The following is a 57,671-nucleotide window of genomic DNA, read 5'->3' on the forward strand; positions in this document are numbered from 1 at the left end:
AGGTTACAGAGGAGAAGTCATAGAACAGGTAAAAAATAAGTTTGGTTATCTAATAAATGTGGTGATGAGAAACGATGGAAAGAAAAAAGATTTTAAGCCTATTTCCAAAAGATGGATTATTGAGAGAACTTTCGCTTGGTTTGATAATGATAGAAGATTGTGTCGGAATTATGAACTCCTGATGGAAAATTCAGAAAACATGGTCAAATTATCCGCTTTAAAAAATTTATTGAATAAAATTTAAACAGGCTCTTAACAAAACATTACATAATTTTGAATTGTGAAAAAGTGGGTTTCTATATTGTTGCTTTCTTTGTATTTGCTTTCAACGACTGAACTCAATCAGCTGTTGAAACTGCCTGTTCTCATCGAGCATTACGTAGAACATAAAAATCTGAACCCAGAGATGACATTAGTGTCATTCTTCAAAATGCATTATGATCATCCGGTAAAAGATGCAGATTACAAAACAGACAGGAAACTTCCGTTTATAATACACTCCACTCTTTCTTTGGTTTTTACCCTCAATACAAATTTTAGTTTTGAGATTTCTGGTAGTGATCATAAATACTACGGCATTCAGAATATCCCTTCTTTAGATGAAAATTTATACATCAAAGGATACTTGCATTCTATTTGGCAGCCGCCAAGAGCATAATTATTTTTCCATTTAAAAAATAGCTGATCTGAATATTATTGAGTATTCAGACTTAATTGATTCTGTAATTTAAATTCAAAAAATGAAAACAATATTCACAGCCATCTTTTTGGCTCTATTCTGCGTGTTAGCAAATGCGCAGACACGTCTTGAAAATGCTAAAAAAACCGCAACAGAAAATAAAGAACTTATTTTACTTAATTTTTCCGGCTCAGACTGGTGCATTCCCTGCATTAAGCTTCATAAAAACATTATAGAAGCAGAAGATTTTAAAAAACTGGAAAAAGAAAATGTGATTATCTACATCAACGCAGATTTTCCGAGAAACAAAAAAAACCAACCTTCTGCAGCTATTAAAAAAGAAAATGAGTTTTTAGCAGATTACTATAACCCAAAAGGTATTTTTCCTTATACAATTCTATTAAATCCTGAAGGCAAAGTTGTGAAAACTTGGGAGGGTTTGCCATCTGAAGATGCGGTGGCGTTCAGTAACGAGATCAGAAATTTTCATCAAAAAAAGTAAAAAGATGATGAAAGAATTTCGAAAATCCCAAAAGTTAATGGGAAATATGTTTGAAATTACAGTTGTGGATGACCGTGATTCTGTGGCCTTTGAACATATCGAAACTGCAGTTTTGGAAATTCAGAGAATTGAAAATCTGTTAACGACTTATAAAGATAACAGCCAAACCCATATTATCAACCAAAATGCAGGAATAAGACCTATAAAAGTGGATTCGGAAGTTTTTGAACTCATTGAAAGAAGCCTGAGAATAAGTCATATTACCGATGGTTATTTCGATATTTCTTATGGCGGAATTGATAAAAGTTTCTGGAATTTTAATCGCGATATGAAGCAACTTCCCGATCCTGAATTGGTAAAAAAACATTTGAAATTAGTCAATTATAAAAATATTATTCTTGATCAAGAGAATCACACTGTTTTTTTAAAAGAAAAAGGAATGCGAATCGGCTTTGGCGGAATTGGTAAAGGCTACGCTGCCGAAATGGCAAAAAGAGTTTTGCAGGAAAGAGGCGTAGTTTCGGGAGTAGTAAATGCATCCGGCGACTTAACAACCTGGGGAACGCAAGCAGACGGAAAACCCTGGACGATTGGGATTGCAGATCCCGATAACGCGGCACTTCCTTTTTCTTATATGAATATTACCAATACTTCTGTGGCAACTTCGGGTAATTACGAAAAGTTTGTAATGATCGACGGTAAAAAATATTCTCACACCATCAATCCCAAAACAGGGATGCCAGTTTCGGGTATCAAAAGCGTTACCATCATTTGTCCGAACGCCGAGATTGCTGATGCAATGGCAACTCCTGTAGGTATTATGGGCATTGATGCTGCACTCAATATGGTGAATCAGATCAATCATCTGGAATGTATCATCATTGATGATTTTAACAAAATTTATTCATCTCAAAACATCAATTTAAAATGAATCCTAGATTGCATTTTACGTTTTAAAAACAATTCAACTCAAATGAAAAAATTCATAAAAACAACAACAATAATTTCCTTTTTAATAACAATAGCTTCAGTACAATCTTGTACAACCGTAAAAGAATACGAAAAAAGCAAACTCAATGATGCAGAAATGGTTCTTGGTAACCGAACGATTGAAAAAACCGAACTCAGCTTCCAGTCATACCGCGAAGGTTCTTCCGGAGCGAATGCAGGTAAAGTTGGTGGTGGATGCGGATGCAATTAATTATTATCAAAATTTAAAATGAATTAAAATGAAAAAAGTAATCATAAGCATCATCGCTCTTTTTGGATTCTTCAATGCTCAGGCACAGGAAAATACCAGTTCCGAACCTTCCAAAAAATTAAGTCTGGATGAGATCAATCTCGTATCCAGCTACTACAAACAAGACGGAAACAATGCTGCAGTAACTGGCGGTGTTGGGACTGAGAAATTAACAGATATTTCGAACACCATTGATGTTACAATGGTAAAGTATGACAAAAAATTAAGAAAAAATAAATTTGATTTCAGTGTAGGGATAGATCATTATACATCGGCTTCTTCTGATATGATTGACCTCAAGGCCAATTCTTCTGCCTCTAGCGCAGATACAAGATTCTACCCTTCATTGGGCTGGAGTCGTGAAAATGAGACAAAAGGAAGCACCTTAATGGCAGGTGTTTCTTATTCGGGAGAATATGATTATCAGTCGATTGGTGCCAATATGGCATTTGCACAGAAAACGCCCAACAAAATGGGAGAATTCACTGCCAAATTCCAGACGTATATGGATCAGGTGAAAATGATTGCTCCAATTGAACTGAGAGGTGCAGGAGGAGAAAACGGTGGAACTAGTGGACGAAATACCTTTGCGCTATCATTATCCTATTCTCAGATCATCAATAAAAACTTTCAGCTGGAGTTTTTAGCAGACGGAATACAGCAGACAGGTTATTTGAGTTTACCTTTTCACAGGGTTTATTTTACGGATGGCTCTGTGCATCAGGAGGCTTTGCCGGATAAGAGATTCAAACTTCCTTTGGGACTTAGGGCCAATTATTTTTTCGGGGATAAATTAATTGTGAGAGCCTATTATCGTTATTATACCGATGATTGGGGACTAAAATCAAATACTATTAATATAGAAACACCTGTGAAGATTTCACCCTTTGTATCGGTAAGTCCTTTCTACAGATACTACTCTCAAACGGGCGCTAAATATTTTTCACCTTATCAGCAGCACACCGCCTTTGACGATTTTTACACCAGCAACTATGACCTCTCAAAATTCAGCAGCAACTTTTATGGCGCAGGCATCCGCATCAACCCTAAAAATGGACTGTTCGGAATAGAAAGACTCAATATGCTGGAGATAAGGTACGGACATTATACCAAATCAATTGGGATGAAATCGGATATTATTTCATTAAATTTAAGGTTTAAATAACCAAGAATGAAAATAGTAACAATCATTTTTGCAACCTGTTCAAATATTTTTTTTGGACAGGTTAAATCTGATTCACTCGATATGAGGAAACGAGATGTGGAGAATTACGCTCATACCGTGTATCAACCCAGCTACAAAAAACTCATTATCCCGACTGCATTGATAGGTTTTGGTGTCATCAGCTTAAATTCTGATGCGCTCAAAAATCTGAATCGTTCTACTCAATATGAAATCGGTGAACATCAGCCAAAACATATCAAACTAGATAATTACACCCAATATTTACCAGCAGCTTTGGTATACGGATATCATATTGTGGGACTGAAAGGAAAACACAATTTAAAGGAACGAACCATTATCTATGGTACTTCACAACTTATTTCTGCTGCTATTGTTTTGCCTTTAAAGCATCTGGTAAAAGAAGAACGCCCAGATGGTAGCAATCATCTTTCTTTTCCCTCAGGCCATACCACAACTGCTTTTTCTTCGGCCCATTTTCTTTTCAGGGAATATCAGGATGAAAACATCTGGCTGGCTATTTCAGGCTATCCTATCGCCATTTTTACGGGAGTCTACAGAACGCTGAATGACAAACATTGGGTAGGAGATGTGGTTGCGGGAGCCGGATTTGGTATTTTAAGTACAGAAATGGCCTATTGGCTCTTTCCCTCAGTAAACAAGCTGTTTAACAAAAAAGAATCTAAAACCACAACAATGATCTATCCCTTACTAGAACCAAAAAGTATCGGAGCAGGATTTGTTTTAAACTTTTGATATGCATTTAATAGAAAAACATTACGTCAACAGAGTTGGCTGGCTTCGCGCCTCAGTTTTAGGGGCTAATGATGGCTTGTTGTCAACCACCAGTATTGTTATTGGAGTGGCGGCGGCGCAACCGGATAGGAATACAATTGTACTTGCAGCCTTAGCAGGAATGATTGCCGGGGCAATGTCTATGGCTGCCGGAGAATATGTATCTGTTAGTTCTCAAGCGGATACAGAGAAAGCAGATCTTTTGCGTGAAAAACGAGAGCTGGAAGAAATACCAGAAATAGAACTTAAGGAATTGGCAAAAATATATGAAAAAAGAGGTGTAAGTAAAGAAACTGCCTTGCAGGTAGCAACAGAACTTTCTGAGCACGATGCATTGGCAGCTCACGCGCACGATGAATTAGGAATTAATGAGATTACCCAGGCACAACCTTTTCAGGCTGCGATAGCTTCATTTGGCTCATTTGCATTGGGCGCTTTATTGCCTTTTGCTATTGCAATGCTAGCACCTATCAAACAGATGGTTTATTTCCAATATGGATTTTCTATCGTTTTTCTAATGGTATTAGGAGCAATTTCAGCAAAAACAGGCGGCTCTAAAATAGCAGTAGCCGTGTTAAGAATCTGTTTCTGGGGAACAGTGGCAATGGGAATTACAGCAATGGTAGGACATTTTTTCGGAGTCAATGTCAGTTAGATGGCGCACATAAGCTCTCTGATAATTCTTATTAAAAAATAATTTGCATCTCTTGTACTGTATTGATATGTCATTGTTGCTTATTGGGCACGTCTGATTACTTTTACCAATTCAAACCAAACTACGGAAACAAAACCTATTAAAACGGCAATGAATAATTGTGAAAGGTTCAAGGTCTGAAAGCTGAAAAAGTTGGTTATTGGTTTTACATAGAGCATTAATGCTACAAGGGAAACTGTGATAGAGATAATGAGCGCAACCAGATTATTCTTGTATTTGAGTGTTGTGAAAATGGAATAATAAAACGACCGGTTGATCAACGTAAGAAAGATATTAGAAGTAATTAAAACTGTAAATACCATTGTTCTGGTTAATGCTTCATCATAGCCTTTTTGTACGCTATATTGATAGACTAATAATGTTCCCGCAGTAATTACCAATCCTTGTATAATACTGGTAGATAACTCCTTCCAGTTGAAGAAAGTAGTAGTTAAGGCTTTGGGCTTCTGTTGCATTGCATTTTTTTCTATAGGTTCGTTTTCATAGATAATAGAGCAAGTAGGCCCCATAATAATCTCCAGAAAAATAATATGAACAGGAGAAAATATATTGGGATATACCCAGCCTAGCGCCAATGGTATGAAAACAGTTAAGATGATAGGAATATGAATGGAAATAATATACTGAATGGCCTTTTTGAGGTTGGTATAAATTTTTCTGCCCATTGCAACAGCATCTACCATTTCAGACAAATCATCTTCCAGCAAAATCAGCGATGCGGCCTGTTTGGCGATTTCTGTTCCTTTTTTGCCCATTGCGATCCCAATATGTGCGGCTTTGAGAGCGGGACCGTCATTCACGCCATCGCCTGTCATTGCAACGATTTGATTATTCGATTTTAAAGCATTGATTATTTTCAGTTTGGCTTCGGGGAACATTCTAGTAAAGATGGTGTTTTCCGTTACACTAATTTTCAAGTCTTTATCATTTAACTTCATTAATTCTTCGCCTGTAATACAGTTTTCGTAACCCTTGAAACCAATTTGTTTTGCAATAGCTTCCGTAGTTTCAGCATTATCTCCGGTAATAATCTTCACGGCAATGCCTGCATTATAAAAATCTTCCAATACTTTTTGGATATTCTTTTTTGGAGGGTCATAAAATGCCACAATTCCTTTAAACTGAAACGAGAAATCCTGTTGCTTTTCCGGATATTGAGTTTCTTTAAAATCTGAAATACCCACACCTAAAAGACGAAATCCATCTTTTCCTAAAATGTGGATGGCTTCATTAATCTGTTTTTTTTCAGTTTCTGTGAGATTAGAAACAGCCATCAAGGCTTCTGGCGCACCTTTGGCAGCAATCACTCTTTGCCCCGTTTGATTTTCAAAAATATGGGTCATCATCGGCGGTTTCCCACCTAAAGGATATTCGTGAACAAGCTTGTAACTGGTTCTTTCATCCTGGTTCGCAGCATCTTTATAGACTTTATGCAAAGCTATTTCCATCGGGTCAAAAGGAATGGGTTCGCTTGCCCACATTGCTGCGGTAATGAGTTCTGTTTTATCATCAGAATCCCCTTCGTGAACGTTAAATATTGTGTTGGAGGACAGCAAAAACATTTTTGCTACCGTCATTTTGTTTTCTGTTAAAGTTCCGGTTTTGTCTGTACAAATTACAGTAGCACTTCCCAGTGTTTCTACGGTTTTCATTTGCTTTACCACGATCCCAAGTTTCATAAGCCGCCACGCTCCTAAAGCCATAAATGTGGTAAATGCAACAGGAATTTCTTCGGGTAAAATACTCATTGCCAATGTGAGTGACTGTAATAGACTTTGTAATATTTCTTTCGTATTCCAATAATTAATGCCCCAAACAATGACAAAAACCACAGCACCGGTTATTGCCATTTTCTTTACAAAATTGGCAATCTGTTTTTCTAAGGGTGTTTTTTCTTCCTGTATATTTTCTAGGCTGCTTCCAATTTTTCCTAATTTGGTGCCGTTGCCAATTGCAGTAATGGTAGCCACTGCTAAGCCACTGGCAACCGTTGTACCGCTGTAAATAAAATGATCCTCTTTGGATTTATCTTTAAATAAAGAAAGCGATTCGCCTGTTAAAATAGATTCATTGACTGAAAAATCATTAGAATGAATGATGCTTCCATCTGCGGTAATCAAAGTACCTTCTTCCACCATTAAACAATCTCCAACTACTAATTCTTCACTTTTAATTTCTGTGGTTTTACCATTTCGGATCACTTTGCAGTTGGGTTGGGAAAGGTCTTTCAGTTTTTCCAAAGCATTTTTGCTTCTAGAATATTGATACAGGGAAATAGAGGTTTGGAAAACAATGGCAAAAGATAAAAAAATACCATCTCCTGTACTACCGCTGACGAAATAAATAGAAGCGGCGACCAGAAGTAATATAAGCATAGGATCTTTCAAAATACGAATGAGGGTATCTATGATCGTATTTTCTTTTTTGTAATTTAATTGATTTTTTCCATACTTTTCCCGGGCCTTGGTAACTTCATTATCTGATAAACCCTGTATGTTGAAATTTTGAATAGACATTGTAAAGATGATATGATGTTGAAAATAAATGAAATTGCTCTATAATTTATTGAAAATCAATAAAGGAACCTGGGTTTGAAATGCGTACTCTACAGAATTGCCGGAATAGAATGTTCTCTCAAACCAATTTTTTGTTTTCCCTGTAAACATTACCAATAAAGAAGGAGAAAAAGGCATTTTTTTCAGTTGCAACTCTATGGCTTCCACCAGATTGTAGTTTTTCTGTTTTTCAACAATATAGATATTTACAGGATAATCTGTAATTTTCTTTATCTGAGTTTCTAGTGTGCTCCAATGTTCTGCTGCAACCGGATTTGATATAAAATGCAGCAGTTCTAAATCAGCATTCAATGGTTTTGCAAACGATACTACTTTACCGAGTTCATTTTTGTAATCATCCAGATCAGATGCATACAAGATACTTTTAATTTCAAATATCTGACAATCATAAGGTACCACAAGTACTGGTACTTTAGAATGGTTGATAACGTTTGCAGTGATGGTTCCTAGAATTCTTTTCATTATCCCTGCACCTCTTGTACTTATGCAGATGTAATCGTAATGATGCTTTTCGGCATATTCTATAATGCAGGCATTTGGTAAAATAGAAATTTCCACAACACATTCTATATCAACAGGCTGAATATTAAGATCTTCATATATTTTTTCTACAAACGGAACCAATTGTGCCATTATCTGTTTTTTCTGCTCTTGCTGATATTGATCCATCCTTACAGAATCCCAAGCGGAAGGTGTTTGCAAGTGGTGAACATTGATAAAAGTAAGCGCATATTTGTTTTGAGATGCTAATTGCGCAGCAAACTGCAATCCTGCTTTTGAATGATCAGAAAAATCTGTGGTAACAAGAATTTTTTTCATTGGTTTTATTAGAATTTGTATTGGTTTTTGGTGATTTTATAGGAGCTAAACTTGGTTGGTTGGCTTTTTTTTCAGGACATTCATTAGATCTTCCAGATAATCGGTTTGTATTTCTTGTATTTCCAGTAGTTTTTTATTTTGGTTTACCAGCAGATGGTCTATTTTCTCGCTCAGTAGTTTGATTTCTAGTTCGGCTTTCAAATTAATTTTGTAGTCGTGTTCTCCTCTTATTCTATCTTTTTGCTCTTGCCGGTTTTGGCTCATCATAATAATTGGAGCCTGAATGGCAGCAAGGCAAGAGAGAAGTAAATTTAATAATATAAATGGATAAGGATCAAACGGTTTTGTCGATATAAACAATATATTGATGAAGATCCAGAACATTATAAAAGAAAAAAACACGATGATAAATAACCAGCTTCCTCCAAAAGAAGCCACCTTGTCCGCCAGCTTTTCTCCCGTGGTAAGATCTGCCTCAATTTCGTCTTGGATATTTTCAGAAAGGATAGAATTATTTTTGATGGCATCCATCACATCGAGGTCTATGATCTCCAGCTCTCCCTTTTCTTCCACAATCAATGAGGTTAGGTATAATCTACGGTATTGATTGAGCTCGGTGATTGAGATAAAATCATCTTTACCAAACTCAGGGAATTGTTTTGTGATGAGAAGAAAGATTCCTGCCCGAAGATCTTCACCTTTCACCTCTTCACCTTCATTTATTTTCTGATGGTTGATGTAGCTCGTTTTCATTATGATAGATTTAATTATAAATTTAAAGTTTTTGCAATGGATTATTAATTCCGGACCATCACAATAATTTTCAACCAAACTCTCACTTAATCAAATAAAAAATGAAATGCCGAAATGCAACGAATTTTTGTCTGTCAATCTTAGTTTCCATTCCTGAAAATTATGTAATTGTCTGGCAATTGAGTTGTTTTGGTATTCCACATTATTGATCAATAAGACGTCTTTGATTTTGGTTGTTTCATTTAAAGGAAAATGCAATTCCTTACACTGGGTTTTCTTTTCAGAAGCACTATCAACGATCTCTACCGTCAACGGCTGTGTTTTGTTTTGATCATTCATAACCGTTTTTTATGATTGTTAATATCATTTTAAACCTTTCATTGGCTTTTACAACATTGGGTTTATGTGCAGGAATGATAATAGACTGCCCCGTTTCTAAAAAAAAAGATTGGCCGTCTATAACGATTTCTGCTTTACCTTCTATAATCTGGGCAAAGGTGTCAAACGGTGAGATTTTTTCTGTAAGGCCTTCTCCGCTGTCAAAAGACATTACGCTAATATTGCCTGTAGATTTTTTCAAAATCGTTTTGATGACGACAGAATTGGGAATATATTCTATGATTTCTACAGTGATGTAGGCAATTGATTTTTCGAGTTCGTTATTATCCATAATATTGATAGTGTGATGAATATTAAAAGGAAGTATTTTACTTCTTATTTTCAAATGATATTGTGAAGAATAATAGATTGCTAAATATCTTCAAGATTTTGCTTTCTTTTTTGCCCGAGTTGTTTATAGAATGATGGACTAAGCCCTGTTACTTTTTTGAACTGATTGGAAAGGTGGGCAACACTGCTGTAATTAAGTTTGTAGGCAATCTCGGTAAGATTCAGCTCATCATAAAGAAGCAACTCTTTGGCTTTTTCTATTTTATGATTGATGATGTAATGCTGAATGGTAATGCCCTTCACTTCGGAAAATGTATTGGCAAGATAAGTGTAGTCATAACCCAGTTTTTCACTGATATAATCTGAGAAATTTTGTTTCGGAAGTTCGTCTGCGTAATGCACCATTTCTATGATGACATTTTTTATTTTTTCTATCAGAATACTTTTTTTGTCATCCAAAAGTTTCAATCCAGATTTTGCTAAAATCTCCGAAAGCTGCTGCCTTTGCTCTTCGCTGGTTTTTTCTGGAGTTTCAACTAATCCCAATTCTATACTCAGATATTTTATATTTAAACTATCCAACGCATCCTGGACCACCATTTTGCAGCGTAGGCTTACCATATATTTGATGTATAATTTCATAACCTCTAATTAGTATTTGCATCGTATGATGATGATTTATGATATTAAACGGAAGGTAAGAAAGGCTTTTTGCCTGAATGAAAATTCTGGGAATTGAAATGATTACCTCATCATTATTACCAAAGGTAAGCTATTATTACTAAGATATACCGAAATTCTTTGGTCTTTGTTCAGAACCTGTCATATCTCTTATTTTCAAATCAATAGGCCAACAGATGTCCGCGAAAATTAAACAAAAAAAAGTGGGATATATATAAAATTAAGTAAAGAAAATACAACGGTTGTATCATAAAAATCACAAGCTTTGTATGGTAAAACATTATCACTTTTACTCACTTCCAAATTTTGGGGAAGGATGAAAAAATGCGTTTACAATAAGTACAAATGATGAGAAAGAACGATGTGTTTACATCACTTCCAATCTAGGATGAATAGAAAAAAGAAAGCTTATTTTCTAAGGTTAAAAAAAAGAATAGATTACAATGTAGCCTATTCTTTTTTTATATTCTAGCCTTCTAGTATTTTTTTCTTATCCTCATACTCCTGCGTTTTAATCTCTCCTGAGGCAAAGCGTTTCTTCAAAAGATCAAGCGGTTTATCTTTCTTCATTCTCTGCCCTGGGATGTTGTATGGGGTTGCAAAGATCCAGATGAAGAAGAAAATCCAAAGAATCCACCAAATGAAGTGCATTCCAAAATATTCATAATTCTCAAAGTAGTTCATTTTATTAATTTTTTAGGTGTGAGCGTAGAAACCAAGCCATTTTTTCGTGTGTTTCCATAACAGCTGTAATAAAATCAGCGGTTCCCAGATCGTGAAACCGATTTCCAAAACTATGGATATGCTCACGGAGAATAATGATGAGGCTGTCGTGATCTGCAAGCAATTCTGTGATAAAGCCTTTACTGTTATTCTTCTCTCTCGTTTGCTCTGTAAGGTGTGTTAGGCTGAGGTAAGATTTTAAGCTGGCAGGAGCATAATGCCCAATCGAACGAATTCTTTCAGCCACACGGTCTATAACTTCGTCTAATAGCCCCACTTGGCTCTCAAAAAATTTATGTTTTTCATAAAAATCAGGCCCTTCAACATTCCAATGGGCATTTTTGGTTTTTATGTATAACACATTTTCGTCTGCCAATATTTTTACCAATTCATCTGCCACCAGCTGCCGATGCTCATCTGTTATTCCTATTTGTACTTTCATAATATGTTTATTTAATGTATTTTTTATTTACTTTTTCGCGTTGTTTCTTCGCTTTTCTGGAAATAGGTTTCAGTGATTTTTTTACAATTTTTTCCATTTTATTGGTAAGCTCAGACCTGTTATTGGTAAGCACCCTGTTCACTGCTGCCAAAAGCTTGTCTTTCAGTGGTTTTATCACTTTCTCCTGTTTTAGGATTTTCTTTTCCATAATTTTTTGATTTAAAATTTAATTGAAACTTTTTGTAATGAATACAATGACGGGAATGCCAATTACTGTTATTACTGATAAAAAACTAAAAAGTACTTTTTGCTTCGTACTTTTTAGTCTTAATCTTATTTAAGTTCTGTTAAAAAGCATACTCGTAATCCACCGTCAGTTCATTTTTCACTTCCCAGATGCCGCGCGTTTTCCAGGCGATACGGGCAGCTTCTTCTTTGGCGTACCAAGAATGAACTGTTCCTTTTAAAGTCACTGCAGTTCCAGAAACTGAAACTTCAATACCATCATCATTGATGGCACTGCTTCTCAATGCATTTTCTATATCTTGCTGCTCAACTTTATCGTGAAATAAGGATTTAACTTTTATATTATTGGTGATTGCTTTCACACCGGGAAGAAGCTTTACCGCATTTCTTGCAGCTTCTCTTTCATAATTCCAGTGCAGTTCACCATCCAATGTTACTCTTCCTTTCTCTACTTTTACGTGTACCTTCTCATTCGGTACAATGTAGTCTGATTGTAATGCTGCAATCACCTCGTTGGCAATTTCCAAATCACTTTTCATAAAAGAATTAGGGTAATTAACTTCTATATTTTCAACAATGGCTTTTACTCCCAAGATCTTTTTTGCAGCTTCCTCGGCTTCGGATTTTTTGGCATAACTGTCAACAATACCAGTTAAAGAAACCACGCCATCCTTTGCTGTGACTCCTATTTCTGCTGAATTTAATGAGGGTTCCCATTTAATAGCATCCTGAACATCTTTTTGTAATTCTGCGTTTGTTTTCATTTGTAATGACTTTAATCGAAACTTCGTTGTTTCAATATTGTAAAGCTACATTTGATTAAAAATCAAAACATTACAAACCAATTAAAAAGGCTTACACCTATCACACATTGAAAACAATGGCAAATCTATTCGCAGAATAATGGATGTGTGATGTATATAAATTTTATGTATTAATGCACAACATCAATGATCTAATAAAATCCACCTTTGTATAGTAATAATGATATTACGTTAAACATTCTGCTGATGGAAACACATCTTACAAGGAAAATGAAATCTCCGAAGTAAAGAGATTGAAAACTAAATCCTAAAAACCATTGTAAAAAAATTATTCACTATAAAAAGATTTTTGCCCTCAGATTAAAAGCCTAAGCGAAACAGATGAGAACAAATTACTGATATGGCAAAAAAATAACGATAGCATAATTCATTTTCAAATTAAAGCCAATAGAAAATAGTCTATATGTTTTCTAAAGGTTTTAAGAAATGGATAGATGCTATAAGCGCTATCCTTTTTCTTTATAAAGAATGGAATTCAAAAAAAAAAACTTTAACCAAAAAAATAAGATGAAAAATTTATTAAATACCAATAGAATTCGATTGAGAGATTCTAAAAAAAACAAAATATTGCAGGATATTCAGTTTACTGCGTTGTTTTATATCCGCAGTACCAATGCCCATCTAGATAAAGACCTTAGCGAAGTATTGAACTCACTAAAGGAATTGGAAAACCTCAACAACAGATCGGGCCTGATCTTTAAAATCAATCTATTACCAAACACAAAAAACCAATGGATGACGATTCTTACAGAAATCAACAGCAGCTCTGCATTACTTAAAGAACAATTTATATATCTGAAGAAAAATATTGCCGAAAAAAATCCCCTGAACTCTTCTGTATTCTGGTTCCAAAATCAATCCTATGTAGACAGCATAACAGAAAACTATAAAAGCTTAGAAAAAATAGGTCTACAGATTCTTCCGGAAGAAGAAAAACTATATTGGCGTACTTGCATTTGCAATGCACAAGACGAAATTTTCTCACTAATCGCGTCTCTCACCAATATTTGCAAAGTTGAACTCGATTTTATTGAGAAATATATTCCAGATACAGTTGATATAACTTCACAACAGATCATCAATCGCATTCCAGCAGATTGTACTCTGGAAGAGGCTACAAAGTATCAACAAAATTATCATACTGTTTTAGACTATTACAATAATCATTATGAGAGGAAAAAAAATATTTGGAATAAATTATTTCATTTCTTGGGTAGAGATACTCATCATTTTCCTTCTGGCGACGGAATGCACTAATGATCATATGAAGATGGTTTGTTTTACAGGTTTCAATCACAATCAATTAAAAACAAAAAAGATGTGATAGATGTAAATATTAAACGGAACACTACAAACAATGCGATTATATAATCCCCATCTTTATATGCACTACTAAATCCATTATTATGTCTAAAGAAAAAGATACCAAAAAGAAATCAGACAAAACGCCAGCCACCAAATCTACCAAAGAAAAAAGGGTCGATAAATTGGCGAAAAGAAAAGACAAAGAAAACAATAGCAGACTTACAGATCTCTAAATGAAATCAGTTAAAATAAAAAAAGAAGGGATTCTCTTAGGAAAAACAGAATTGGCTTTTGAAGCAGATGGCGTACTAAATCCTGCAGTCATCAAAGAAAACGGAATCATACATTTATTTTACAGAGCCGTTGCCAAAGGCAATTTTTCTACGATTGGCTACTGCCGGCTTTCCGATCCTTTAAAGATTGAAGAACGTTTAGGATTTCCTATTCTTGCTCCGGAATATGATTATGAAAGGCACGGAATGGAGGATCCCCGGATTGTGAAAATTGAAGAGCTGTTCTATCTTACCTACACTGCTTATGACGGCATTAATGCTTTAGGTGCATTGGCAACTTCCAGCGATCTGAAGACCTGGGAGAAGCAAGGAATTATTGTTCCGCAGATCACCTATGAAGAATTTAAAGATCTGTCCAAGGATAACGGATCTATTCCTGAAAAATATGTTCGTTTTAATGAATTTCAGATCAGCCATAACAAGGATGACAAAAACGTTTTTATATGGAGCAAAAATCTCATTTTCTTTCCAAGAAAGATCAAAGGCAAATTCTATTTTTTTCACAGGATAAGACCTGACATTCAGATTGTTCTAGGGGTTGACAATTTAAAAGAACTGACGCCAGAATTTTGGACCAACTATTTTCTGCATTTTAAAGAAGATATTGTTTTGGCACCAAAATACAATCACGAATTAAGCTACATCGGGGGTGGCTGTCCGCCAATCGAAACAGAAAAAGGCTGGCTCATCATCTATCACGGTGTTCACGATTCTTTGAAAGGCTATGTTTATAGTGCTTGTGCTGCGTTGCTGAACTTGGAAAACCCGAAAAAAGAAATTGCGAGACTTCCCTATGCGCTTTTCAGCCCAGAAGAAAAATGGGAACTGAAGGGCGAGGTCAACAATGTGTGCTTCCCTACCGGAACTATTGTGGAAAATGATACACTTTATATTTATTACGGCGCTGCTGATGAACGGATAGCAGTGGTTTCATTAAGTATTTCTGAATTGCTGGATGAACTTATAAAATATAAGGTAAGTCTATAAAAATGAAGCATAATCACTAAAAAATGAAAAAAATGAAAATGGATAACAAAACAGATGTGGAAGAACAAATTGAAAGACCATCAAGGTTCATTAAAGAAAATATCCAGAGTGCGAAAGCTTTGCCGGAGATCCTTTTTATTACTTCTTTTCCACCAAAAGTATGCGGCATTGCTACTTATTCTGAAGATTTGATACAAAGCCTAAAAACCAAATTCGTAAAATCTTTCAAAGCCATTATCTGCCCGATAGAAACTGAAGATGAGCACTACGACTATGCTCAGAATACAGCCTATCATCTTAACACCTCAGACTACGATTCTTACATCCGACTGGCCAAGAAAATCAATAAAAGTGATGCTATTGAACTGGTGATGCTTCAGCACGAGTTCGGGTTCTTCGGTGCTGTACAAAATGGATTATCAAAATTCTTAGAATTGTTAGAAAAAGACATTATTGTCACTTTTCATACCGTGCTTCCAAAACCCGATCCCGGACTTAAAAAACAAGTGCAGGAAATCGCCCATTATGCAAAATCAATCATTGTAATGACTGATATTTCTGCTACAATATTAGCAAAAGAATATAAAATATCACCCGAAAAAATTAACCTCATCCCTCACGGAACACACCTGTTGCCATTAACAGAAAAAAGTTCACTGAAAGATAAATACCTGCTAAAAGGTAAAAAAGTTCTCTCTACTTTCGGATTATTAGGTTCGGGAAAAAACATCGAAACTACTTTGAATGCTTTACCAAAGATCATTGCTGAACATCCTGACGTTCTCTTTCTGATTATAGGAAAAACACATCCTGCCATTATTAAAAATGACGGAGAGGAATACCGCTTATCTCTAGAAAAAACAGTACAGGAACTACATTTGGAGAACAATGTACGGTTTGTCAATGCATACCTTCCCTTAGCAGAATTGCTAGAGTATCTTCAGTTGACAGACATCTATCTTTTTACCTCCAAAGATAGAAATCAGGCAGTAAGTGGGACGTTTTCCTACGCCATCAGTTGCGGTTGCCCAATCATTTCCACACCTATTCCACACGCATTGGAAGTCCTTAAAGAAGATACAGGAATTATTATAGATTTTGAATCGCCGGAACAACTTGCTTCCGCCGTAAACAAGGTCTTGAAAAATGAACAAATGCAGGAACAATTAAGTTCTAATGCATTGGAAAGAATGGCACCTACAGCTTGGGAAAATTCTTCCCTACTGCACGCTTTGCTTTTTCAAAAATTTGGAAACCACAAAATCCAGCTAAAATACAGTTTGCCTAAAATCAATTTGACACACATTCAAAATATGACCACAGATTTTGGAATGATCCAGTTTTCAAAGATCAACAGACCAGATATAGATTCAGGTTATACCTTGGATGACAATGCCCGTGCGATGATCGCCATTTGCCAACATTTCGGGCAAACCAATGACGATGAAGATCTGAAGCTGATCACTATTTATCTTGATTTTATAGAATTTTGTCAACAGCCAGACGGTAGTTTTCTTAATTACGTAGATGAGTATAAGAAATTTACCCCACAGAACTATGAAACCAATCTGGAGGATTCCAACGGAAGAGCAATCTGGGCTTTGGGCTATTTGATATCCAAAAAAACTGTTTTACCGGAAAATTTGTCTTTAAAAGCAGAAAAAATCATCAAAAAAAACCTTCCATTTGCCGAAAAAATGCATTCTACCAGAGCAATGGCATTTATCATTAAAGGCTTGCATTATCAAAATTCAACACAGAATATACCAGTCTTAATTACATTGGCCAACCGATTAGAGAAAATGTACGAACACGAGGCACAGAATAACTGGCACTGGTTTGAAAGTTACCTCACCTATGGCAACAGCGTACTTCCAGAAGCTATGCTTTGCGCCTGGATCTCTACAGGAAACAAAATGTACAAAAAAGTTGCACTAGAATCTTTTCAGTTTTTGTTATCAAAAATATTCGTAAAGGATGCTATCAAAGTAATCTCCAACAAAGGATGGCTTCAAAAAAACGAAATCAAAGCAGAAGCAAATGGAGGCGAACAACCCATTGATGTGGCGTACACTATCTTAACATTATTCAAGTTTACAAAATATTTTAATGATGAACATTATCCAAAAATGATGAAAAATGCCTTCAATTGGTTTCTGGGAAAAAATCATCTGAATCAGATCATTTACAATCCCGCCACAGGAGGTTGTTATGATGGTTTAGAAGAGAAAAATGTGAACCTGAACCAAGGTGCAGAATCTACCGTAAGCTATCTGATGGCAAGGCTTTGTTTTGAAGATTAAGGTTTTGTTTCCTTTTTCTTGAGGTCTTTTTCCTGCTTGTGTTCTGCTTTTCTGAAATAACCACGGAATAGAAAATTGTGCTTCAAGGCTTCCATATTTTCATTCAATTTTTCCGCAGCGCCTTTTACACTGATGATCGTAGAATCGATATTTTTCACCAATGTTTCATCTTTTGTTATATAATTTAAAGAACCTTTTCCAGACTTGATCTCAAAGACATAATCGTCCAAACTTTGAGAGATCTTGTTGATGTCTTTACTGGATTTTTCCAAATTAGAAAAAACATTTTGAATTTTTGCGCGGGATTTCGGATCACTTAGAAGAACTGCTGCTGCACTTTCGTCGTAGTTTATTTTAGAAATGATGGCATTGACTTTAGCCACAGCATCAGAAGCACCTTCTGCTGTTCTCTTCATTCCGGATACGGCGTAACGCAAGTCATTTTCAAGCAACGTATCGCTTAATATGGCACCCAAAGAACCTTTTCCTTCAACAATCTTATGGGTGATTTTAGCAAGGTCAGCAGTGATCAAAACAGCACTTTCGTTGGTTTTGCTAAAGGTCGCCATGATTTCATCAATAGTGACTTTTGTCCTCACCTGGATGTAGTCTCCTGAAACGACCATTTTACTAATTTTTTTTTCTCCGGGTACAAGGTTGACAACCATACTCCCAACCAAACCGTCCGAGGCAATGCTTGCCACTGCATTTTTTTTGATGAATTTGGCAGCCTTTTCATCCACGGACATTTCTACCGTTATTTTACCTTCCGCTGTCATCTGTATTTTGCCAACAGTTCCCACATCCACACCAGAATAGCGGACGTTGTTGCCAACTTGCAAACCGCTTACATCTGTAAAGATAGCCTTCAACTGAATATTACTGCTGAATAGATGCTGTCTTTTCCCAACTGAATAAAGTGCTGTGATCAGAAGTATGGTGCCAACGATAATAAAAATACCGACACTTATTTTTTTTGAGGTAGCGTTTTCCATCATATTAATTTTTAAAGAATGCCTTTACCTGAGGATCGTCAGAATTTGATAGTTCCTGAAAAGTTCCTTCGGCATAATTGGTGCCGTCTACCAAAAGGATCATGCGGCTCGAGATCACTCGGGCGCAATCCACATCATGGGTAATAATGATAGACGATGTTTTGTATTTTAGTTGAATACTTCGCAGTAATTCTATAATTTCTTTTGAAGTGATCGGATCCAAACCGGTGGTTGGTTCATCATAGATCATGATTTTAGGCTTCAGGATGAGAGCCCTTGCCAATGCAACCCTTCTTTGCATTCCGCCTGAAAGTTCAGAAGGCATCAAGTCGATGGTTTGTGAAAGACCGACATCTTTTAAAGCTTCTTTGACTAAAACTTCAGTCCCTGTGAAATTCTTAATTTTATTGATATTACGTCTCAGTGGAAACTCTAAATTTTCCCGAACAGTCATTGAATCATACAATGCACTTCCCTGAAAAAGAAAGCCAATTTCCGTTCTTAATATATCCAGTTCCCTTTGCCCCATTTTTGTAATATCCTCCCCTTTGATCGTAATGGTTCCCCCATCCGGCTTCATTAAACCCACAAGACATTTGACCATGACTGATTTTCCGGAGCCGGATTTTCCCATGATCACCAAACTTTCCCCCTCCAATAGTTTTAGATTAAACCCCTTCAAAACATGGTTCTCACCAAAATCTTTAGTGATATTTTTAAGTTCTAAAACCGCCTGTATGTTATGATCTGTTTCCATTATACATTAAAAATAATATCGGTTATAAACACGGCTATGAAATCTATGATAAAGATCAACATCGAGGTGTAGACGACCGCAGCATTGGATGCATCGCCTACGCCTACCGTTCCTTTCTCACAATTATAACCCTTATAACAGCCTATTAAACCGATGGCAAAACCAAAAAAGATTGATTTGATGGTCGCAGGAATAATATCGCCAAATTTTATAGAAGTAAAAACCTTATTAAAATAAAGCGTGAATGAAACATCGGACTTTAAATTTTCAACAAGCGCCGAGCCTACAAGCGAAATGCTGTCACCTACGATAATTAAGAGTGGAAGCATCAATGTACTGGCAACGATGCGCGTGACAACCAAATATTTGAATGGATTGGTACCGGAAACTTCCATCGCATCTATCTGCTCTGTTACTCGCATGGAACCTAACTCTGCTCCAATCCCCGAACCTACTCTGCCGGCACAGATCAGCGCGATGATCACAGGTCCAATTTCACGAATGATCGATATACTGATCATCGATGGAATCCAGGATTCAGCACCAAATTGCTCCAGTGTCGGGCGGGATTGCAACGTAAAGACCAAACCTAATATAAATCCTGTCACCATGACCAAAAGCAATGAACGGTTGCCAATACTGTAACATTGGCGAATTAGTTCTTCAAACTCAAAGGGCGGTACGAAAACTTCCCGAAAAAAACGTCCGGCAAATAGACCTATATCTCCTACTTCAGAGATGGAAGATCTTATAGAGGACGATGAAAGAAAAGTTTTAAACATCAAGTTTAGTTCTTCCTCAAATGTACTCTTAATAAAATGGCTTATGTTACATAAAAAAATGATTTAGTTTAATAAAAATGTGATTGTCCTCAATGGGTAATCCGTTGCCGTAACTATATACCTCTTGCTTAAGTTGCCGCCTTTGTCTATCAAAAACGTTTCATTAGCGTCATGCCAAGTTTGACCTTAGGTTGCATTAAATAAGATGAATAACAGCGGATTTACATCAATAAAAAGAGCTAGAATCAAAAATTAAAAATAGGCGTTGGTCAATCACGAATGACTATCCCCAATCAATTTTATAACAGCCATCACGTGGTTTTCCTTTTAGTATTCATAAATTTGTATCAAACAGAAAGAACTATGGTCAAAGATTATCAGAAAAAACCGATTGACAAGATCGTTTATCCCGTTCAAAGATTTATCCAGCAGGAAAAATCAGGTGGTTTGTTATTGGGCATCAGTGTCATTATTGCTTTGATACTGGCCAACTCACCTCTGTCTGCCGGTTACCATCATTTTTTGGAGCAGACTTTTGGTTTTGGGTGGAATGGGCGCAGTTATTTTAATTTCAGTATGCACCATTGGATCAATGATGGATTGATGTCTGTTTTCTTCTTTGTTGTAGGATTGGAGCTGAAACGTGAGATTATAGGAGGTGAACTCTCCAACCCGCGGAAAGCGATGTTGCCTATCGTGGCAGCCATTGGAGGAATGGTGATGCCGGCATTGATTTTCTTACTATTTAATCCCTCCGGAGAGATGCACAAAGGCTGGGGAATCCCAATGGCGACGGATATTGCTTTTGCATTGGGCGTTCTCTTTTTGCTGGGGAACAAGATACCGCTTTCTCTCAAAGTTTTTTTGACCGCTTTGGCCATTGTTGATGATCTGGGAGCGGTTTTGGTTATTGCATTTTTCTACACGGCTGATATACAGACGACTTATCTGCTGATAGGACTTTTCATCTTGGCTGTGATGTATTTGGGAAACAAATTGGGCATCAGGTCTGTGTTTTTCTTTGCTTTTCTTGGCATTTGCGGTGTTTGGACCTGTTTTGTGATATCTGGTGTCCACGCTACTATTGCAGCGGTTTTGGCTGCTTTTACCATCCCTGCAGATGTAAAAATTAAGGAAACGATTTTTATTGGCAAGATCAGTAATTATCTGGACACTTTTAAAAATATAGATCCTACGGAGGATAATCCCACGCTTACCAATGACCAGTTGCATGTTTTAGAAAAAATAAATGAGGCAACCATCGCTGCAACGCCGCCACTCCAAAGGCTGGAACACGCGATGCATCCTATTGTAACCTTTGTCATCATTCCTATTTTCGCAATCGCCAATGCGGGCGTTTCTCTGAATATTGAATTTGACAGTTTATTTGATACCAATATTGCAATAGGTGTTGCATTGGGATTGCTAGTCGGTAAGGTTTTGGGCGTTGTCGGGTTTACTGCTGTTTTTATCAAACTCAAAATTGCCAACGTACCGGAAGGGATGACGATTTGGAATCTTTTAGGACTTGGTTTTCTAGCCTCGATTGGATTTACAATGTCATTATTTGTGACTTCTCTGGCTTTTACCCACGAGGAATATCAGACGCAGGCGAAGATCGGGATTTTTGCAGCTTCCATTATTGGAGGAATTACAGGCTATATCATTCTTAATAAAAACGCTAAACCAACAGCTGCTGATGAGTAAAATTTTTAATTTCATTAACCTCCATAACGGAGAGCAAAAAAAGGACAAAGTACTGGAGAATGTGACTTCCAATATCTCATTCCGTGGCTCCAACCTCTGGATTTTGGCTTGTGCAATTATCATTGCGTCCGTTGGTCTTAATGTCAACTCTACGGCGGTTATTATTGGAGCGATGCTTATATCGCCGTTGATGGGTCCTATTGTTGGGGCTGGATTTGCATTAGGAACCTATAATTTTCCATTACTGAAAAAGTCTGTTAAGAATCTGCTGATTGCCACCGTTGTCAGTCTTTTTGTATCTGCACTGTATTTTTACATTAGTCCTTTTAAGGATGTACAGTCTGAGCTTTTAGCGAGGACAGCACCTAATATTTACGATGTATTGATTGCCTTCTTTGGAGGATTGGTAGGAGTCATAGCGATTACGAGAGTGGAAAAAGGAAATCCAATTCCCGGTGTTGCCATTGCCACAGCTCTTATGCCACCATTATGCACCGCAGGATTTGGATTGGCTACTTTCAATTTCTCATTTTTTTTAGGTGCTTTTTACCTTTACACGATCAATTGCTTTTTCATCTGTATAGCTACATTTCTGGTGGTAAAATACTTACATTATCCTTCCTCTATCGTTGACAGCAAATATGAAAAAAGAATCAGGTATAGCATCTCATTCCTCATCCTTGTGATGATCGTTCCCAGCTCTTATCTGGCCTATAATCTTTTTAATGAAAAGAAATTTACCAAAACGGCTGAGCTTTTTATTCAAAATCAATTTGATAATAATGGTTATACGATCATTTATAAAAAAATCAATTACAATTCTAATCCCAAGATCATAGATATAGCTTTTCTAAATAAAAAATTCACACCGGAAGAGATTGCTTCATACAACCAAATGTTGGATGACCATGGTCTGCCAAATACCAAATTCAATATACGGCAGAACGATTCAGATCTCAAATCGGAAATATTGAGCGAAATAAACAAGAACAATACTAATTTATCTGAAAAAGATATAGCCATTTCCAAACTGAGACAGGAACTAGACACTTATAAAATGTCAGATTCCACATTGGTCAAAGAAATTCGGATACTGTACCCAACTATCTCTGAAGTATCTTACGGAAAGGTAGAAAAATATCCCTTGACGGACAGCGCGAAAATTGAGTTCGTACTCATCTATTCCGGCACAGATATCAACCAAAAACAGCTTAAAAACTGGTTAGCAGCGCGATTAAATGAAAAAAATATAGAGATTTTACAAAATCCCGAAAAATAGTCTGTAATTATGGTGCTGCTGAACCGATCATTTATTTTCTAATCATTCCAGGATTAGAGCAAGGCTTTCCCACATCGTTTTGATATATTTGCATATCAAGTCTAACATATACAGTGGCAATCAGCCATTGCTTTCAATTTTTCCAACATACAACTGTGAATATTCATAACAAAAAAAAATTTTTCAGCTTTCTCAAATTCAAAAGAGATTTTCAGCAATATGGGCTGGAGAAAGCGCGCAGTTATGAGTTGATTCTTCATTGGCTGAATAACAGACTGAGCAGAAGCCAGTTTCTATTGCTTTCCGGTATTTTGGTAGGTTGTACAGCAGGATTAGCAGGTGTCTTGCTGAAAACAATTGTTCATAATATTCATTACTTTATTACAAACAAAGTTCATTTTGAATATCAGATTTTGTTTTACGTTATCTTTCCATTTTTAGGAATTGTATTGACGACCAGCATCGTTCTTACCATTTTCAAAGGACAGGACAGAAAGGGAATTGGCGCTATTCTGTATGAAATTGCTCAAAACTCAAGCATCGTTTCTTCCGTTAAAACATATTCCCAGATTGTTCAAAGCGCTATCACCGTTGGACTTGGAGGTTCTGCAGGTCTGGAAAGTCCGATTGCCGTTACAGGTGCGGCCATAGGTTCCAACTTTGCGCAGACCTACAGGCTGAATTATAAAGAACGCACCTTGCTGCTGGCCGCTGGCGCCACAGCCGGCGTTGCCTCTGCTTTTAATGCTCCCATTGCGGGTATTATGTTTGCTTTTGAAATCCTACTGACAGGTGTTGTATTTACAGATTTTATCCCTTTGGTTGTTGCGGCGGTCTGCGGAAGTCTATTGTCCAGGATTCTTCTTCAGGAGGATATTCTTTTCAGGTTCTATACGCGGGAAGCATTCAATTATAAAAACCTGCCCTACTATTTTATTTTAGGCATTGTAACAGGATTGTACGCCAGGTATTTCTTGATAATTTCTCATAAAGTGGAACATTTTCTCAAGGAACTTAACATATCAAGAATCCGAAAAGCGATGCTGGGAAGCGCTGTTTTATCATTGCTTTGTGTTCTTTTTCCACCGCTATTTGGGGAAGGTTACGACACTGTAAAAGCGTTTACCAACGGCCATGCGAACGTTATTATTGAAAATAGTTTTTTCCGCTATTTTGAAATTAAAGAATGGACGATCATCATATTTTTGATTCTGGTTTGCTTACTCAAGGCTTTTGCTACGTCTTTCACTATTTTCGGTGGTGGTAATGGCGGTAATTTTGCACCATCACTTTTTGCAGGTGGTACCGTGGGGTTTTTATTTGCATTGGTATGCCAGCACATCGGTTTTCGAGATGTTCCTGTTTCCAATTTGGTTCTTGTTGGGATGGCAGGCGCAATGAGCGGTGTTCTGTATGCGCCCTTAACGGCTATATTTCTGATCGCAGAATCCAGTTCGGGATATGATCTGTTCATCCCTCTGATGATCGTTTCTGTCATATCATATCTCATTGCCAAATGGTTTTCCAATATCTCTCCTGAACTGAAATCTTTGGCAGAACAAGGAAAGATATTCACCAATCAGCACGATAAAAATCTTTTATTTTCGCTGCATACAGAAGATTTTATTGATAAATATTCTCAGACGATCAATGAAAATGCTTCTATTGAAGATCTTTTTGAACTGGTGAAAAACGGGAAGAAAAACTTTTTCGCCGTTGTAGATGATCACAATAAACTGCAGGGCATTCTCACTTTGGATGATATCCGTCCTTATCTTTTTAATCAGGACGATAATGCATCCTTTCCTGTGACCAAAATAATGAAAGCGCCGCCGGCTCTGATAAAACCTGAAGACAAACCTTTGGAAATCCTGCAGATTTTTGATGATACTGGATTTTGGAATCTGCCTGTGGTCAACCACCACAATGAGTTTGTTGGATTTATTTCAAAATCTTCAATTCTGATGAGCTACAGACAGATCTTGAAAGGTTATTCTGAATAATTAATCAAAGAAGCTTCTACTCAGACGACAATGCTGATTATTCTGCTTTTATTACTTTTGCAAAAATTTTACTAATGGAGGGGAAACAATTATTCGATTATGAAACTGCTGAAAACAAAGAGAAAGATCAGGAAAAGTCCAATGCCGGCACTTTTTTAAAGGTGATCCAGATCTTATTAAGTATTATAATGGGAGCTATGCATGTTTAGAAAAATTAAAATTTCGTACTGGTTCTTCGTGGGTTTGATGATTTGGGCAGCTGTCGCTTATTTACGAAAACTGGGCATTGTGCTTCCTTTTATCAATGACCACCTTACGGATCTCTACAGTGTCCCGATGTATAGCTACACGATCAGGAAAATCATGAATTATACGTACAGCCCAAACTGGCGCCCAGATCTTAAGTTTTTGGCAGGCGCCGCTCTCAATCTGGCCGTGGTCTTTGAAGTGGTCTTTCCACTGTTGTCCGCCCGTTATACGGCAGATATGATAGATGTCGTCTGTTATTTTGCTGGTGCAATGATCTATTATGTGATTTTACGAGAAAAAGAGCGTAAAACAAAACTCGTGACGATCGACAAATAAAATAAGATGAAGAATAGCGGATTGCCGTCAAAGGTATTTGCTAAAGCCGATATGATGCACCGAAAAAATAATGTTTTGCTGCCGTGTGCTGTATCCCAAAATTCAATCCGGCATCTAGTTTAAAATCTTTGGATACTTCTATTTGCAGGGCAGCGTTGATGTAATTTGAAAACTGGTGCGTTTTGAAATCATAGGTGTAGTAGGTCTCTGCCATGCCATCGAGACCTTCCACAATCGAATGGCTGATGGTAAGCGTCTGAACAAATTCTGTATGCATCGATGGTTGATCCTGATCTTTTAAGCGGTCTACCTCTACCTGAAATCCCAGATTGAATTCGCCCGGAAGCTTGTACTGCATAGGAACCAGCAGTCCACCTTCCAGACGACTATCCTCATACTTGGAAGTCGGGAACTTCACATAAGGCAGCAATGCCAATGCAAAATGACCACCGTTGTTACCGATCAGATTTTGCTTGATCCTCAGTGTCAAATCCCCGTGGCCTTGCGTCATGGTTTTGGAACCCGTCTCTAGTTCTTTCTCATTTTGTCTGCCGTAGGTCTGAAATCCAATTTGTAAAGCTGTACTTCCGCTAATTCCAATCTTAAGATTCATCTGGTTGATGAGCGAGGTATGCGTTTCCTGAGATTCGCTTGTTTCACGCACAGTTCTTACCAGATCTGTTTCAAATTGGAAATGTCCCGCATCCACCGTATAAGGCGATTCTGTGAGATCAGGACGATCGGTTTCCATTTCTCTCATCTGTGTACGGGGCACCGGCTCAAATAAAGAATATTTCTTCTTAGCCACTTGCTGACCCAATCCTTTGAAAGGTAGTATCAGTGCAAAAATAAAGAGCATAAAAAAACTTTGATTTTTATTCATAATTATAATTTTGATCGAAAGATTGGAATTTAAATTACTTTCGAATACAAATCTGTGCCGTAATCGACTTATGCGGTAGAAATAGGACGATGATGTCCTAAAACTGTCGTAAAATATTGCTCAGAAAGCATTGTATTGACTTCATATATTTGTTTTCTGGATGATTAGTGCAACGTTTCCACCGCAATCGAATGTCGTATAATGAGTGCCGAGGTGTGAAGATTTAAACAAAGGATTGATAAAACCGTTATCACATCTGCTCTTGTAACTTCCTCACCAATGAATTGGTAAAATGTCCTTTTTGTCCAAATTGAGACGTATATCATATTATCATCATTGGTTTTATCCACAGACCTTTGTAAGCTCAAAGGGATGAAGATAGAACTCTATAAATATGACAGACAATAATAAAACATCTGAAGCTAAGACTTACCGGGATTCTGTAGCCACTGTTGCAGAAGATGGCAAAAGAATTTGGGTATTCCCGAGAAAGCCCAAAGGCAAATTTACCAATTACAGAAATTATACTGCTTATCTTTTGCTTACCCTATTTTTTATCATTCCTTTTTTGAAATGGGATGGCAATCCATTGTTTCTTTTTAATGTCATTGACAGAGAATTTTTCTTATTCGGACAAGCCTTTTATGTACAGGATTTCTTCATTCTAGGGATAGGCGCCGTCACATCTGTCATCTTCGTTATGGTCTTTACCATTGTGTACGGCAGGCTATTTTGTGGCTGGCTTTGTCCGCAGACTTTGTTTATGGAAATGGTCTTCCGTAAGATCGAATATTGGATAGAAGGCGACCGCAACAAACAGATCAAACTGGACAAACAGGAATGGAACAGCGAAAAGATCATCAAAAGAGTTTTCAAATGGACTGTTTTTTTAGTCATGTCCAATCTGATCTCCACTTTTATGTTCATTTACATCGCAGGTTATGCAAAGGTCTGGGACATGATGACCGCCGGTCCGTCCGAATATCCGACTAACTTTCTGGTCATGATTTTATTCACGGGCATCTTTTATTTTGTCTTTGCGTGGCTTCGAGAGCAGGTCTGTACGCTCATTTGTCCTTACGGAAGATTACAAGGCGTGTTGATAGATAAGCAAACCATCAATGTACTTTATGATTTTAAACGTGGCGAGAACCGGTCAAAATGGCGGAATGGTGAAGACCGGGATGCATCTGGAAAAGGAGACTGTATCGATTGCAAGCAGTGTGTTGTCGTTTGCCCTACAGGCATCGATATCAGAGATGGTCAGCAGTTAGAATGCATCAACTGTACAGCTTGTATAGACGCATGTGACGATGTCATGGAAAAAGTAGGTCTTCCAAAAGGTTTGATCCGTTATGCATCTGAACAAGAGATTGAAACACAAACCAAATTCAAATTTACGGCAAGGATGAAAGCCACCGCCGCAGCTTTGGCACTACTGGTTGGCTTACTGTCTTTCTCCCTGAATGACAGAGGAATGATGGAAGCGAAATTTTTAAAATATCCAGGATCCACCTTTCTGATCAGAGATGAGATGATCAGCAACGCTTATACCTTTACGATGATCAACAAATCCAATCAGGATCTCTATGTCCATTTCAAAGTCCTCAATTCCAAATCCGCAAAAATAGAGATGTATGAAAAGCAACCGCTTCATCTGAAACGTAACAAGATCAAAAAGGGAGATCTTAAAGTTAATTTTCCGGAAAACGAAATCCAGCTGAGCAAGCAGAATATTGAAATTGGTGTGTTCGACACTTCTGGGAAAATGATCACATCGTACAAGACTATTTTTGAAGGGCCTTTTAAGTTTGAATTTTAACTTTTATTAAAATTAATCTGATGCCGTTTTAAAAACTCCGAAGGCGATTGTCCCACGTGTTTTTTGAAAAAACGGGTAAAATAAGGATATTCCTCAAAACCTAACTTGAAGGCAATATCACCCAAACTATCATCCAGATATACCAGCATTCTTTGTGCTTCCAAGACTGTTCTTTTTGCAATGACCTCGGATGCTTTCAGCCCGACTACAGATTGGCAGATCCGGTTGAGGTGCTTGCCCGATATGGTCAGAAGTGCGGCATAGAAACTCACAGATCTTTGCGACAGAAACTGTTCCTCCATCAATTTCTCAAAGGCCTGAAAGGTATGAAGATAGGATGATGACACCGCAAATCCCAGTTCTTTTTCATTTTCTAAAAACAGCCTGGAAGAAAGAATTAATATATTAGAAACAGCATTCCGGAGCATATGATCCTTCAACAGATAGTGATGCACCGTTTCATTTCTGATGGTCTCAAAATAGGTCCTCATTTCCGAAAAATAGCCAGCATCCAGTTGAAGTAAGCGTGGAAAATTAACGGAAGCAAAGAAAGGAAATGCTTTTAATTTTAAATCTGCATAATGAAAATCAAAAAACGATTGTGAAAAGAAAATGATAAAGCCTTCCACATCATCAGAAAGTTGCCAACTGTGAACCTGTCCCGGTGACATGAAATAAACGCTGCCGTCCTTCAAAGGATAGGTGTTAAAATCAATATCGTGGAAACCTGTACCTTTTGTCACAAACATCATCAGAAAAAAATTGTGACGGTGAGGGCGTTCGATATGTTTATGGCTTTCTTTCAAATGATCCTGCAGGGTGTTACAGTAGAATTCTCCAGACTGATCTGCTTTTTGAAACAAATGAATATCAAGGACTTTGATAGGGTTCAACTGAGTTTTTTTTTGGGGTATTGAACAAAAGTAAGATAAAATTGCCAAATGCAGATGTGCGGAAGGTTCAGTTATCCTAAAGACCGGTTCTCGCGAAACCTATCCGAGTGGATAAGGAATACATGTTTCCTTAAAATACTTCATAAGCATCTGAACGAATACCGATGATTAAAAAATCAGCAGATCTGGAAATATCATCAGCTGGTTGCAGTCTGCAAATGAGAAGCTTTACTATTCTATCACCACAGTTTGCACCCGTACTGTGTGCGCGGAAAAATAACCCAACGCACCATTGCTGATATTGCTTGGCGGATTGGTTGGCGTTATGCCACCGCCAGGTCCACCGCCACCAGAAAGTTGTAATAAAGCAGCATAAAATAAATAAACTTTATCATCTATGCATTGCATTACTACATAAACGGTATCTCCCACCACCACTTTTATATTATCTGGCTCATCGCCATCGTCATTTGGTAATATTAAAGGTCTTTGGTTGGGCAATCCGTTGTTAACATTATCAGAAAATTCAGAGAAATATTTTTTGGGATTGTTATTAATTGTGTAAGTGAAAAGATAACGATTTCCTAATGTCTGTGGATCTGTAAAAACAGGTAAAAGTGTATAACTGGTTTCGCCACCTACTACAAATGAGTCTTGCTCCAAATTATCAAAAGAAACCGCTTCAGGCATTTTACTTGTTGAAGTATATTGTTTCCCTTCTGCTTGAATTTTTAGAGTATAGGTTCTCCCAGATTGGCCAATAAAAGTTGAAGTTTTATATCTTCCGTTTCCTACGTATTGTAATGTTTCGGTTTGTCCGGTATTATCGCTCAAAACTACTTGTGCATTCTCAATGGATGGATATTGATTGGCTTGGGTAAAAGCGACCGTTTTTGTTATTTTAACGTAATAAGGACCAGCTTGATCTGTAATGTTGGCTTCTATCACTATGTTTCCACTTTGATCTTCCAAATCAAGGTTGATTTCTTTTTCGCAAGAAATCACTAAAAACAGGGATAATATAATTGAAAATATATTTTTCATAGTTAGCTATATTAAAATTTGAAGTTATAAGTAATATTCGGAACCCAACGGAAGAGTGAAGTTTGCATCGCTCTGGTTGTTCCTGGATTATTTGGGTTATCTTCAAATGTAATTGTGTATGCATTTTGCCTTCCGTAAACATTGTAAACTCCAAAAGACCAAGAACCTTTAAAACGCTTACTAGACGTTGGTTCATACGTTGCACTCACATCCATTCTGTGGTACGCTGGCATTCTATCAGCATTTCTGTTGCTGTATTGAAAAACAGTTTCTCCGTTCAATTCATATTTTCCTGTTGGGAAAGTGACCGCATTCCCAGTACTATAAAGGAATAATCCTGAAAAAGACCACTGAGGATTCAGCTGATAAGTAGCTACTACAGATAGGTCGTGTGTTTTATCTTGTCTTGCGTCATACCATTCATTATCGTTGATTCCGTTGATTTTTCTTTCGGTTTTTGATAAGGTGTAAGAAATCCAACCGGTTAGTTTTCCGCTTTTCTTTTTAGCAATTAATTCTAAACCGTAAGCTCTTCCTTTTCCGAATAATAATTCGCTTTCAACATCTGCAGCAGTATCGAATGAAATTTGCGCTCCGTTTTTATAATCAATTTGATTCTGCATTGATTTGTAGTATATCTCAGCATTCACTTCATAATTATTATTGTTGAAATTTCGGCTGTATCCGGCACTTATTTGGTCTGCAATTTCAGGTTTCACAGTGTAGCTGCTTCCAATCCATTGGTCGGTTGGGTTTCCGCTTCCGCTATTGCTTAATAAATGTAAGTTTTGTGTGTTTCTAGAATAGCCACCTTTCACGCTGCTGACTTCATTGATTCTGTAATTTGCAGTGATTCGCGGTTCAAGATTAACGTAGGTTTTCCCGAATTTCCCTTTTTCCAAAAATTCAGAACCGATGATAGTTCCGTTTTCATAAGTGTTAAAAGTGTCGCCACCCAAAACACTGAACATTGCTAATCTCGCTCCATAATTAATCGTTAGTTTTTCTGTCGCTTTGAAATCGTCATTAATGTACAAAGCATTCTCCCAAGAATATCTAGGATTTCTCGGGAAACTGCTTACGCTGGTTCCGGATGCACTACTAGGTGTAATAGTGTGGTATATAGACTGTAAACCAAATTTCACAGAATGCTTATTTCCTGCAAACCAAGAGAAATCTTGTTTCAAATTCCAGTCTTCAATTGTAGAATCTAATCCGAAAGTATTATTGTTACTGCTTAAACTTACATTGTAATTGTAATTGCTGTAAATGAATGAGGTGTTGGAGAATAATTTACTGCTGATAATACTATTCCAACGCAACGTTGCTGTGGTGTTTCCCCAATCTGTGGAAAAAGTATCGCCCAAGCCTAAAACATCTCTTCCAAAATATCCAGATAAATACAAACGGTTGTTTTCATTAATTTGATAATTGGCTTTTAAATTTAAATCATAGAAATACAGCTTGCTATCTTTAAAATCATCCGTTGCCTTTAAAAATACATCTGCATACGTTCTTCTTCCCGAAACAATAAATGAAGATTTTTCTTTTTGAATAGGTCCTTCAACGCTTAATCTACTGCTGATTAAACCAATTCCGCCATTCACGTTATAATCTTTGTTGTTGCCGTCTTTCATTTTTACATCCAAAACAGACGAAAGTCTACCGCCATATTGTGCCGGACTGTTTCCTTTGATGATACTCACATCTTTTAGCGCATCACTATTAAATGTACTGAAAAAACCAAGCAAATGTGAAGCATTGTAAACTGCAGCTTCATCTAATAAAATCAAGTTTTGGTCTGTTGCACCACCTCTCACAGAAAAACCACTGCTTCCTTCACCATTGCTTTTAATTCCGGGCAAAAGTTGAATGGTTTTCATCACATCTTTTTCACCAAACAAAACTGGCAGTTTGTCTATTTGTTTAATACTCAATGTTTCGGTTCCCATTTGCGCAGAAGAAAGATTTTTGTCTTTTTTTGCTGCAACAATCACCACTTCATCAATATTAGAAGTCTTTTCTTCACTTTGTTGCTCTAGCTGAATGTTTTGTTTTAGATCATTTTCAACGATTATATTTTGCTGAAAATCTTTAAAACCAGGATTAGAAATAATAACAGTGTAAGAGCCTTTTGGAAGCGAAAGCGAATAAAAACCATATTCATTGGCAACAACTGATATTGATGGGTTTTCAGCAATTTTTACGATTACTCCAATGAGCAATTCACCATTTTTTTGATCTTTTATAGTACCGCTTACGGAAAAATTTTCTTGTGAAAATACGGCTGTACTGAAACAAATTGCTGCTATAGAGGTAGCAATTTTCAACGAAGATATATGCATGCAAATAATTTACGCAGTAAAGATAAAGTTTTCCAACTTCAAATCTAAGTGCGCTGAGAATTTAATAACTGTTTTTTAATTCATTTAAAATTTTGCCGCGTTGATCTGAACTCGTGATCCTCTGGCAAGCCTAATACGGCTGCCCCACTTTTAGTACCTCCATTTATGTATCAGGTTAAAATGAGAAGATCAAAGCATTTTACGTGCGGAATATGATAAAAACAGACACGATGATTATTAAAGGATAACATCGATTTTTTGATGAATAACCGCTATCTTTTATCTTTTTTAATTTAAAGTAAGGTCAAACAAACCAAGCGTTTTTAAGATATACAAAGGCGGGCACTTAATCAAGAGATATCAAATTTTTACAATGGAAGACTAATTCTCCCGCGATATCACAATACCTGACTGAGATGCTTACAAGAGTTCACCAGGAACTGAGATGTTATTTTTTCTAATAAAATCCAGCAATTCATTATACCTGGCTTCATAATGTCCGCCACCGCATTGATCTGATATGCTGCAAATATCAGACGGTTTGATATCCAAAATCGCCGATATTTTGGTTAACATATCAAGGTGGATCTTGACCTTAGAATTTTCTATATCCGAATAGGCTTTTTGGGAGATCCCCATTTCAAAAGCCATATATTCTTGAGTAAGGTCCTTAGCTCTTCGGATTTTTCTGATGTTTTCACCACATATTTGCATCGCCACTGTTTAGTAGTTTTAGGTATATTATAGAAGTAAATCTAATAGTTCCAGACAAAGCTACTAAATACCTTTGTCAAAACATAAAAACTGGACTATGATATTTGTGCGCGTCAAGTCACCTCTGATGCAAAGGTTTTTCGCAATCATAATATCCTTGTCCTTAACACTAGATTATGGAGACACAAAAATTTCAGTATGACAATCATATTGTCAGGGCATTTCTTTATGCGACTGTGACATTTGGAATTGTTGGTTTTATATTGGGTCTGACCGCAGCATTGATGCTGTTTTACCCAGAACTTCCAGAATTTTTCTTTGGAACGGACGACACCACCATCCAGAGTTTAAGAAGCGGAAATATTCAGGGCTTGATCAATACGCAGGGTGCTATGGGATTTGGCAGGATCAGAATGCTGCATACAAGTGCTGTTATTTTTGCCTTTGTCTGCAATTCCTTTTTCTGCGGTGCTTACTACAGTATGCAGCGGCTTCTGAAAACCAGGATGTACAGCGATACCCTTTCCTGGATTCATTTCTGGAGTTGGCAGCTGATGATCATTGCGGTTGTCATTACCTTTTTAATGGGCATCAATACCTCAAAAGAATATGCAGAACACGAATGGCCTATTGATATCCTGATTACGATCTCATGGCTTGTTTTCGGTATCAATATGTTCGGAACGATTGTGAAACGTCGTGTGCGTCATCTGTACGTTGCCATATGGTTTTATATTGGAACTTGGATCGCTGTAGCTATGCTTCATATCTTCAATAATTTGGAAGTACCTTTGTCATTCACCGGCTGGAAGTCCTACTCAGCTTACGCTGGTGTAAAAGATGCTCTGGTACAATGGTGGTATGGTCACAATGCGGTGGCATTTGTACTGACGACACCCGTTTTGGGTCTGATGTATTATTTCCTGCCCAAAGCAGCCGATCGCCCTGTCTTTTCATACAAACTATCCATTATTCACTTTTGGTCATTGATTTTTGTTTATCTGTGGGCAGGACCGCACCATCTGCAGTATACCGCTTTACCAGCGTGGGCTCAGGCAGTAGGAACAGGATTTTCTATTATGCTGATTGCCCCATCTTGGGGAGGTATGCTGAACGGACTTTTGACCCTAAGAGGTGCTTGGGATAAAGTAAGAGATAACCCAATACTCAAATTCTTTGTAGTTGCTGTGACTTGTTATGGTATGGCTACTTTTGAAGGCCCGCTTCTGGCCACAAAATCTCTTAATAAAATAGGTCATTACACAGATTGGGTGATTGGTCACGTTCACCTAGGTGCATTGGGATGGAATGGTTTTATGGCCTTTGGTGTTATCTATTATTTGGTTCCAGTTATGTGGAGAACTGGATTGTGGTCCAAAAAAATGGCCAACTGGCATTTCTGGTTAGGGACTTTGGGTATTATTTTTTACGCCGTTCCTATGTATATTGCTGGTTTTACCCAAGGACTCATGTGGAAACAGTTTAATCCAGACGGCACATTGGTTTACAAAAACTGGTTGGATACTGTGACAGCCATACTACCCTACTTTAAAATGAGGTTTTTGGGAGGCTTATTTTATCTCGGCGGTGCCATTTTAATGGTCATCAACGTTTATAAAACAATCAGAGCCGGATCTTTTCAGAAAGATGTTCCGGCAGAAGCTCCTGCTCTATCTGCGATCGGTAACTCCAGACGACAAGACGAAGGGCTTCACCTCTGGCTGGAAAGAACACCGTACCTGCTTTCTGTTTGTGCCTTTGTTGCCATTGCAATTGGTGGGTTGGTAGAGATTTTACCGACTTTGACGATCAAAAGCAATGTACCGCAGATCTCCGCAGTAACACCCTATTCCCCACTTGAGCTGGAAGGGCGTGATCTGTATATCCGGGAAGGCTGTAATGCCTGCCATTCGCAGATGATAAGGCCTTTCCGGGATGAGGTGATGAGATTTGACGGTAAAAACGGACAGTATTCCAAAGCTGGAGAATTCATTTACGACCGTCCTTTTTTATGGGGTTCAAAAAGAACAGGTCCGGATTTGCAACGCGAAGGTCAAAGGAATCCTGACTCCTGGCACTTTAAACATATGTATAATCCAAGGATCACTTCAGCAGGATCTATAATGCCACGCTTCCCTTGGTTGATCACGAATGAGCTGGATCGTTCCCAGATGAAAGATAAGCTAAATCTGATGAAAAATACTTTTGATGTACCCTACACAAAAGCCGAGATCGATTCTGCGGATCAATGGGTCAATCATCAGTCACAAAATATTGTTAAGCGGATATTTTCCGAATCAGCTGACCTGAAAGACCAGATAGATAAAGAGAAAAGTGAAAAAGGTGAAGCATTTATCCCACTAGAGAATCGGGAAATTATTGCGATGATCGCCTACCTCCAAAGACTGGGAACGGATATCAAAACTACCAATGTGAAAACTGCAAGCATAAAATAACCAAGTGTTAAATTTAACTTAAATGAAAACAAGAACTCCCATATTCATATACATTACAGCCGCTGTCATCTCTATTGTTATTATTTTCCAGATGTCTGCAGATGCTGACTATTTACGGTCTCCCTACTTCTGGGGTCTAACTGTCAGCGTCGTGCTTCTGCTATTGATTATGGATGCCATAAGCGACCTGGTAGAAAATGATAATTTCAAAAATTTATCCGATGAAGAAAAAAGAGCCTTTTTAAAGGAGCGATCCATCCCCTATTTCCAAAGACTATGGCAATCAGCGTTCCGAAGACAGTCTCCAACAGAGGAAAAGGAAATTCTTATAGATCACGGATTCGACGGGATCACAGAACTTGACAATGCATTACCAAAGTGGTGGCTTGGACTTTTCTACTTCACCATGGTCTCATGTGCAGTTTACCTGATCGCCTTTGCTTTCACAGATTATGCTCATCCTGATGTCGAGTTTCGGGATGAGAATAAAATGGCATTGGCATCCATCAAAGCTTATGAAAAGACGGCACCGGTGGTAGATCTACAATCTGCAGTTTACAACGCAGACCTTATTGCAGAAGGCGAACAGATCTTCAAGACCAATTGTGTTTCCTGCCACTCTGAGGGTGGCAAAGGTGGCATTGGACCTAATCTTACGGATAAGAATTGGATCAATATTAAGCAAAAAAGCCTCTTCAAAAATGTGTTTTGGATGCTGGAAAATGGTTCGCCGAATAATCCTGCAATGCGTCCTTTTATAAAGGATGGCACCATTACAGGAAGAGATGCAGAGAAAGTAGCAGCTTATATCTATCACATCAACCGAGAAAAATCGCCTATTGCCCAAGCTGAAGGTGGTGCGGCCCCACAGGGAGAAGTAGCTGACTGGCAAGAATAATCGTGCATAAAACAAATGGTTAAATGGAAGACATCTGCCATTTTTTTGAAACGACGACTGCGGTGACAAAATAGTTTTCTCCGTAAACAACTTCTATGATAAGTGCGCAACTGCTTGATCTTTAAAAATGAACGTTGCAAAAACTCTATCAGCCAGAGCTAAAAGATAATCATTGGTATTTAATTGATTGGTTTTTAGTATCTTAATATACATTGGGCAATAGAGCCATTCCGAAATCTGTGTAGGGCATCTTCAGTTTTAAGCGCTCCAAAAGCAAATTTAATATTGCCATAAAGGAGATCTGAAAAGACGAAGAACTCTACTGAAGCACCTTTTCTGTAAGTCTTTTGAGAAATGATATATCAAATTTTATTGATAAAGGATATTAATTGATTTTTTTTCACTAATTTTAAATTATTATTAATCATTTGTTAATGAAAACTGGGAAAGTATTTCATGTGAGCGCAAAATATAATAGACAAAAAAACAGATGAAGACACTTTTACTTGTGAGGCACGCCAAGAGCGATTGGCCGGTAGATGTTCAAGATTTTGACCGACCACTTACTGATTTGGGAATGATCAATGCGCCTAAGATGGCCCATTTGTTAAAAGAAAAATCGATCGATATCGACACCTTTATTTCCAGTCCGGCAAAGCGGGCTTTGCATACTTGTGAACTGTTTTCGGAGGTATATCAGAAGTCCTATTCTACAGATGCTTCGCTTTACAATCCCAGAGAACGTCATTTTGAAAATCTGATCTTCGGTCTGGATCATTCTATTAATTCTGTCGCCCTGTTCTCTCATAACAATGGGATCTCCAACTTTGCCAATTCCCTCACAGATGAGATCGTGAATCTTCCAACTTGCGGTGTAGTCGGCTACGAGATCGATTGCGATGACTGGAGCGATTTTGCAACCGCCCAAAAAACTTTTTTATACTTCTATTCGCCAAAGAATTTTTCTAAATGATTGCTCTCTTTTTTCGCGGGATCGATTGTTCCATTTTAGTTTCCAAAACCAAACGCAGCAGTTCATCGATTCAAATTTAATCAAAGTAAAATATGAGATCAGCCGTGCTTGCTGGATCATTGTTTTACTAAAAACTGACAATACAAAATGTCCCGAAAAATTCGGGACATACATATCAATTAGAAATTAAAGTTCTAAAGCTTTCTGATAAGCATTCTCAATTCCGGCCAGATGTTTTCCGCCAGCAGTAGCAAATCCCGGATTTCCGCCGCCGCCGCCCTGGATCTCTTTTGCCAATTCTTTCACTATATTTCCGGCGTGATAGGTGGCTTCCAAATCTGCAGAAATGCCGACAGTGACCATTGGTTTTTCACCAGCATCAGAAATAATAACAATAACAGAATGCGGATTGTCTTTTTTCAGTTGGAAAACAATGTCTTTCACAGAGCCTGCGTCCAGTGATGTTTTCTTTACTAATAATTTTTTTCCGTTTTTATCTTCGAAATCATTTTTCCAGTTTTGGATTTCGCCTTTTGCTTTTTCTTTTTTGAATAAGTCGATTTCGGATTTTAAAGTGGTGTTTTCTTCCATCAATTTTTCAATGGATTTGATCAGATCTTTTGATTTCAACAATTGCGAAATCTCAGCAACTTGTGTCTCCAGATTCTTAAAATATCCCTCTGATTTCTCTCCAGAAATGGCTTCAATCCTTCTGATTCCGGCTGCCGTAGAACTTTCTGAAGATAATTTGAAATGACCAATTTCGTTTGTATTTTTCACGTGCGTTCCTCCACATAACTCTTTCGAACTTCCGAATTGAATCATTCTTACATTATCGCCGTATTTCTCACCAAAAAGCGCCATTGCGCCTTTGTCCAAAGCTTCCTGGATTGGAATATTCCTGAACTCCTGAAGTACCAGATTTTCTTTGATCTTCGCATTCACTTTTTCCTCAACCAAAGCCAATTCTTCTTCGGTCATTTTACTGAAATGAGAAAAATCGAAACGTAGATAATCCGGACCAACATAAGAACCTTTTTGTTCAACGTGTGTTCCAAGAACTTCTCTGAGAGCTTCGTGCAACAAGTGCGTCGCAGAGTGATTGGCCTGAGAATTCTTTCTATCAGCAACGTTCACTTTTGCATAGAAAATTGCGCCTGCATCTTTCGGAAGTCCATTAATTAACGAAATAATCAATCCGTTTTCTTTTTTTGTTTCAAGAACCTCGAAGCTTTCAGTTGCATTTTCAAGAAAGCCTTTGTCGCCAACTTGTCCGCCGCCCTCTGGATAGAAAGGAGAATTACTTAAAACCACTTGGTAAAATTCGCCGTCTTTATTTTCTATTTTTCTGTATCTTGTGATGTAAGTTTCGCATTCCAAAAGATCGTAACCGACGAAAGTTTCCGGCTTTTCTTCGAGAACTACCCAATCGTAAACTTTCGCTGCCGAATCTTTTTTGGAACGTTGTTTTTGTTTTGCCATTTCTGCTTCGAAACCAGCTTCATCGATTGTCAATCCCTTTTCCTCAGCGATAATTCTTGTCAAATCATCAGGGAAACCATAAGTGTCATACAATTCGAAAACCTCTTCACTTGGCAACACTTTCTTGCCTTCAGATATCGTTTGTTGAATTAATTTTTCTACTCTAATTAATCCGTTTTCAATGGTTTTAAGGAAAGATTCTTCTTCACTTTTGATCACTTCTGTAACGAGATTTCCTTGCTTTTCAAGTTCTGGGAAAAATGCGCCCATTTGGTTTTGAAGGACAGAAACCAGCTCAAAAAGGAAAGGTTCTTTTCTGTCCAAAAATCTGTAGGCATAAGAAATTCCTCTTCTCAAAATTCTACGGATTACGTAACCAGCACCACCGTTGGAAGGCAATTGTCCGTCTGCAATTGCAAACGAAACCGCACGGATGTGATCTACAACAACACGGATTGCGATATCTTTTTCGTCCGTTAAAATCCCGGTATATTTTTTACCCGAAAGTGCTTCCACCTTAGCAATTAAAGGTGTGAAAACATCGGTGTCATAATTGGATTCTTTGTGCTGAAGCGCCATACAAAGACGTTCAAATCCCATTCCTGTATCGATGTGTTTCGCAGGCAGATTTTCCAAACTTCCGTCTGCTTTTCTGTTGAATTGCATAAATACGAGATTCCAGACCTCCACAACCTGAGGGTGATCGTTATTCACCAATTCCAAACCGGAAACTTTCGCTTTTTCTTCTGGCGTTCGCAGATCGACGTGGATCTCGGAACAAGGTCCACAAGGTCCGCTCGCTCCCATTTCCCAGAAGTTGTCTTTCTTATTACCGTTGATGATGCGGTCTTCGGGAATGAATTGTTTCCACAGATCGTAAGCTTCGGTATCGCGTTCAAGATTCTCTTTGTCGTCCCCTTCAAAGATGGTCACGTATAGGTTTTCTTTCGGGATTCCGTAAACTTCTGTCAGTAATTCCCAAGCCCAGGTGATGGCTTCTTTTTTGAAATAATCTCCAAAACTCCAGTTACCCAACATCTCGAACATGGTATGATGGTAAGTATCACGACCAACGTCATCCAGGTCATTGTGTTTTCCGGAAACTCTGAGACATTTTTGTGTATCGGCAATTCTGGAAGATTTTGGTTCTTTGTAGCCTAAAAAGTAATCTTTGAACTGTGTCATTCCGGAGTTGGAAAACATCAGCGTTGGGTCATCTTTCAGGACAATTGGCGCAGAAGGAACGATGAGATGTTCTTTGCTTTTGAAAAAATCTAAAAATTGCTGTCTTATTTCTTGTGAAGTCATAGTTTGGGCTTTTGGCATTTAGCATTTTGCTAATTACTTTTTATAGGTTGCGAATTTAAGAAATTTTGGGCTAAAATATCAGTTATTGTATCATTTCGATATCGTTTCTGAATAGGAATTTTAAATGCAAAGATTTTTTGTAAGTCTTCTGATTTTAAGTGAGCAAAGATTAATCAATGAATTGATTTGAGGAAGCGTGATTTTATAGCTTGTTTACAATGCGATGGATTCCATCTTTGAGAAGTGGCGTGTTGAAATTCATTAAAAGCGCAAGCTTGAGACCTGTTAATTTCAAATAGGTTTTTGTTTGAAAATGGTCCATTGGATTGAGTTCACGCACAGCTTTGTTTTCAACTATCATATCAACTTTGTAAGCTTTGTCTATCTGGATACCTTTGTAAATTGTGGATAGAAAAACTTGAGTTTTTACGTCAAGACCTAATTGTTGTAATTGATAAAGAAGTGCAGATTCTTACGCACTTTGAAGTAACCCAACTCCTAAAGTTCTGTGAACTTCAATTGCCGCTCCTATGATTTTATAGGATAATTCGTTTTCTGTCATGCCTTTGTGTTTTTTTTATTTTCAGCTTCATTATTGCAGATTCATCTGCCTTTCTTCCTTAAATATATAAATGGAGTTAAAAATGCTTTGCGTTTAAAAATTTTCACCAAGCAACATAACTTCAATCAAATTTAATTGTAAATCCACATCAAAACCGGCTTCTTAGAATTCTTAATCAATGGATCAATTGCTTTAAAAGCATTATTGGAAACTGTGGGACAACCCCAACCTTCCGGAGAACCGTTTGGATAAACTTCTTCGTCACTCATCTTTTCCCAGGAATGAAAAACGATGATCCTTTTAAGCGCATTGTTGTTGGTTTCTTCCAGGCCGTGCATCAGATATTTGAGGTGAATGCCCCAGTTGCTGTAACCTCTCGCTCCTATTTTATATTTTCCCAACGAAGAAAGATGGCTGTTGTCTTCATTGCTGAAACTTGGATTTTCTTTTGTGTAATCCTCGCTCCAAGATGAATTCCCACAACCGTGACCAACTAAATACTGTTGAGAAATTTCGTTCTTCTTGAAATCATAAATAAAAAAACGTTTGAGTCCGGAATGCAGACTCATATCAATCAGGATACAAAAATCGGTATTGAAATGATTGGTTTTGCAAAATTCTAATGCTTCTTTTGCTTTCTGATTTGTTTTTGAAATAGCAACTTTAGGTTTTGCAACAACCACTGAATCCTCAATAATCGGAATCGTTTTGTTGAAATTTTCTTTTTGACAGCAAAAAATAGATATTGAAAATAAAAAACACAAAATGAACTTCATTAAAAAAAAGGTTTGAAAGGTTGAGTCATCGCAGCCCGACTTGAGTGGAGCTCTTTTTTGTTATTGCAATTGCGAAAAAGTTCAACTTATGGATTGCTTCGTTTGCAATGACAAAAAAAGCGGGAACGGAAGGCGGAAATAGCTGCCCAAATATTTAAAATTCAGATCACATTATTTATAATGCCTGAAAATCCCAAAATCCGTTGGTGTCCAAAGTGCTGCTTTTTGACCTGCTGCCTTTAGCCCGTCATTGGCCCAAGTGTTGCAAGTGTAAGTGAAATTATACGCACCTTTTGCATCGTAGAACGCATCATTGTTTCCGTAAACTGCGTCGGTTTTTATGCAGTGGTAGTTTCCCGCAGAATCTTTATCGAATTTGTTATCGATGAATTTGATCAATGCCTGGTATTGTTTTTCTGTCAGCATTATCTTTTTGCAGTCTTCTGCCACTTTCATTTCATGATAATACGTGCAATGCATCGCCGAATCGCTGAGCCAGAATGCAGCTTTGAACGCTGTAGAGAATTTGAGGTCTGCCCAGGTAGGCGTGTTGAGATAAAATCCCTTGTCGCCCCATCCAAAAGAGATAAACTTGAAGTTTTCTTGTTTAGATTTGGTATTGCTGTAAGGTGATTTCTGACTCCAGTCTATAAATTTTGTTTTGACAGGAACTACGAGATCCGTATGTACGCCATTGGTAAGAATGTAGGCTTCGATGACTTTGGGATCGTCGGTTTCCTCTGCGGATACAGGAATTAGTGGCAGCAGAATGCCTAAAATTACATATAAAAAAACGGCTCCTAGTATGAAGCCGATTATTTTAAAACTTAATAGTAAGGTTTTTTTCATCTTATTTGGTTTCCCGAATCTTGCGAAGGATAAAGTTAGCAAAAATTTTGACATTAAATCAAGATGTTAATTTTTTTTAACAAATCTTGGTTTTACAGAATTTTATGGTGAAATTTATTAGCATAAAAACATCAAGATATGCCAAAAAATAGCCAATCCAACAAAAGAAAGACGATTAGAGTAAAAGTAGCCCCAAAAAGAGTTCAGAAAAGAAAATGAATTTGAACGGGATTTTATTCTGACAAGAAATCAAGATTTCTTTTTAATCCAGAAAACTTGGTTCTCTTCACTGCTGACTTCTTGAAAACTGATGAAAATATCTCCTGGGTGATGTCTTTCCACTCTTGTTTTGTGAAATTTCTGATCTCAGAATTTGGTCGGAATTTCTCTTCCAGTGTTGGCGCAGAAAACCGGTTCCACGGGCAAACATCCTGACAAATGTCGCAGCCAAACATCCAGTCCTCCATCTTATCCTTGAAAAAATCCGGGATCTGATCCTTCAATTCTATGGTCGCATAGGAAATGCATTTGCTGCCATCTATGATCTTGTCTGAAACAATCGCCTGTGTCGGGCAGGCATCAATGCATCTTGTGCAGCTTCCGCAATGGTCTGTGACTTCATCATCCTGCACCAGATCCAGATCGCAAATGATCTCGGAAAGGAAATAAAATGATCCGTTTTTCTTAGTAATGAGATTGGAGTTCTTTCCCACCCAACCCAGTCCTGACTTCCTGGCCCAAGCTTTTTCCAAAACCGGCGCTGAATCTACGAAGACCCGAAAAGCAAACTCCCCTATCTCCGCCTGAAGTTCGCCCACCAAAGTTCTCAATTTTTCTTTGATAACCTCATGATAATCTTCGCCGTAAGCATACTTTGCCAGCTTGAAATCAGAATTAGTTTGAAGTTCTTCCGGAAAGTAATTGTAACTGAGAGAGATGACGGATTTTGAACCTTCTACCAATAATCTTGGGTCAAGGCGTTTGTCAAAATGGTTTTCCATATAGCGCATCTCGCCGTGGAAATTGTTCTTGAGCCATTGTTCCAAATGGGGCGCTTCTTCTTCCAGAAAACCGGCTTTGGAAATACCGCACGACTGAAAGCCGAAAGACAAAGCTTTGGATTTGATCAGTTTGCTGTATTTCTCTTGGGTGTTCATTTATAGTGCAAAAATAATGTTTTAAAATTTGATATAATCAATCAAAAATTCGTTTAGCCCCAACCCTAAAGGGAGCCTAATTTTTATTTGAAATTAAAAATTTATATTGTAATTTTGTTAATATTAAACTTGTAAAAAATAACACTTATGGCAATAGAAGACGTATTAAGAGCCGGAAATTATCACCTGATCGATGTTCGTGAACCTTTGGAACTGGAAATGGACGGACAAATTGAAGAAGCTCAGAATATCCCCTTAGGAGAATTGGAAGACAGAAAACAAGAGGTTACAAACCTTAGCGGAACGAAAATCTTTTTTTGCAGATCCGGAAACAGATCCGGGAAAGCAACAGAATATTTCAAGTCTGAAGGAATGACCGATGTTTACAACGGCGGCGGTTATAATGATCTGAAAGAGGTTTTGGATAATCTTTAAGTCTCCGATAGTAAAAACAGTTTTTACCTTTCACCCTAAAGGGAATTGATTGAATGATTACAAAATTAAAATCGTCCTGAAATTAAGATTTTAGGACGATTTTTTTTAGTTTTTACCCCTTGATAATAACCATAATACCAAAGCGACTATACCGACTACGACAATGATTCCCCACCACATACCGGCTTTGAAAATAGTTTCTACTGCCTCGCAGCTTGTCAACATCCCTGCTAATACAAACAGTGGAATGAAATTCATATATTTTTTCATAGTGTAAATATTTTCTGAACAAATTCAAACTTTGCGCCAAAGCCTTTATATTAGTAATAAATACTTATTTTTATCAAATCAATAATGAGTGATCGTTACAAAAAAAAGCCACCTGATGCGGTGGCTTTCCTATGCTTTGGGAAATGCTTTTTCCTGTGATTTTCTGGCTTGTCTTTCTTCAAATTTCTTTACAACGTAACCAATGATGAAAGGTGCTGCATAAGTTAAAACGGTTTTAATCAATCGTGGATTCATAATTTTAAATTTCTCAGAAAGTTACAAGAAGTGCGCCATTTTTGAAATTGGATTTCAAGAAGTAAAATTAATGTGATTTGCAGACTATTTTATTTATATTGCTGATCATAAATGAAGTCACCATTAAACAACACTTAAAACTATGTTATTAGCAATCATATTCCCCTTTCTTTCCTTTTTATTGCGTGGTAAAATCATCACCGCTGTCCTCTGTTTTATTTTGCAGATTACCGTTTTAGGTTGGCTTCCCGCTGCGATTTGGGCAACGATGTCTTTGAGTAATGAGAGAGCGGAGAAACGGAATGAGAAGTTGATTCGGGCGGTAAGGGAGAGTAGAAATCATCATTAAGTATATTTTGGAGATAGGAAAGAAAACATCTTTAAATTTACATAAAGCAGTTAAATGAAACTGAAGTGATGCCCTCAAATATAATTGCAATCAATTTTGGATTATTCGAGTCTGAAAACGAATATATGCGGTATGTAGTTGGGTCATAAAGTTATATGAAACATATGATGATTGAGCAATGATTAAATGAATTGATTAGGTTAGAAGATTTTATTGATTCTATAGTTAGTAAAATAAATGATATAACCATTGGCTTTGATGATGTAGATTTGGCTAAAATTAAATAAAAATTCAAAACGAAGGATAACGCTTTTTGTGATTCTAAGTATAAGTATATTTCAGATATAAAAAAAAGGATGAGCACCTCGCCCATCCTTTTCTATTTTAAAAATTTATCCGAATCAATATCCAAAAATCTCTTCCAGACTCACCTCTGTGAAGGTTCCCATTTTGTTGATGGACTCCATATTCAGGTTTTCTTTTTTTCCGATGATGGCGGTGTTGTAAGACAATGGCTTCACTTCGGTGTTATAGAAACCGGTCAGTTCCGGTAATGTCAGGGTTTGGATCTCTGCATACACATCTTTTCTGATGTCGTGGTCTACACCCAATTTCTTTAGAGAAAGCTGGTTGTAGAAGATCGTAGTTCTGTTGATTCTGTTGGATGCAATCTGTTTCAGGGCAGATCCTTTGGCGTTCTCGAACTGAGCCGGTATTTGCGGAAGTTCTACCATCAATTCACTCATTGCAGCAACTGCCAAAGGCAATTTGTTGGCCTGAGTTCCGATGTAGTTGGTCACGTAATTCGGTTTGTTGATCTCTGTTGCATTCGCATAAGAAACGTACGCAGAATACGCCAGCGATTTACTTTCTCTGATTTCTTGGAACACAATAGATGACAATCCACGCCCGAAATACTCATTGAAAACACTTGCCTTACCGAAGTTCGCTAGGTTCACGTTGCCTGCTTTTGCCACTTTGGACATTTCCATCTGCACCATATCGTAACCGGTGAAATATACTTTGCCGTCCGTAGCCAGCTCTGTATACTCTTTGGCTTTTGCAGGCTGAAGTTTCGTTGCCAGGATGTATGGTTTCACTGCTTTTTCAAGACCTTTTTGATCTTCGCCGTAAAGGAAAACCTCATATGGAAAGTCGTTCAACGTTTTGATTTTTGACATCAATTCATTCACGTTGATGCTCTTCAAACGTTCTTTGGAAATCACATCTGTCATACGGGATTCTTTTCCGTACTTGGCATAATTGGTAAGTGCTGCCATAATTCTGGTTTTGTCTTTCTTCGCCACATCCCTGGATTCCAGGATCGTTTTGACGGTCTGGTCGTAGATGGATTGGTCAGCTTTCACATTGTTGATCCAGTGGTTCATCAGCTCCACACCTTTTTTCATATTGCTTTCCAGTCCGCTGAGGGCGATGATCATCTGGTCATTGGTTGTTCTAAATTGGTTGGTAATACCCAGTTTGTAGAACTCTTCCTTCAATTGTTCCGGCGTGTATTTGTCCGTTCCAAGATATTGAAGAACTGTTACACCCAAAGCCAATTCCTTATCATTATCTGTCCCGAAAGGAAACACATAATTGACCTGAGCCACCTCGTTATATTTGTTTTTAACGAAGCTTACTTTTTTATCTTTTATGGTTGAAGTTGCGATTGCTGTATTAAAATCAATAAACTGAGGTTTGATGTCAGACGATTTGGCATTGATGATTTCTTTCAGGAACGGCGATTGTGTTTCTCTGTTCAGTTTGATTGGCGTGATACCAGGGTTCTGAACACGAACTAATTTATCATTCACACCTTTTTCTTTGTAAACCACCACGTAATTATCCTTGAAGAAATCGTTGGCAAATTTGACCACATCGGCTTTCGAAATGGCTTCATACTGATTGATTTCGTCCAATTCTTGTTCCCAAGATCTGTTGTTGATATAAGTCGAGTATAAAGTCGTCGCCAATCCGTCCGCCGTTTCCCAGCCTTTCATTCTCTGGACTTTCATATCGTTAACGATGGCGTGCAGCATCCAATCCGGGAACTGTCCTTTTTTCACCAATTCTATTTGATCAAGCAATAACTTTTTAGCCTCGTCAAAGCTTTGTCCGTCTTTTGGAACCACACTCAACACAAATGCCCCATAAGTTTTGAAAGCCGATTCGTAAGCGCCGGCACCAAGGGTTTTTTGTTTTTGATTAATATTAAGGTCAATGAGACCGGCATCGCCATTGTTACTTAAAATTTCAGCAACAATATCCGCCAGTCTTGCATCCTGAGTTCCGTAAGAATCTGTTCTCCAGGCCAAAGTCATTCTAGGTGTAGAAGGACTTTTTACCGTTCTGGAAACCACGGTGGTCATTGGCTCTTCCGATACCATTTTCTTCATCGGAAGTTCTTTATATTTGAACGTCCCGAAATACTGATCCACCATCTTGATGGTTTTATCAAAGTCCAGATCACCGACCAATACCACTGCCATATTATTAGGCACGTAATACGTATCAAAATATTTGTGGATGGCAACCATAGAAGGGCTTTTCAAATGCTCCGAAGTTCCGATGGTCGTCTGCTGACCGTTTGGATGTTTCGGGAAAAGCGCTTCCATCATGGCGTAGTTTACCAGTCTTCCGTCGTTATCCTGAGCACGGTTGAATTCCTCATAAACGGCTTCCAATTCTGTGTGAAACAATCTCAAAACCAATTCTGAGAAACGTTCTTTTTCCACTTTCAGCCATTTTTCCAATTCGTTGGATGGGATGTTGTTTTTGTAAACGGTTTCGTCTAGCCACGTGTGGGCGTTGGTTCCGGTGGCACCAAGAGAAGATATTGCCTTGTCATACTCGTTGGCAATCGCATATTTGGAAGCTTCCTGAGAAACCTCGTCTATCTTGTGGTAAAGTGCTTTTTTCTTTTCCGGATCTTTTTCCGCTTTGTGCTGTTCGTAAAGATCTGAGATCTGTGCCAATAAAACTTTTTCCTTTTCCCAATCCTGAGTTCCCAAATGGGAAGTACCTTTGAAAACCATATGTTCCAGGTAGTGTGCCAGTCCTGTATTGTCGCTAGGATCGTTGTTGGAACCTGTTTTTACGGGAATATAAGTTTGGATTCTGGGAGCGTCATCATTTTTTGCGAGATAGACTTTCAGTCCGTTTTTTAAGGTGTAAACACGAACGCCGGATTGGTCGTTCTTTACAGTTTCATAAGTATAACCTTGATTGTCGGTTTTGGTTTGTGTTTCAAATTTCTGTGCCATTGCATTCATCATAAATAAGAGTGAAATTGAAATAAATAGTTTCTTCATACTATACTTTTATTTTTTCTGGAGCGTAATTTACGCAACATTTTATTAGTTGCCAATTGTTGGGGTTTGTTACGTGGGTTATTTTCGCTGGCGCGAGTTTCTAGCTCGTGTTATTTATTAAGCACGAGCAAGATGCTCTCGCTAGCGTTGGGAAGTTGTTGAATGAATAAGGATTGCACATGTGTTTTTAAAATGTGAATTCGAGTATTGATATTTGTATTTCGTTTGATTAACAGATCGCTCCTACGGAGCTATTTGTGAAAGTTAAAGGCAAATTCTAGTAAGAGTATGCCTCTACAAGGCATTTAAATATTATCATTTTTATAAACAAAATATTTAGCTGAATCCACTTCGGTTTGAAATTTATTTTTTTATGCCTCGTAGAGGCAACCTGTTAATATAAAATAAATAACATTTGAAAATAGCTCCGTAGGAGCGACCCGTTAATCGCAGTTTTATTCAATCCATCCGAAAACATATTTGTCATCATATTCGATGTCAAATTTTCTTAGAAAATCTAAATATTCTTCTTTAAATGTTTTCTTTTTATGATGTTCCTCTTGGTTTAAAATATATTTGACCACATTATCTACATGACTTTTGGAATATGAAAACGCGCCATAACCTTCCTGCCAATTAAATTTACCAACGATCCATTTTTTGTCGTTAATGAATTTTGATGAACCTGCCTTAATATCTCTTACCAAATCCGAAATCAAAACGTTAGGACTGATGCTCACGAGTAGATGAACGTGATCTGGCATCGCAAAAATGGCGAATAATCTTTGACCTCTATTGGAAACGATTCCTGTAATAAATTTGTGCAATTCATCCCGATGTTCTTTTGGAATCAGGTTTTGCCTTCCTTTCACTGCGAAAACTATTTGAATGTAAATTTGGGTATAAGTGTTTGCCATATTGTTTTATTAACAGGTCGCTCCTACGGAGCTGATTTTAAAATGATATTTTTTTCTATTAACAGGTTACCTCCACGAGGCACGTATCCATAAACAATATTTATGGATGTGAAAAGACTGGCAAAGAATGCAGAATTGGGATTCTTGAATCATTAAAACATCGTTTGTGTATCTCACAAATATATTTAAAATATTAATACAGGAAATGATTTAAATTAAAATTTTACACAAAGCCAACTTCAAAGATTTGCGTTGGTTATTAAATAAAAACGGACTATGAAATCAAAGTGGAATATGGATTGCTTAATATAACACTCAAACCAATTATTCAAACTAAAATTACAATTTATATGGACGATCAAATCACAAGAAGAGAAGCACTGGACAAATTAATAGACATCATTACGCCTGAAGAATCTGCTGAGGATCAGGACAACATTTGGCAAGACAATTTGAAGAATCAAACCGAATCCCATCTGGAAGATCCCACTTCAAAACATCCCACACCACCTTTCAACAAACAGTTCCAGCCATTTCCAGGATTGGCCGCCAAGATGGATCCTGTGCCGGATCACGGCGAAGACAGCTATGTGGGCTCCGGCAGACTGACTGGCAGAAAAGCCCTTGTGACGGGCGGCGATTCCGGGATTGGGCGTGCAGCGGTAATTGCGTTTGCAAGAGAAGGTGCAGATGTGGCAATCAATTACCTTCCCGATGAAGAGTCAGACGCTAAAGAAGTGATAGATCTCATCACTAATGCCGGCCGAAAAGCAGTCGCAATACCTGGCGATATCCGGGATGAAGCATTTTGTAAGAGATTGGTTTCTGAAGCTGTCATACAGTTGGGAGGTTTGGACATTCTGGTCAATAATGCAGGTCATCAAAAAAGCAACGAATCTATTTTGGATATCAGTACAGAAGATTTTGACAGAACGATGAAAACCAATATCTACGCGCCCTTCTGGATCACAAAAGCAGCATTACCCTATTTGAAGCCGGGTTCCAGCATTATCGGATTATCATCGGTTCAGGCCTATGATCCTTCTGCAGATCTTTATGATTATGCACAGACCAAAGCAGCGACTACAAGTTATGTGAAATCTTTGGCAAAACAATTAGGACCAAAAGGCATCCGCGTCAATGGTGTTGCGCCGGGCCCAGTGTGGACAGCGCTGGAAGTGAGTGGCGGACAAACGCAGGGAAATCTGGTAAAATTTGGGGGCGATACACCATTGGGAAGACCGGGACAGCCTGCGGAACTGGCTTCGATTTTTGTACAATTTGCAGACAACAACGCTAGTTTTGCTACAGGACAAATCTATGGCTCGGCTGGCGGAAGCGGTCAACCTTAATTTAATAATCACTTATTTTAGGAATTGATAAAGACCGTAATGTTTGTAACGGTCTTTGTTTTTTATCTATCTAATAAATAGAAACAGTGTTAAGGCTATCATTGTTATAATTGTGAATATGACAGTAAGCAGTTTAAAAATATTTTTGTTTTCAGTTTCGAGTACCATAAATCTGCGTAGGATCAAATACAGTATATATGAAACAATAATTGCAATTATATCAATGATGATGGCAAATACAAGCCTACCAAAAATTATTTCAGTGGAATTAGTCTTTGCAGTTTCTTCAGATCCTATAAAAAAAAATTAAGGCTTATCAAAATAAAAACACCTATCACAACAACGATAGGAAAAATATAAAAATGTGATGAAATTTTTTAACAGATTTTTAAATTATATCACACTCAAAAAAGCCATCGTGTCCACATCATCTGCGTAAGTATCCAAAGAGGGATTCTGCGTTTCTCCAAAACCAATAGAGTCTAGTCCTAATTCTGGTTTCGCCACAATGGCTTGGATTTCAGCTCTGTTATCTTGCACAAATTGTTTCGCATCTTCCAAGGTTTCATAACGGGAAAAATTAACTACAGATAATGGACTGAACAGTTTTTCATCTTCTCTCAGCATTACAAAATTATTATCCCAGAAAAGGTCTTGATTTAAAAGATAAACGGCTCGGTTGTAATCGTAATTATTTGCGTATTTGTTATGATTGATGATGTCTTTATAATGAATAAAATTCTCAAATAATCCATCCACTTTCATGTCATTTGGAATCAAAAGCTTGGTGACATTTCTACAGCCCAATCCAAAATATCTGAAAATATCATCTGCCAACAGCTGCAGTTCTTCTACGGTTTCATCACCTTTCAAAACAGCGATAGATGTTCTGTTTTTGCGGATAATACTAAGGTGGTTTCTGAAGTAATATGCCAGATATCTTGCAGTGTTGTTGCTTCCTGTTGCGATCACAGCATCGAAGTTTTCCAGTCTTTCAACAACGTCATATTGGATTTCATTATTGGAGAACTCATTCCATACTTCTACCAAAAAAGGCAATACCAGTTTGTCCTTAGAAGATAATTTGATAACCGGGATATGATTGCTCAAGACCACCGAGATGATGTCGTGGAAACCTACCATTGGGATGTTCCCGGCAAGGATCAGTCCTACTCTTTTTGGTGTTCTGGACAATTGGTATTTGGACAGCCAGTTTTCGATAGTTTGTTTCGTTAGAAGTCCCGCCCATTGTTTCAGGTTGTAAAGTTGATTCTCTTTGGTAAACCAAGGGTTTTCAATTTCGGAACGTCTGATGAGTGCGGAGAATTTCTCTTCCTTTTCATGATATTGCTCTTCTGTCTTGTCTAGGAATCCCTTGATGAAATGTCCTAATTTTTCGAGTCCCAAAATTTTGTTTTCGTTCAGCATAGCTGGCTTTTTTTTTGTAATTTTGCACAAAATTAAAAATAAAATAGCAATGGCTATCAAGATAACTGATGAATGTATCAATTGTGGCGCGTGTGAACCGGAATGTCCCAATACCGCCATCTATGAAGGCGCTGTAGATTGGAAAGCATCGGAAGGAACCGATTTGAAAGGAATGGTGGTTCTCTCCTCCGGACTTTCTGTGAATGCAGATGCAGCGCAGCAACCGGTTGCAGACGATTATTACTTTATTGTTACAGACAAATGTACCGAGTGCAAAGGTTTCCACGAGGAGCCTCAGTGTGCCGCCGTATGTCCAGTTGACTGTTGCGTTCCGGATGAAGATAATGTAGAAACCGAAGAGCAACTTTTAGCTAAAAAAGCATTCCTTCACAACGAGTAGCAATTGGCGAATAGCTTATAGCCGATAGCTTTGTTCCTTTAAGAAAGATATTAAATCTAATTTCTAAACTCTAACATCTAATTTCTATCAATAATGAAAAAACATAATTTCAGCGCAGGTCCAAGCATTTTACCACAAGAGGTTTTTCAAAAATGTTCAGAAGCCATCTTAGATTTCAACGGTTCGGGATTATCACTTTTGGAAATCTCTCACAGAAGCAAAGATTTTGTAGCAGTAATGGACGAGGCTCGTGCTATCGTAAAAAGACTAATGAATCTGGGCGATGATTATGAGGTGTTATACCTGCAAGGCGGTGCAAGTCTACAGTTTCTGATGGTGCCTTACAACTTGCTTTCTGCAGACGGAAAAGCAGCTTACACCAACACCGGAACTTGGGCAGCGGGAGCGATCAAAGAAGCTAAAATGATCGGCCATGTTGATGTAGTTGCTACTTCAAAAGAAGCCAATTACTCTTACATTCCTAAGGCATACAAAGTAGGTTCAGAATATGATTATTTCCATTGCACGTCCAACAATACCATCTTTGGAACACAAATAAAAGAGTTTCCGAAAGTAGATACACTTTTGGTTTGTGATATGTCATCTGATATTTTCAGCAGAGAATTGGATTTTTCCCATTTTGATTTGATCTACGCTGGTGCTCAGAAAAATATGGGTCCTGCAGGCGCAACTTTGGTCGTAGTGAAAAAATCGATTCTTGGAAGAACAGGAAGAACCATTCCTACTTATCTGGATTATGCCATTCATATCGATAAAGAATCAATGTCAAATACGCCACCAGTCTTCGCCGTTTATGCATCTTATCTGACTTTGAAACATCTGGAAGAAAATGGCGGTATTGCGGCTGCAGAAGCTAGAAATAATGCTAAGGCCAAATTGCTGTATGACGAGATCGATAACAATCCACACTTCCAAGGTGTTTCTGCGGTAGAAGACCGTTCGTTTATGAATGTGACTTTCACTTTGACAGATGAATCCAAACAAGAAGCTTTTGATGCAGCCTGGAAAGCTGCAGGAATCAGCGGACTGAATGGCCACAGAAGTGTTGGTGGATACAGAGCCAGTATCTACAACGCAATGCCTATCGAAAGCGTACAGGTTTTGGTAGATGTGATGAGAAGCATCTGATATCATTGCAATAAAAAATAGAAACGTCTTCAATTGGTTTGAGGACGTTTTTTGTTAAATGAATGTTAATTTGGGAAAATATCGTATCTTAGCACACCTTGAAATTTAACTCAAATATTCCAAGGAAACTTAATTATAAAAGCATTTTTGAATAAAACATGATTGTATTAGCCAATGATGGGATCTCAAAATCGGGGATTCAACTTTTGAAAGAAGCCGGTATTACGGTTTTGGAAAGCCGTGTTTCGCCGGAACATCTCAGCAAGTTCATCAATGAAAATAATGTGGATGTTCTTCTTGTAAGAAGCGCGACACAGGTAAGACGAGATTTGATCGATGAATGCCCAGGTCTTAAAATTATTGGGCGTGGCGGTATCGGGATGGACAATATTGATGTAGAGTATGCCATAGACAAAGGCCTTTATATTATCAACACACCCAATGCGTCGTGCAAATCTGTCGCGGAATTGGTTTTTGCCCACTTCTTTTCGTTAGCCAGGTTTCTGCATGAGAGCAATCGGATTATGCCACTTGAAGGTGAAACCCATTTTAATGCGCTCAAAAAATCATTTCAGAATGCGAGCGAACTTGCTGGTAAAACACTTGGCGTCATCGGAATGGGAAATATAGGATTGGAAGTCATTAGGATTGGTATTTCTTTGGGGATGAAAATCTTAGCATACAACAGAACGCCGAAAACTAAGAATGTAGAAATCGGTTTCTTCGATGGACAATCTGTGAGTTTCGAAATAAAATCAGTAACTTTAAATGAAGTTTTAGAAAACGCTGACTTTATAAGCCTTAATACAGGTAAAACCGATGATTACATCATCGATACCAATGAGTTTGCCATGATGAAAGATGGTGTTTTTATCGTCAATACAGCGAGAGGCGGCGTGATCAATGAAGTGTCTATGATTGATGCGATCGAAGATGGAAAACTAGCGGGAGCAGCTCTGGATGTGTTTGAGAAAGAACCAACTCCTGAGGTAGAAATCCTTATGAATGCAGGGATGTCACTTTCCCCGCACGTAGGCGGCAATACAATAGACGCTCAAAATAGAATTGGAGAAGAACTCGCAATACAAATTATTAAATTGAAAGATCAAATATAAATGCCAGTATTTAAACCATTTAAAGGAATTAGACCTAACCACGATTTTGTAGATATTTTCCCGACTTATTCTTTGGATAATTTTTCGCAGGAAGAGATCAACAAAAAATCTCAGCAGGAGAACTCCTATATTCAGATGATAAAACCTGCTGTTGTCAGCAAATCCAAAGATATAGACAGGAACTTCAGAAAGATCAGATCTAACTACGAGGAACTATTGGAGGAGAAAAAGCTGACGCAGGATGACTCTTCTTACTATCTGTATGAGCAGACTTTGCCAGGCAAAAGTACTTTTAGAGGTCTTTTGGGGCTTGTAAGCGTAGATGATTTCTGGGATGGAAAAATAAAAAAACATGAGTCTACTATCACAGAGCGCAGAATGAAAATGGCGCATTACCTGGAGAAAGTTAATATCCAGGCGGAACCTGTTTTGCTGACTTACCATTCCAATTCTAAAGTAGAATTGCTAATGACGCACGAGCAAAAGAATGTGCCCATTATTAATTATAAAGATGAAAAAGGCGTCAAACATAAGATCTGGAGAATCGATAACAGACTGAAACTGCAGCAGTTCAAAGAGGTTCTGGATCCTATTGATTCTTTTTATATTGCAGACGGACACCACAGGATTGGATCTGTTGCAGAATATGCCAAAAAACAGAGAGACAAATACAAAAGATCACACGGGACAGAGCATTACAACTTTGTTTACAGTTTTATCGTCTCCAACCAGTCTATCAAAATCAATGATTACAACCGCCTTCTGAACGATCTTAATGGTTTATCAAACGACGAAATCCTTGAGAAACTGAAAGAAGATTTCCAGATTCATGATAAAGGAACAGCGCCTTATTTTCCGTCGCAGAAATTCCATATCAGTATGTATCTCGATGGCAGGTTTTACAGTCTGCATGTCAAGCATGACATCAGAGAATTGCAGAAAAATGAAAATGATCTGGATCATCACTTGGTAGATAAGTATATTTTTGAGAAGATCTTTGGAATAGAGAATGCCAAACATACAGACAAGATCACCTATCTGAAAGGGACTTCTGATACGGAAGGGATTGCAACAATTAAGGACAAAGTAGATAGCGGAGAATATAAAGTGGGTTTTGGAATCTACCCTATCAGCTTCAATGATTTGCTCAAAATCTCAGACAAAGAAATCAAAATGCCGCCAAAATGTACGCTGATAGAGCCAAAGCTGATCACTGCATTAATTATGTATGATATGAAATAGAATCATCTACGAGCTACAAAAGAGGGACGTCAGTTAACATAGACGCCCCTTTTTTATTTTACTAAAATCACACCAGATTTGCAATATAATTCTAGATTATTTATTCATAACTAGTTACGTCTCATCTCTTGGCGTTAACTTGTCGTGCAAATAAGGATAGAAAAAAGATTTTAATTCATATCTTTACAAAATTAAAATAAGTATATTTTTACTTTGGACTCACAAAGAATACCATCAAATAATTAATAACCAAATGTATCCAAAGGAATATATCAATTGCGACCAGGAGCCGATCCATATCTGTGGAGAAGTTCAGAAATACGGCTATTTGTTAGGAACAAAAGATTCGAAAATCTCTTTCTACAGTGAGAATATTATCGATTTTTTTTCGCAGGATCCCAATCAACTTATTGGAAAAGAAATCACCGTTTTGTTTGATGAGTTGAAGCTTGATATCAATTGGGATAATGTTTCCGATAACCACGAGCTTGCCATACAGCACATTACTTTTAAAGAAGAAGAATACACGCTTTCTATCCACACGAATCATTGTTTTACATTTTACGAGGTAGAAAAAGTATTACCCAATCATAAGATCAATCAGGAGTACAAAGCCATCCAGAATATTCTGAAAATGTCCAATGACGATAACGTCTGGAAAATATTACTGAAAGAAGTCCAAAATATTATTGATTTTGACCGCGCGATGATCTACCAGTTTCTGTACGATGGTAGCGGCGAAGTGGTAGAAGAATCGGTAAAACCTGGCTTGGACAGTTACCTGCATCTGCACTATCCGGAATCGGACATTCCTGCCCAGGCAAGAGCCCTTTATCTGAAAAATACCGTGAGGATTACATCGCACGTTTCCGGTGAGACCTATCCTATTTTTGGAGTCCAGAAAGAAAAAATAGATCTTACTTACAGCATGACAAGGTCTTCTTCTCCTGTTCACCGTCAATATCTTAAAAATGCTGGTGTAGAATCCAGTTTCAGTGCATCCATCATTGTCAACGGAAAACTATGGGGAATGGTAGCTTGTCAAAACGCCGAGCCCAAACATCTTGATCTCCAATCCAGGCTACTGGTAGAGACGCTGACGAAAACTTCTGCCAATGCTTTTGCATCTTATCGATCTTTGCAGACCTTGGAAGATTACCAGAGAATTAATCTGAATAACATCGCTGTACGCTACAACCTCACAAATGAAGAAAACTTTGGGAAAGCACTGGAAAATAGTATAGAAGAGATTATGAATGCTTGCTCTGCTGACGGAATGATCATTAAAATTAATAATGAAATCATCACCCATGGCATTGTTCCAAAGTATTCTGATATTGATAAAATAATCACTTGGAGCAAAGTGAACAACGATGATTTTGAAGAGAACATTTTTATATCCAACACATTTTGTCAAACCATAGATCTTGACTTAGAGGA

General features: G+C 37.7%; 56 protein-coding genes and 1 pseudogene (1 of these 57 running past the window's edge). 29 read left to right on the plus strand and 28 right to left on the minus strand.

All coding sequences use genetic code 11. The annotated features are described in order from the left end of the window. The 8 genes from F564_RS0103445 to F564_RS0103480 form a co-directional block, all read left to right on the plus strand. Positions 1 to 244 (plus strand): transposase (locus tag F564_RS0103445; RefSeq protein WP_028121376.1); only part of this gene is annotated, 244 nt, incomplete at its 5' end. 36 nt (positions 245 to 280) lie between these two features. Then, positions 281 to 658 carry a hypothetical protein gene (locus tag F564_RS0103450; RefSeq protein WP_028121377.1) on the plus strand — a complete coding sequence of 126 codons (378 nt, stop codon included), beginning with the start codon at positions 281 to 283 and terminating at the stop codon, positions 656 to 658. An 82-nt stretch (positions 659 to 740) separates the two neighbouring features. After that, the gene (locus tag F564_RS0103455; RefSeq protein ID WP_028121378.1) at positions 741 to 1,181 is read left to right on the plus strand and encodes a thioredoxin family protein; all 441 of its coding nucleotides are present in this window, start codon (positions 741 to 743) and stop codon (positions 1,179 to 1,181) included. A 4-nt stretch (positions 1,182 to 1,185) separates the two neighbouring features. Then, complete coding sequence (locus F564_RS0103460) at positions 1,186 to 2,112, plus strand: FAD:protein FMN transferase (RefSeq protein WP_028121379.1); 927 nt, start codon at positions 1,186 to 1,188, stop codon at positions 2,110 to 2,112. Positions 2,113 to 2,154: 42 nt separating this feature from the next. After that, a complete protein-coding gene (locus tag F564_RS0103465; protein WP_028121380.1) occupies positions 2,155 to 2,382 on the plus strand; it encodes a DUF4266 domain-containing protein in 228 nt (75 codons plus the stop codon). Between the two features lie 28 nt (positions 2,383 to 2,410). Next, positions 2,411 to 3,586 (plus strand): DUF3570 domain-containing protein, encoded by a 1,176-nt coding sequence (locus F564_RS0103470; RefSeq protein WP_028121381.1) that lies wholly within the window; start codon positions 2,411 to 2,413, stop codon positions 3,584 to 3,586. A gap of 6 nt (positions 3,587 to 3,592) precedes the next feature. Next, positions 3,593 to 4,360: a phosphatase PAP2 family protein gene (locus tag F564_RS0103475; protein WP_028121382.1), complete on the plus strand. Its 768-nt coding sequence runs from the start codon at positions 3,593 to 3,595 to the stop codon at positions 4,358 to 4,360. Position 4,361: 1 nt separating this feature from the next. Next, a complete protein-coding gene (locus tag F564_RS0103480) occupies positions 4,362 to 5,054 on the plus strand; it encodes a VIT1/CCC1 transporter family protein (RefSeq protein WP_028121383.1) in 693 nt (230 codons plus the stop codon). Between the two features lie 80 nt (positions 5,055 to 5,134). Here F564_RS0103480 and F564_RS0103485 read toward each other — a convergent pair whose 3' ends face one another. The 10 genes from F564_RS0103485 to F564_RS0103530 all read right to left on the minus strand — a co-directional run bounded on the left by F564_RS0103485 (position 5,135) and on the right by F564_RS0103530 (position 12,787). Further along, a complete protein-coding gene (locus tag F564_RS0103485; RefSeq protein ID WP_028121384.1) occupies positions 5,135 to 7,630 on the minus strand; it encodes a cation-translocating P-type ATPase in 2,496 nt (831 codons plus the stop codon). Positions 7,631 to 7,669: 39 nt separating this feature from the next. Beyond that, positions 7,670 to 8,509 (minus strand): universal stress protein, encoded by an 840-nt coding sequence (locus tag F564_RS0103490; RefSeq protein WP_028121385.1) that lies wholly within the window; start codon positions 8,507 to 8,509, stop codon positions 7,670 to 7,672. A gap of 45 nt (positions 8,510 to 8,554) precedes the next feature. Then, a complete protein-coding gene (locus F564_RS0103495) occupies positions 8,555 to 9,262 on the minus strand; it encodes a DUF1003 domain-containing protein (protein ID WP_028121386.1) in 708 nt (235 codons plus the stop codon). Between the two features lie 90 nt (positions 9,263 to 9,352). After that, entirely contained in the window at positions 9,353 to 9,601 is a 249-nt protein-coding gene (locus tag F564_RS0103500) for a hypothetical protein (protein WP_028121387.1), read from the minus strand. Then, positions 9,594 to 9,932, minus strand: a complete 339-nt coding sequence (locus F564_RS0103505; RefSeq protein WP_028121388.1) for a cupin domain-containing protein — start codon at positions 9,930 to 9,932, stop codon at positions 9,594 to 9,596. Before F564_RS0103505 ends, F564_RS0103500 begins: the two co-directional genes overlap by 8 nt. An 80-nt stretch (positions 9,933 to 10,012) precedes the next feature. Next, a complete protein-coding gene (locus tag F564_RS0103510) occupies positions 10,013 to 10,573 on the minus strand; it encodes a helix-turn-helix domain-containing protein (RefSeq protein WP_051259553.1) in 561 nt (186 codons plus the stop codon). 507 nt (positions 10,574 to 11,080) lie between these two features. Then, positions 11,081 to 11,296 carry an SHOCT domain-containing protein gene (locus F564_RS0103515; protein ID WP_028121390.1) on the minus strand — a complete coding sequence of 72 codons (216 nt, stop codon included), beginning with the start codon at positions 11,294 to 11,296 and terminating at the stop codon, positions 11,081 to 11,083. A 4-nt stretch (positions 11,297 to 11,300) separates the two neighbouring features. Next, positions 11,301 to 11,777 (minus strand): Dps family protein, encoded by a 477-nt coding sequence (locus F564_RS0103520; protein ID WP_028121391.1) that lies wholly within the window; start codon positions 11,775 to 11,777, stop codon positions 11,301 to 11,303. Positions 11,778 to 11,784: 7 nt separating this feature from the next. Next, positions 11,785 to 11,985: a hypothetical protein gene (locus tag F564_RS0103525; protein ID WP_028121392.1), complete on the minus strand. Its 201-nt coding sequence runs from the start codon at positions 11,983 to 11,985 to the stop codon at positions 11,785 to 11,787. Positions 11,986 to 12,124: 139 nt separating this feature from the next. Further along, positions 12,125 to 12,787 carry a BON domain-containing protein gene (locus tag F564_RS0103530; RefSeq protein ID WP_028121393.1) on the minus strand — a complete coding sequence of 221 codons (663 nt, stop codon included), beginning with the start codon at positions 12,785 to 12,787 and terminating at the stop codon, positions 12,125 to 12,127. Between the two features lie 567 nt (positions 12,788 to 13,354). Between F564_RS0103530 and F564_RS0103535 the strand changes: the two genes are divergently transcribed. From F564_RS0103535 to F564_RS0103550, 4 genes are all read left to right on the plus strand, one after another. Next, positions 13,355 to 14,104: a hypothetical protein gene (locus F564_RS0103535; RefSeq protein WP_154656798.1), complete on the plus strand. Its 750-nt coding sequence runs from the start codon at positions 13,355 to 13,357 to the stop codon at positions 14,102 to 14,104. Positions 14,105 to 14,253: 149 nt separating this feature from the next. Further along, positions 14,254 to 14,385, plus strand: a complete 132-nt coding sequence (locus F564_RS21085; RefSeq protein ID WP_262484469.1) for a hypothetical protein — start codon at positions 14,254 to 14,256, stop codon at positions 14,383 to 14,385. Continuing rightward, on the plus strand, positions 14,386 to 15,432 hold the full coding sequence (locus tag F564_RS0103545) for a glycoside hydrolase family 130 protein (protein WP_028121395.1): 1,047 nt from the start codon (positions 14,386 to 14,388) through the stop codon (positions 15,430 to 15,432). A gap of 23 nt (positions 15,433 to 15,455) precedes the next feature. Further along, the gene (locus tag F564_RS0103550; protein ID WP_154656799.1) at positions 15,456 to 17,735 is read left to right on the plus strand and encodes a glycosyltransferase; all 2,280 of its coding nucleotides are present in this window, start codon (positions 15,456 to 15,458) and stop codon (positions 17,733 to 17,735) included. Here the strand turns inward: F564_RS0103550 and F564_RS0103555 are convergent. From F564_RS0103555 to F564_RS0103565, 3 genes are read right to left on the minus strand one after another with little or no spacing between them, the layout of a single operon-like run. Further along, the gene (locus tag F564_RS0103555) at positions 17,732 to 18,730 is read right to left on the minus strand and encodes an MlaD family protein (RefSeq protein WP_028121397.1); all 999 of its coding nucleotides are present in this window, start codon (positions 18,728 to 18,730) and stop codon (positions 17,732 to 17,734) included. The genes F564_RS0103550 and F564_RS0103555 overlap by 4 nt on opposite strands. 4 nt (positions 18,731 to 18,734) lie before the next feature. After that, complete coding sequence (locus F564_RS0103560; RefSeq protein WP_028121398.1) at positions 18,735 to 19,487, minus strand: ABC transporter ATP-binding protein; 753 nt, start codon at positions 19,485 to 19,487, stop codon at positions 18,735 to 18,737. After that, the gene (locus F564_RS0103565) at positions 19,487 to 20,269 is read right to left on the minus strand and encodes an MlaE family ABC transporter permease (protein ID WP_028121399.1); all 783 of its coding nucleotides are present in this window, start codon (positions 20,267 to 20,269) and stop codon (positions 19,487 to 19,489) included. The genes F564_RS0103560 and F564_RS0103565 overlap by 1 nt, the downstream gene beginning before the upstream one ends. Before the next feature lie 363 nt (positions 20,270 to 20,632). On the opposite strand from F564_RS0103565, the gene nhaA reads away from it, so the two are divergent. From nhaA to F564_RS0103590, 5 genes are all read left to right on the plus strand, one after another. Further along, on the plus strand, positions 20,633 to 21,976 hold the full coding sequence (nhaA, locus tag F564_RS0103570; RefSeq protein WP_028121400.1) for a Na+/H+ antiporter NhaA: 1,344 nt from the start codon (positions 20,633 to 20,635) through the stop codon (positions 21,974 to 21,976). Beyond that, entirely contained in the window at positions 21,969 to 23,255 is a 1,287-nt protein-coding gene (locus F564_RS0103575; protein ID WP_028121401.1) for a DUF389 domain-containing protein, read from the plus strand. Before nhaA ends, F564_RS0103575 begins: the two co-directional genes overlap by 8 nt. Positions 23,256 to 23,410: 155 nt before the next feature. Continuing rightward, the gene (locus tag F564_RS0103580; protein ID WP_028121402.1) at positions 23,411 to 25,258 is read left to right on the plus strand and encodes a chloride channel protein; all 1,848 of its coding nucleotides are present in this window, start codon (positions 23,411 to 23,413) and stop codon (positions 25,256 to 25,258) included. 74 nt (positions 25,259 to 25,332) lie between these two features. Continuing rightward, on the plus strand, positions 25,333 to 25,467 hold the full coding sequence (locus tag F564_RS21090) for a hypothetical protein (protein ID WP_262493662.1): 135 nt from the start codon (positions 25,333 to 25,335) through the stop codon (positions 25,465 to 25,467). Beyond that, positions 25,460 to 25,843: a hypothetical protein gene (locus F564_RS0103590; RefSeq protein WP_028121403.1), complete on the plus strand. Its 384-nt coding sequence runs from the start codon at positions 25,460 to 25,462 to the stop codon at positions 25,841 to 25,843. Before F564_RS21090 ends, F564_RS0103590 begins: the two co-directional genes overlap by 8 nt. A gap of 40 nt (positions 25,844 to 25,883) precedes the next feature. Here the strand turns inward: F564_RS0103590 and F564_RS19820 are convergent, their stop codons facing one another. Further along, on the minus strand, positions 25,884 to 26,726 hold the full coding sequence (locus F564_RS19820) for a transporter (protein ID WP_051259554.1): 843 nt from the start codon (positions 26,724 to 26,726) through the stop codon (positions 25,884 to 25,886). 394 nt (positions 26,727 to 27,120) lie between these two features. Between F564_RS19820 and ccoG the strand changes: the two genes are divergently transcribed. Then, the gene (ccoG, locus tag F564_RS0103600; protein WP_028121404.1) at positions 27,121 to 28,548 is read left to right on the plus strand and encodes a cytochrome c oxidase accessory protein CcoG; all 1,428 of its coding nucleotides are present in this window, start codon (positions 27,121 to 27,123) and stop codon (positions 28,546 to 28,548) included. Here ccoG and F564_RS0103605 read toward each other — a convergent pair. The 4 genes from F564_RS0103605 to F564_RS0103620 all read right to left on the minus strand — a co-directional run bounded on the left by F564_RS0103605 (position 28,545) and on the right by F564_RS0103620 (position 33,544). After that, entirely contained in the window at positions 28,545 to 29,441 is an 897-nt protein-coding gene (locus tag F564_RS0103605; protein WP_028121405.1) for an AraC family transcriptional regulator, read from the minus strand. The two genes, ccoG and F564_RS0103605, sit on opposite strands and share 4 nt — an antisense overlap. A 231-nt stretch (positions 29,442 to 29,672) precedes the next feature. Beyond that, positions 29,673 to 30,485, minus strand: coding sequence for a DUF4249 domain-containing protein (locus tag F564_RS0103610; RefSeq protein ID WP_028121406.1), 813 nt, complete (start codon positions 30,483 to 30,485; stop codon positions 29,673 to 29,675). Between the two features lie 11 nt (positions 30,486 to 30,496). Beyond that, the gene (locus tag F564_RS0103615) at positions 30,497 to 32,830 is read right to left on the minus strand and encodes a TonB-dependent receptor (protein WP_028121407.1); all 2,334 of its coding nucleotides are present in this window, start codon (positions 32,828 to 32,830) and stop codon (positions 30,497 to 30,499) included. A gap of 420 nt (positions 32,831 to 33,250) precedes the next feature. Beyond that, positions 33,251 to 33,544: a helix-turn-helix domain-containing protein gene (locus tag F564_RS0103620; RefSeq protein WP_028121408.1), complete on the minus strand. Its 294-nt coding sequence runs from the start codon at positions 33,542 to 33,544 to the stop codon at positions 33,251 to 33,253. Between the two features lie 176 nt (positions 33,545 to 33,720). On the opposite strand from F564_RS0103620, the gene ccoN reads away from it, so the two are divergent. The 3 genes from ccoN to F564_RS0103635 all read left to right on the plus strand — a co-directional run bounded on the left by ccoN (position 33,721) and on the right by F564_RS0103635 (position 37,871). Next, the gene (gene ccoN / locus F564_RS0103625) at positions 33,721 to 36,000 is read left to right on the plus strand and encodes a cytochrome-c oxidase, cbb3-type subunit I (RefSeq protein WP_028121409.1); all 2,280 of its coding nucleotides are present in this window, start codon (positions 33,721 to 33,723) and stop codon (positions 35,998 to 36,000) included. A gap of 22 nt (positions 36,001 to 36,022) precedes the next feature. Next, complete coding sequence (locus tag F564_RS0103630; protein WP_028121410.1) at positions 36,023 to 36,898, plus strand: cbb3-type cytochrome c oxidase N-terminal domain-containing protein; 876 nt, start codon at positions 36,023 to 36,025, stop codon at positions 36,896 to 36,898. 490 nt (positions 36,899 to 37,388) lie between these two features. Next, positions 37,389 to 37,871 carry a SixA phosphatase family protein gene (locus F564_RS0103635; protein ID WP_028121411.1) on the plus strand — a complete coding sequence of 161 codons (483 nt, stop codon included), beginning with the start codon at positions 37,389 to 37,391 and terminating at the stop codon, positions 37,869 to 37,871. 186 nt (positions 37,872 to 38,057) lie between these two features. Here F564_RS0103635 and alaS read toward each other — a convergent pair whose 3' ends face one another. The 5 genes and pseudogenes from alaS to queG form a co-directional block, all read right to left on the minus strand. Further along, positions 38,058 to 40,661: an alanine--tRNA ligase gene (gene alaS / locus F564_RS0103640; RefSeq protein WP_028121412.1), complete on the minus strand. Its 2,604-nt coding sequence runs from the start codon at positions 40,659 to 40,661 to the stop codon at positions 38,058 to 38,060. Between the two features lie 202 nt (positions 40,662 to 40,863). Then, positions 40,864 to 41,121: pseudogene (locus F564_RS18655) on the minus strand (GxxExxY protein); the annotation flags it as partial. 233 nt (positions 41,122 to 41,354) lie between these two features. Continuing rightward, on the minus strand, positions 41,355 to 41,999 hold the full coding sequence (locus tag F564_RS0103650) for a murein L,D-transpeptidase catalytic domain-containing protein (RefSeq protein WP_028121413.1): 645 nt from the start codon (positions 41,997 to 41,999) through the stop codon (positions 41,355 to 41,357). A 171-nt stretch (positions 42,000 to 42,170) separates the two neighbouring features. After that, entirely contained in the window at positions 42,171 to 42,848 is a 678-nt protein-coding gene (locus tag F564_RS0103660; protein ID WP_028121414.1) for a TIGR02117 family protein, read from the minus strand. Positions 42,849 to 43,081: 233 nt separating this feature from the next. Then, the gene (gene queG, locus F564_RS0103665; RefSeq protein ID WP_028121415.1) at positions 43,082 to 44,005 is read right to left on the minus strand and encodes a tRNA epoxyqueuosine(34) reductase QueG; all 924 of its coding nucleotides are present in this window, start codon (positions 44,003 to 44,005) and stop codon (positions 43,082 to 43,084) included. A gap of 147 nt (positions 44,006 to 44,152) precedes the next feature. Between queG and F564_RS0103670 the strand changes: the two genes are divergently transcribed. Beyond that, on the plus strand, positions 44,153 to 44,440 hold the full coding sequence (locus F564_RS0103670; RefSeq protein WP_028121416.1) for a rhodanese-like domain-containing protein: 288 nt from the start codon (positions 44,153 to 44,155) through the stop codon (positions 44,438 to 44,440). A 105-nt stretch (positions 44,441 to 44,545) separates the two neighbouring features. On the opposite strand, the gene F564_RS0103675 is transcribed toward F564_RS0103670, so the two are convergent. Continuing rightward, a complete protein-coding gene (locus F564_RS0103675) occupies positions 44,546 to 44,710 on the minus strand; it encodes a hypothetical protein (protein ID WP_028121417.1) in 165 nt (54 codons plus the stop codon). 129 nt (positions 44,711 to 44,839) lie between these two features. Next, positions 44,840 to 44,965, minus strand: coding sequence for a hypothetical protein (locus F564_RS21095; RefSeq protein WP_262493663.1), 126 nt, complete (start codon positions 44,963 to 44,965; stop codon positions 44,840 to 44,842). Positions 44,966 to 45,107: 142 nt separating this feature from the next. Here F564_RS21095 and F564_RS20130 point away from each other — a divergent pair, with 142 nt between their 5' ends. After that, a complete protein-coding gene (locus F564_RS20130; protein ID WP_076605649.1) occupies positions 45,108 to 45,314 on the plus strand; it encodes a YqaE/Pmp3 family membrane protein in 207 nt (68 codons plus the stop codon). A gap of 401 nt (positions 45,315 to 45,715) precedes the next feature. Here F564_RS20130 and F564_RS0103685 read toward each other — a convergent pair whose 3' ends face one another. Both F564_RS0103685 and tnpA read right to left on the minus strand, forming a co-directional pair. Beyond that, entirely contained in the window at positions 45,716 to 48,628 is a 2,913-nt protein-coding gene (locus F564_RS0103685) for a M16 family metallopeptidase (RefSeq protein ID WP_028121418.1), read from the minus strand. 455 nt (positions 48,629 to 49,083) lie between these two features. After that, on the minus strand, positions 49,084 to 49,545 hold the full coding sequence (tnpA, locus tag F564_RS0103690; RefSeq protein ID WP_028121419.1) for an IS200/IS605 family transposase: 462 nt from the start codon (positions 49,543 to 49,545) through the stop codon (positions 49,084 to 49,086). A gap of 350 nt (positions 49,546 to 49,895) precedes the next feature. Here tnpA and F564_RS0103695 point away from each other — a divergent pair, with 350 nt between their 5' ends. After that, positions 49,896 to 50,897 (plus strand): SDR family oxidoreductase, encoded by a 1,002-nt coding sequence (locus F564_RS0103695; RefSeq protein ID WP_028121420.1) that lies wholly within the window; start codon positions 49,896 to 49,898, stop codon positions 50,895 to 50,897. A gap of 393 nt (positions 50,898 to 51,290) precedes the next feature. Here the strand turns inward: F564_RS0103695 and F564_RS0103700 are convergent, their stop codons facing one another. Continuing rightward, positions 51,291 to 52,325, minus strand: coding sequence for an acyl-CoA reductase (locus tag F564_RS0103700; protein WP_028121421.1), 1,035 nt, complete (start codon positions 52,323 to 52,325; stop codon positions 51,291 to 51,293). A gap of 49 nt (positions 52,326 to 52,374) precedes the next feature. Between F564_RS0103700 and F564_RS0103705 the strand changes: the two genes are divergently transcribed. The 5 genes from F564_RS0103705 to F564_RS0103725 all read left to right on the plus strand — a co-directional run. Beyond that, positions 52,375 to 52,725, plus strand: a complete 351-nt coding sequence (locus F564_RS0103705; protein WP_028121422.1) for a 4Fe-4S dicluster domain-containing protein — start codon at positions 52,375 to 52,377, stop codon at positions 52,723 to 52,725. A 93-nt stretch (positions 52,726 to 52,818) separates the two neighbouring features. Beyond that, positions 52,819 to 53,874 (plus strand): 3-phosphoserine/phosphohydroxythreonine transaminase, encoded by a 1,056-nt coding sequence (gene serC / locus F564_RS0103710; RefSeq protein ID WP_028121423.1) that lies wholly within the window; start codon positions 52,819 to 52,821, stop codon positions 53,872 to 53,874. 158 nt (positions 53,875 to 54,032) lie between these two features. After that, positions 54,033 to 54,989 carry a D-2-hydroxyacid dehydrogenase gene (locus F564_RS0103715; protein ID WP_028121424.1) on the plus strand — a complete coding sequence of 319 codons (957 nt, stop codon included), beginning with the start codon at positions 54,033 to 54,035 and terminating at the stop codon, positions 54,987 to 54,989. Next, a complete protein-coding gene (locus F564_RS0103720) occupies positions 54,990 to 56,231 on the plus strand; it encodes a DUF1015 domain-containing protein (RefSeq protein ID WP_028121425.1) in 1,242 nt (413 codons plus the stop codon). Positions 56,232 to 56,484: 253 nt separating this feature from the next. After that, positions 56,485 to 57,671, plus strand: the 5' portion of a protein-coding gene (locus F564_RS0103725) for an ATP-binding protein (RefSeq protein WP_034980650.1). The gene runs 1,018 nt beyond the window's last position; 1,187 of the gene's 2,205 nt are visible here — the first part of the coding sequence; its start codon is at positions 56,485 to 56,487; its stop codon lies beyond the right edge, outside the window.

It is taken from the genome of Epilithonimonas tenax DSM 16811 (genome assembly GCF_000428485.1).
Taxonomy (GTDB): Bacteria; Bacteroidota; Bacteroidia; order Flavobacteriales; family Weeksellaceae; genus Epilithonimonas; species Epilithonimonas tenax.

Coding starts and splice junctions, on each gene's coding strand:
- tnpA (WP_028121419.1), bottom strand. CDS start 49,545: ATGGCAAACACTTATACCCAAATTTACATTCAAATAGTTTTCGCAGTG.
- F564_RS0103590 (WP_028121403.1), top strand. CDS start 25,460: ATGTTTAGAAAAATTAAAATTTCGTACTGGTTCTTCGTGGGTTTGATG.
- F564_RS0103495 (WP_028121386.1), bottom strand. CDS start 9,262: ATGAAAACGAGCTACATCAACCATCAGAAAATAAATGAAGGTGAAGAG.
- F564_RS0103660 (WP_028121414.1), bottom strand. CDS start 42,848: ATGAAAAAAACCTTACTATTAAGTTTTAAAATAATCGGCTTCATACTA.
- F564_RS0103535 (WP_154656798.1), top strand. CDS start 13,355: ATGAAAAATTTATTAAATACCAATAGAATTCGATTGAGAGATTCTAAA.
- F564_RS0103455 (WP_028121378.1), top strand. CDS start 741: ATGAAAACAATATTCACAGCCATCTTTTTGGCTCTATTCTGCGTGTTA.
- F564_RS0103635 (WP_028121411.1), top strand. CDS start 37,389: ATGAAGACACTTTTACTTGTGAGGCACGCCAAGAGCGATTGGCCGGTA.
- F564_RS21095 (WP_262493663.1), bottom strand. CDS start 44,965: ATGAATCCACGATTGATTAAAACCGTTTTAACTTATGCAGCACCTTTC.
- alaS (WP_028121412.1), bottom strand. CDS start 40,661: ATGACTTCACAAGAAATAAGACAGCAATTTTTAGATTTTTTCAAAAGC.
- F564_RS0103500 (WP_028121387.1), bottom strand. CDS start 9,601: ATGAATGATCAAAACAAAACACAGCCGTTGACGGTAGAGATCGTTGAT.
- F564_RS0103520 (WP_028121391.1), bottom strand. CDS start 11,777: ATGAAAGTACAAATAGGAATAACAGATGAGCATCGGCAGCTGGTGGCA.
- F564_RS0103470 (WP_028121381.1), top strand. CDS start 2,411: ATGAAAAAAGTAATCATAAGCATCATCGCTCTTTTTGGATTCTTCAAT.
- ccoG (WP_028121404.1), top strand. CDS start 27,121: ATGACAGACAATAATAAAACATCTGAAGCTAAGACTTACCGGGATTCT.
- F564_RS0103525 (WP_028121392.1), bottom strand. CDS start 11,985: ATGGAAAAGAAAATCCTAAAACAGGAGAAAGTGATAAAACCACTGAAA.
- F564_RS0103485 (WP_028121384.1), bottom strand. CDS start 7,630: ATGTCTATTCAAAATTTCAACATACAGGGTTTATCAGATAATGAAGTT.
- F564_RS0103630 (WP_028121410.1), top strand. CDS start 36,023: ATGAAAACAAGAACTCCCATATTCATATACATTACAGCCGCTGTCATC.
- nhaA (WP_028121400.1), top strand. CDS start 20,633: ATGGTCAAAGATTATCAGAAAAAACCGATTGACAAGATCGTTTATCCC.
- F564_RS19820 (WP_051259554.1), bottom strand. CDS start 26,726: ATGAATAAAAATCAAAGTTTTTTTATGCTCTTTATTTTTGCACTGATA.
- F564_RS0103530 (WP_028121393.1), bottom strand. CDS start 12,787: ATGAAAACAAACGCAGAATTACAAAAAGATGTTCAGGATGCTATTAAA.
- F564_RS0103685 (WP_028121418.1), bottom strand. CDS start 48,628: ATGAAGAAACTATTTATTTCAATTTCACTCTTATTTATGATGAATGCA.
- F564_RS0103515 (WP_028121390.1), bottom strand. CDS start 11,296: ATGAACTACTTTGAGAATTATGAATATTTTGGAATGCACTTCATTTGG.
- F564_RS0103560 (WP_028121398.1), bottom strand. CDS start 19,487: ATGGAAACAGATCATAACATACAGGCGGTTTTAGAACTTAAAAATATC.
- F564_RS0103480 (WP_028121383.1), top strand. CDS start 4,362: ATGCATTTAATAGAAAAACATTACGTCAACAGAGTTGGCTGGCTTCGC.
- serC (WP_028121423.1), top strand. CDS start 52,819: ATGAAAAAACATAATTTCAGCGCAGGTCCAAGCATTTTACCACAAGAG.
- F564_RS0103545 (WP_028121395.1), top strand. CDS start 14,386: ATGAAATCAGTTAAAATAAAAAAAGAAGGGATTCTCTTAGGAAAAACA.
- F564_RS0103620 (WP_028121408.1), bottom strand. CDS start 33,544: ATGCAAATATGTGGTGAAAACATCAGAAAAATCCGAAGAGCTAAGGAC.
- F564_RS0103460 (WP_028121379.1), top strand. CDS start 1,186: ATGATGAAAGAATTTCGAAAATCCCAAAAGTTAATGGGAAATATGTTT.
- F564_RS0103475 (WP_028121382.1), top strand. CDS start 3,593: ATGAAAATAGTAACAATCATTTTTGCAACCTGTTCAAATATTTTTTTT.
- F564_RS0103720 (WP_028121425.1), top strand. CDS start 54,990: ATGCCAGTATTTAAACCATTTAAAGGAATTAGACCTAACCACGATTTT.
- ccoN (WP_028121409.1), top strand. CDS start 33,721: ATGGAGACACAAAAATTTCAGTATGACAATCATATTGTCAGGGCATTT.
- F564_RS0103670 (WP_028121416.1), top strand. CDS start 44,153: ATGGCAATAGAAGACGTATTAAGAGCCGGAAATTATCACCTGATCGAT.
- F564_RS0103700 (WP_028121421.1), bottom strand. CDS start 52,325: ATGCTGAACGAAAACAAAATTTTGGGACTCGAAAAATTAGGACATTTC.
- F564_RS0103705 (WP_028121422.1), top strand. CDS start 52,375: ATGGCTATCAAGATAACTGATGAATGTATCAATTGTGGCGCGTGTGAA.
- F564_RS20130 (WP_076605649.1), top strand. CDS start 45,108: ATGTTATTAGCAATCATATTCCCCTTTCTTTCCTTTTTATTGCGTGGT.
- F564_RS0103675 (WP_028121417.1), bottom strand. CDS start 44,710: ATGAAAAAATATATGAATTTCATTCCACTGTTTGTATTAGCAGGGATG.
- F564_RS0103550 (WP_154656799.1), top strand. CDS start 15,456: ATGAAAAAAATGAAAATGGATAACAAAACAGATGTGGAAGAACAAATT.
- F564_RS0103555 (WP_028121397.1), bottom strand. CDS start 18,730: ATGGAAAACGCTACCTCAAAAAAAATAAGTGTCGGTATTTTTATTATC.
- F564_RS21090 (WP_262493662.1), top strand. CDS start 25,333: ATGGAGGGGAAACAATTATTCGATTATGAAACTGCTGAAAACAAAGAG.
- F564_RS0103505 (WP_028121388.1), bottom strand. CDS start 9,932: ATGGATAATAACGAACTCGAAAAATCAATTGCCTACATCACTGTAGAA.
- F564_RS0103715 (WP_028121424.1), top strand. CDS start 54,033: ATGATTGTATTAGCCAATGATGGGATCTCAAAATCGGGGATTCAACTT.
- F564_RS0103490 (WP_028121385.1), bottom strand. CDS start 8,509: ATGAAAAAAATTCTTGTTACCACAGATTTTTCTGATCATTCAAAAGCA.
- F564_RS0103565 (WP_028121399.1), bottom strand. CDS start 20,269: ATGTTTAAAACTTTTCTTTCATCGTCCTCTATAAGATCTTCCATCTCT.
- F564_RS21085 (WP_262484469.1), top strand. CDS start 14,254: ATGTCTAAAGAAAAAGATACCAAAAAGAAATCAGACAAAACGCCAGCC.
- F564_RS0103615 (WP_028121407.1), bottom strand. CDS start 32,830: ATGCATATATCTTCGTTGAAAATTGCTACCTCTATAGCAGCAATTTGT.
- F564_RS0103695 (WP_028121420.1), top strand. CDS start 49,896: ATGGACGATCAAATCACAAGAAGAGAAGCACTGGACAAATTAATAGAC.
- F564_RS0103510 (WP_051259553.1), bottom strand. CDS start 10,573: ATGAAATTATACATCAAATATATGGTAAGCCTACGCTGCAAAATGGTG.
- F564_RS0103465 (WP_028121380.1), top strand. CDS start 2,155: ATGAAAAAATTCATAAAAACAACAACAATAATTTCCTTTTTAATAACA.
- F564_RS0103610 (WP_028121406.1), bottom strand. CDS start 30,485: ATGAAAAATATATTTTCAATTATATTATCCCTGTTTTTAGTGATTTCT.
- F564_RS0103575 (WP_028121401.1), top strand. CDS start 21,969: ATGAGTAAAATTTTTAATTTCATTAACCTCCATAACGGAGAGCAAAAA.
- queG (WP_028121415.1), bottom strand. CDS start 44,005: ATGAACACCCAAGAGAAATACAGCAAACTGATCAAATCCAAAGCTTTG.
- F564_RS0103650 (WP_028121413.1), bottom strand. CDS start 41,999: ATGAAGTTCATTTTGTGTTTTTTATTTTCAATATCTATTTTTTGCTGT.